This window comes from Massilibacillus massiliensis (genome assembly GCF_900086705.1).
Lineage (GTDB): Bacteria > Bacillota > Negativicutes > FLKF01 > FLKF01 > Massilibacillus > Massilibacillus massiliensis.
The window spans coordinates 3,500,360-3,558,030 of record NZ_LT575483.1 but is presented as its reverse complement, the minus strand read 5'-3'; the positions used below and the strand labels follow the sequence as shown (position 1 = coordinate 3,558,030).

At 39.8% G+C, this 57,671-nt stretch carries 54 protein-coding genes (2 of these 54 running past the window's edge); 6 read left to right on the top strand and 48 right to left on the bottom strand.

Annotated features, from left to right (window positions below):
* The 32 genes from BN6559_RS17100 to BN6559_RS16945 all read right to left on the bottom strand — a co-directional run.
* Positions 1–345, bottom strand: partial view of a hypothetical protein gene (locus BN6559_RS17100; RefSeq protein ID WP_110955865.1) — the 5' portion only. 297 nt of this gene lie to the left of the window's left edge; 345 of the gene's 642 nt are visible here — the first part of the coding sequence; it begins with the start codon at positions 343–345; its stop codon lies off the left edge, out of view.
* 30 nt (positions 346–375) lie between these two features.
* Positions 376–552 carry a hypothetical protein gene (locus BN6559_RS17095; protein ID WP_199884100.1) on the bottom strand — a complete coding sequence of 59 codons (177 nt, stop codon included), beginning with the start codon at positions 550–552 and terminating at the stop codon, positions 376–378.
* A gap of 192 nt (positions 553–744) precedes the next feature.
* Positions 745–2,043 carry a hypothetical protein gene (locus BN6559_RS17090; RefSeq protein ID WP_110955864.1) on the bottom strand — a complete coding sequence of 433 codons (1,299 nt, stop codon included), beginning with the start codon at positions 2,041–2,043 and terminating at the stop codon, positions 745–747.
* 220 nt (positions 2,044–2,263) lie between these two features.
* Complete coding sequence (locus BN6559_RS17085; protein ID WP_110955863.1) at positions 2,264–2,695, bottom strand: hypothetical protein; 432 nt, start codon at positions 2,693–2,695, stop codon at positions 2,264–2,266.
* Between the two features lie 213 nt (positions 2,696–2,908).
* On the bottom strand, positions 2,909–3,250 hold the full coding sequence (locus tag BN6559_RS17080) for a DUF4280 domain-containing protein (RefSeq protein WP_110955862.1): 342 nt from the start codon (positions 3,248–3,250) through the stop codon (positions 2,909–2,911).
* A 29-nt stretch (positions 3,251–3,279) separates the two neighbouring features.
* The gene (locus tag BN6559_RS17075) at positions 3,280–3,765 is read right to left on the bottom strand and encodes a hypothetical protein (RefSeq protein WP_110955861.1); all 486 of its coding nucleotides are present in this window, start codon (positions 3,763–3,765) and stop codon (positions 3,280–3,282) included.
* 2 nt (positions 3,766–3,767) lie between these two features.
* Positions 3,768–4,955 (bottom strand): pentapeptide repeat-containing protein, encoded by a 1,188-nt coding sequence (locus BN6559_RS17070; protein ID WP_110955860.1) that lies wholly within the window; start codon positions 4,953–4,955, stop codon positions 3,768–3,770.
* 150 nt (positions 4,956–5,105) lie between these two features.
* A complete protein-coding gene (locus BN6559_RS17065) occupies positions 5,106–6,662 on the bottom strand; it encodes a WD40 repeat domain-containing protein (RefSeq protein ID WP_110955859.1) in 1,557 nt (518 codons plus the stop codon).
* Positions 6,659–8,221 (bottom strand): WD40 repeat domain-containing protein, encoded by a 1,563-nt coding sequence (locus BN6559_RS17060; protein ID WP_110955858.1) that lies wholly within the window; start codon positions 8,219–8,221, stop codon positions 6,659–6,661. The genes BN6559_RS17065 and BN6559_RS17060 overlap by 4 nt, the downstream gene beginning before the upstream one ends.
* Positions 8,222–8,329: 108 nt before the next feature.
* Entirely contained in the window at positions 8,330–9,082 is a 753-nt protein-coding gene (locus BN6559_RS17055) for a lipase family protein (RefSeq protein ID WP_110955857.1), read from the bottom strand.
* Positions 9,083–9,160: 78 nt separating this feature from the next.
* Positions 9,161–10,612 carry a hypothetical protein gene (locus tag BN6559_RS17050; RefSeq protein ID WP_110955856.1) on the bottom strand — a complete coding sequence of 484 codons (1,452 nt, stop codon included), beginning with the start codon at positions 10,610–10,612 and terminating at the stop codon, positions 9,161–9,163.
* 281 nt (positions 10,613–10,893) lie between these two features.
* Positions 10,894–11,112 (bottom strand): hypothetical protein, encoded by a 219-nt coding sequence (locus tag BN6559_RS17045; protein ID WP_110955855.1) that lies wholly within the window; start codon positions 11,110–11,112, stop codon positions 10,894–10,896.
* A complete protein-coding gene (locus BN6559_RS17040) occupies positions 11,112–11,939 on the bottom strand; it encodes a hypothetical protein (protein WP_199884099.1) in 828 nt (275 codons plus the stop codon). Before BN6559_RS17040 ends, BN6559_RS17045 begins: the two co-directional genes overlap by 1 nt.
* Positions 11,920–12,630, bottom strand: a complete 711-nt coding sequence (locus BN6559_RS17035) for a hypothetical protein (RefSeq protein WP_110955853.1) — start codon at positions 12,628–12,630, stop codon at positions 11,920–11,922. Before BN6559_RS17035 ends, BN6559_RS17040 begins: the two co-directional genes overlap by 20 nt.
* A 12-nt stretch (positions 12,631–12,642) precedes the next feature.
* Positions 12,643–13,932: a hypothetical protein gene (locus tag BN6559_RS17030; RefSeq protein ID WP_110955852.1), complete on the bottom strand. Its 1,290-nt coding sequence runs from the start codon at positions 13,930–13,932 to the stop codon at positions 12,643–12,645.
* A 1-nt stretch (position 13,933) separates the two neighbouring features.
* Positions 13,934–15,097, bottom strand: a complete 1,164-nt coding sequence (locus BN6559_RS17025; protein WP_110955851.1) for a tetratricopeptide repeat protein — start codon at positions 15,095–15,097, stop codon at positions 13,934–13,936.
* Positions 15,098–15,121: 24 nt separating this feature from the next.
* Entirely contained in the window at positions 15,122–17,761 is a 2,640-nt protein-coding gene (locus BN6559_RS17020) for an Hsp70 family protein (protein WP_110955850.1), read from the bottom strand.
* Between the two features lie 69 nt (positions 17,762–17,830).
* On the bottom strand, positions 17,831–19,816 hold the full coding sequence (locus BN6559_RS17015; RefSeq protein WP_110955849.1) for a PP2C family protein-serine/threonine phosphatase: 1,986 nt from the start codon (positions 19,814–19,816) through the stop codon (positions 17,831–17,833).
* A gap of 27 nt (positions 19,817–19,843) precedes the next feature.
* Positions 19,844–20,659 (bottom strand): PP2C family protein-serine/threonine phosphatase, encoded by an 816-nt coding sequence (locus BN6559_RS17010; RefSeq protein WP_110955848.1) that lies wholly within the window; start codon positions 20,657–20,659, stop codon positions 19,844–19,846.
* Positions 20,656–21,204 (bottom strand): FHA domain-containing protein, encoded by a 549-nt coding sequence (locus tag BN6559_RS17005; RefSeq protein WP_110955847.1) that lies wholly within the window; start codon positions 21,202–21,204, stop codon positions 20,656–20,658. The genes BN6559_RS17010 and BN6559_RS17005 overlap by 4 nt, the downstream gene beginning before the upstream one ends.
* A gap of 96 nt (positions 21,205–21,300) precedes the next feature.
* The gene (locus tag BN6559_RS17000) at positions 21,301–21,849 is read right to left on the bottom strand and encodes an FHA domain-containing protein (protein WP_110955846.1); all 549 of its coding nucleotides are present in this window, start codon (positions 21,847–21,849) and stop codon (positions 21,301–21,303) included.
* 12 nt (positions 21,850–21,861) lie between these two features.
* Entirely contained in the window at positions 21,862–22,311 is a 450-nt protein-coding gene (locus BN6559_RS19880; RefSeq protein ID WP_110955845.1) for a J domain-containing protein, read from the bottom strand.
* A gap of 70 nt (positions 22,312–22,381) precedes the next feature.
* On the bottom strand, positions 22,382–22,807 hold the full coding sequence (locus BN6559_RS16990; protein ID WP_110955844.1) for a membrane-associated protease 1: 426 nt from the start codon (positions 22,805–22,807) through the stop codon (positions 22,382–22,384).
* A gap of 82 nt (positions 22,808–22,889) precedes the next feature.
* Complete coding sequence (locus tag BN6559_RS16985) at positions 22,890–23,429, bottom strand: hypothetical protein (RefSeq protein ID WP_110955843.1); 540 nt, start codon at positions 23,427–23,429, stop codon at positions 22,890–22,892.
* Complete coding sequence (locus tag BN6559_RS16980) at positions 23,422–23,844, bottom strand: hypothetical protein (protein WP_110955842.1); 423 nt, start codon at positions 23,842–23,844, stop codon at positions 23,422–23,424. The genes BN6559_RS16985 and BN6559_RS16980 overlap by 8 nt, the downstream gene beginning before the upstream one ends.
* Positions 23,845–23,915: 71 nt before the next feature.
* Positions 23,916–24,335: a hypothetical protein gene (locus BN6559_RS16975; protein WP_110955841.1), complete on the bottom strand. Its 420-nt coding sequence runs from the start codon at positions 24,333–24,335 to the stop codon at positions 23,916–23,918.
* A gap of 8 nt (positions 24,336–24,343) precedes the next feature.
* Entirely contained in the window at positions 24,344–24,754 is a 411-nt protein-coding gene (locus BN6559_RS16970) for a hypothetical protein (RefSeq protein ID WP_199884098.1), read from the bottom strand.
* A 17-nt stretch (positions 24,755–24,771) separates the two neighbouring features.
* Entirely contained in the window at positions 24,772–25,203 is a 432-nt protein-coding gene (locus BN6559_RS16965; protein ID WP_110955839.1) for a hypothetical protein, read from the bottom strand.
* A 95-nt stretch (positions 25,204–25,298) separates the two neighbouring features.
* Positions 25,299–27,488 carry a transcriptional regulator gene (locus BN6559_RS16960; protein ID WP_110955838.1) on the bottom strand — a complete coding sequence of 730 codons (2,190 nt, stop codon included), beginning with the start codon at positions 27,486–27,488 and terminating at the stop codon, positions 25,299–25,301.
* A 20-nt stretch (positions 27,489–27,508) separates the two neighbouring features.
* A complete protein-coding gene (locus BN6559_RS16955; RefSeq protein WP_199884097.1) occupies positions 27,509–29,242 on the bottom strand; it encodes a vWA domain-containing protein in 1,734 nt (577 codons plus the stop codon).
* A 465-nt stretch (positions 29,243–29,707) separates the two neighbouring features.
* Positions 29,708–31,111: an FMN-binding glutamate synthase family protein gene (locus BN6559_RS16950; protein ID WP_110955837.1), complete on the bottom strand. Its 1,404-nt coding sequence runs from the start codon at positions 31,109–31,111 to the stop codon at positions 29,708–29,710.
* A 706-nt stretch (positions 31,112–31,817) separates the two neighbouring features.
* Entirely contained in the window at positions 31,818–32,753 is a 936-nt protein-coding gene (locus BN6559_RS16945) for a substrate-binding domain-containing protein (protein ID WP_110955836.1), read from the bottom strand.
* Between the two features lie 304 nt (positions 32,754–33,057).
* Between BN6559_RS16945 and BN6559_RS16940 the strand changes: the two genes are divergently transcribed.
* Positions 33,058–33,363, top strand: a complete 306-nt coding sequence (locus BN6559_RS16940) for a CC/Se motif family (seleno)protein (RefSeq protein ID WP_110955835.1) — start codon at positions 33,058–33,060, stop codon at positions 33,361–33,363.
* 112 nt (positions 33,364–33,475) lie between these two features.
* Here the strand turns inward: BN6559_RS16940 and BN6559_RS16935 are convergent, their stop codons facing one another.
* From BN6559_RS16935 to BN6559_RS16895, 9 genes are all read right to left on the bottom strand, one after another.
* Positions 33,476–34,126 carry a methyltransferase family protein gene (locus tag BN6559_RS16935; RefSeq protein WP_199884096.1) on the bottom strand — a complete coding sequence of 217 codons (651 nt, stop codon included), beginning with the start codon at positions 34,124–34,126 and terminating at the stop codon, positions 33,476–33,478.
* A gap of 31 nt (positions 34,127–34,157) precedes the next feature.
* Positions 34,158–34,928, bottom strand: coding sequence for a prolipoprotein diacylglyceryl transferase (lgt, locus tag BN6559_RS16930; RefSeq protein WP_110955834.1), 771 nt, complete (start codon positions 34,926–34,928; stop codon positions 34,158–34,160).
* Between the two features lie 234 nt (positions 34,929–35,162).
* Entirely contained in the window at positions 35,163–36,992 is a 1,830-nt protein-coding gene (gene glmS / locus BN6559_RS16925; RefSeq protein ID WP_110955833.1) for a glutamine--fructose-6-phosphate transaminase (isomerizing), read from the bottom strand.
* Between the two features lie 331 nt (positions 36,993–37,323).
* Positions 37,324–38,673: a phosphoglucosamine mutase gene (gene glmM / locus BN6559_RS16920; protein WP_110955832.1), complete on the bottom strand. Its 1,350-nt coding sequence runs from the start codon at positions 38,671–38,673 to the stop codon at positions 37,324–37,326.
* Between the two features lie 46 nt (positions 38,674–38,719).
* Positions 38,720–40,324: an NAD(P)/FAD-dependent oxidoreductase gene (locus tag BN6559_RS16915; RefSeq protein ID WP_110955831.1), complete on the bottom strand. Its 1,605-nt coding sequence runs from the start codon at positions 40,322–40,324 to the stop codon at positions 38,720–38,722.
* A gap of 14 nt (positions 40,325–40,338) precedes the next feature.
* Positions 40,339–41,286, bottom strand: a complete 948-nt coding sequence (locus BN6559_RS16910; RefSeq protein ID WP_110955830.1) for a CdaR family protein — start codon at positions 41,284–41,286, stop codon at positions 40,339–40,341.
* Positions 41,283–42,104: a diadenylate cyclase CdaA gene (gene cdaA / locus BN6559_RS16905; RefSeq protein WP_110955829.1), complete on the bottom strand. Its 822-nt coding sequence runs from the start codon at positions 42,102–42,104 to the stop codon at positions 41,283–41,285. Before cdaA ends, BN6559_RS16910 begins: the two co-directional genes overlap by 4 nt.
* A 355-nt stretch (positions 42,105–42,459) precedes the next feature.
* On the bottom strand, positions 42,460–43,533 hold the full coding sequence (locus BN6559_RS16900; RefSeq protein WP_110955828.1) for a branched-chain amino acid aminotransferase: 1,074 nt from the start codon (positions 43,531–43,533) through the stop codon (positions 42,460–42,462).
* 316 nt (positions 43,534–43,849) lie between these two features.
* Positions 43,850–44,530: a copper homeostasis protein CutC gene (locus BN6559_RS16895; protein WP_110955827.1), complete on the bottom strand. Its 681-nt coding sequence runs from the start codon at positions 44,528–44,530 to the stop codon at positions 43,850–43,852.
* A gap of 416 nt (positions 44,531–44,946) precedes the next feature.
* On the opposite strand from BN6559_RS16895, the gene BN6559_RS16890 reads away from it, so the two are divergent.
* The 3 genes from BN6559_RS16890 (at position 44,947) to BN6559_RS16880 (ending at position 47,765) form a co-directional block, all read left to right on the top strand.
* On the top strand, positions 44,947–46,026 hold the full coding sequence (locus tag BN6559_RS16890; protein WP_199884095.1) for an ABC transporter substrate-binding protein: 1,080 nt from the start codon (positions 44,947–44,949) through the stop codon (positions 46,024–46,026).
* A 151-nt stretch (positions 46,027–46,177) separates the two neighbouring features.
* A complete protein-coding gene (locus BN6559_RS16885) occupies positions 46,178–46,945 on the top strand; it encodes an ABC transporter permease (protein WP_110955826.1) in 768 nt (255 codons plus the stop codon).
* A 19-nt stretch (positions 46,946–46,964) separates the two neighbouring features.
* The gene (locus BN6559_RS16880) at positions 46,965–47,765 is read left to right on the top strand and encodes an ABC transporter ATP-binding protein (RefSeq protein WP_110955825.1); all 801 of its coding nucleotides are present in this window, start codon (positions 46,965–46,967) and stop codon (positions 47,763–47,765) included.
* 113 nt (positions 47,766–47,878) lie between these two features.
* On the opposite strand, the gene BN6559_RS16875 is transcribed toward BN6559_RS16880, so the two are convergent.
* The 7 genes from BN6559_RS16875 to BN6559_RS16840 all read right to left on the bottom strand — a co-directional run bounded on the left by BN6559_RS16875 (position 47,879) and on the right by BN6559_RS16840 (position 56,100).
* Positions 47,879–48,196 carry a hypothetical protein gene (locus BN6559_RS16875; protein WP_110955824.1) on the bottom strand — a complete coding sequence of 106 codons (318 nt, stop codon included), beginning with the start codon at positions 48,194–48,196 and terminating at the stop codon, positions 47,879–47,881.
* Between the two features lie 1,258 nt (positions 48,197–49,454).
* Positions 49,455–50,863, bottom strand: a protein-coding gene (locus tag BN6559_RS16865) for an IS3 family transposase (RefSeq protein WP_234407855.1) whose coding sequence is annotated in 2 segments (ribosomal slippage) — positions 49,455–50,360 and positions 50,363–50,863 — 1,407 coding nt in all. Because the reading frame shifts where the segments join, the coding sequence is not laid out codon by codon here.
* 166 nt (positions 50,864–51,029) lie between these two features.
* Positions 51,030–51,827: a sugar phosphate isomerase/epimerase family protein gene (locus BN6559_RS16860; RefSeq protein WP_110955821.1), complete on the bottom strand. Its 798-nt coding sequence runs from the start codon at positions 51,825–51,827 to the stop codon at positions 51,030–51,032.
* Between the two features lies 1 nt (position 51,828).
* On the bottom strand, positions 51,829–52,914 hold the full coding sequence (locus BN6559_RS16855) for an ABC transporter ATP-binding protein (protein WP_110955820.1): 1,086 nt from the start codon (positions 52,912–52,914) through the stop codon (positions 51,829–51,831).
* 29 nt (positions 52,915–52,943) lie between these two features.
* A complete protein-coding gene (locus BN6559_RS16850) occupies positions 52,944–53,765 on the bottom strand; it encodes a carbohydrate ABC transporter permease (RefSeq protein ID WP_110955819.1) in 822 nt (273 codons plus the stop codon).
* Positions 53,755–54,663, bottom strand: coding sequence for a carbohydrate ABC transporter permease (locus tag BN6559_RS16845; protein ID WP_110955818.1), 909 nt, complete (start codon positions 54,661–54,663; stop codon positions 53,755–53,757). The genes BN6559_RS16850 and BN6559_RS16845 overlap by 11 nt, the downstream gene beginning before the upstream one ends.
* Before the next feature lie 135 nt (positions 54,664–54,798).
* Entirely contained in the window at positions 54,799–56,100 is a 1,302-nt protein-coding gene (locus tag BN6559_RS16840; RefSeq protein ID WP_110955817.1) for an ABC transporter substrate-binding protein, read from the bottom strand.
* 535 nt (positions 56,101–56,635) lie between these two features.
* On the opposite strand from BN6559_RS16840, the gene BN6559_RS16835 reads away from it, so the two are divergent.
* Entirely contained in the window at positions 56,636–57,139 is a 504-nt protein-coding gene (locus BN6559_RS16835; RefSeq protein WP_110955816.1) for a nitroreductase family protein, read from the top strand.
* Between the two features lie 101 nt (positions 57,140–57,240).
* A protein-coding gene (locus BN6559_RS16830; RefSeq protein WP_110955815.1) for an EFR1 family ferrodoxin crosses the window boundary here: on the top strand, positions 57,241–57,671 show its 5' portion. Its footprint extends 337 nt past the window's final position; 431 of the gene's 768 nt are visible here — the first part of the coding sequence; the start codon lies at positions 57,241–57,243; its stop codon lies beyond the right edge, outside the window.

Here is a 57,671-nt window from a genome sequence, read left to right as displayed (position 1 = left end):
TTCTTCTTTTTTCAGCGGCGTATTGGTATGATTCAGCGTGAGATTAAACGTCATCGTCTCATCCGTCTGAATGATCGGTGGTCTTGTTTCATACGGATATTTTCGCTTGGCAACTTCTAGTTCCATGTCCTTCCAGTTCTCTGGCATACTAATTTTTACTCGACCATCTAAAAATTCTCTAGGGGCAAAACGTACCAGTTTGCGATTGATCAGTACTTCTCCACTTTCAAGATCCTGTGCAGCAATTTCCTCGGACAATGCAGCTTCGGCAGCCTCTGCCGCCGCCTGGTCTTCAGCCTCCTGCAAAACTTTCAGTACGGTTTCGTCCATATATTCACGCGCCATAATCTATCTCCCCCTTAACATGCTATACATTTAGTCTACAATGACCTGGCGTCTTTGCCGATATCCACGAAGCAATTCGCGTTCGCCGCCGTTTTTGATGGATTGTAATATCGCCCTCAGAGCTTCAAAAATTTCCAGATTATCATACTCGGCAAATGCTTTTTTCAACTTCGTTGCGATGTATAAAAGAATAACTTCTCGATTCATCGCTTCTTTTGTATATTTGGGGTCAGGCTTGAGTTATATTACTTGATTTCAAGCTTAGCAGGTCTTTTACTATAAATCCTATAAGTCAATTCTTATATAACTCAAGCCTGACCCCATTAATCCCCAATAGGGTTTATACGCCTTAAGAAATAGTCCATTACCATGTTTTTACTCCTCAATATAGTTTTAACTCTAGGCTAATTCTCCGATCCAGCGGTACTCAGGGTAGCGATACTGAAGCTCTGAAACCAGAAAGCTCATTTGTTCTACGGTAATAAACGTAGAGTTTTCTGCTTCGAAAATAACTTTCATCACCTCTTTAGCGTGCTCGTCGCGAATCTCATCTGCTACAAAGTAGTTTAGATCGCTGGTTTCCCCTACAGTGTCTTGGTTTGCTTGGTTGTCGATCTTATAAAATTTAATTTCCTCAGCCGCATGAAAACTGTTGACTATACGAATGAACTCTCCTTTAGTTCGTATCGGCTGGTTGTTTTTCGCCGTCGCAAAGCGTTCAATAAAGCTCTCCTTGCGACGGTTGCTAACAATTTGGTAATGCAGCCAAGGTATATCCGTATCTGAAGGTATATGGAATTTGGCTACCTGCCATCTTGGCATTTTCGGTATATTCGTGATAATCACTAGTTTATCCGCATCAAATCGTACGTCAACGATATTCGAATTGTCCGGATGAACTAGGTAGCCATGATCAGCTCCTAATTCCGACAGCAAAAATTGATGCTCAAATAGGTCTTTGCCTGGTACTGGGATAGGAAAATCGTTCTTGGCGATAGTGAGCTGCTGGACATTCCAGAGCAACATCATATCGTTTTTTTTATACTGTTCATAATCACCTAAATGTACTGTAATTGCGTTGATTTTTTCATTGGGTTTAAACGGAGGCAACTCTTTAATCGCTACGTTGACAAATTTATAGGCATAAGGATTGTTGACAGTTCTCCATTTGATGTTATTAAACTGAAAAAGTCTATAGACTTTTTCCATTGGTTTCAAATATTTCATACTTGGAGATAGTTCGATGTTTGTTATGTATGTATTATTCCTGTCTGTCACTATTTCGACGTGATAGTTATATTCCGCTTGTTCGTCGAGCATCTGCTGAATGATTTTTCCTTCACATTCCATGAAAACATTGCACAGGACTGCTTTTCCATCTTGCTCAATTTTTTCTTTAATCCAGTCAACCTGATAAACAAACCTGCTAAACTCGCCTGGAAGCATAGGAAACAAGCCTGCATTGTCTTGCACATAGTCACTTTTAGTACAAACTGTTGTATAAATAGCACATTTTGTATGATCTAAAGGTAACTCTTTCATTACTTTTTCTTCTAATGCTTTATCCGCGTCCAATTGATACTGTACAATATCCATAAAGGGTCCTTGTAAGACTTCTTTTACGATACGCCGCATTTCAAGATTGTTTGTACTCAGAATTCTGTCTCGAACTAATTTTCTCCATTTCGTTTCATTCAAATTTCATAACCTCCATACAACAAAACAATATCTCTCTATTGAAACATGCTACAGATAATTTTCCCATTATATTACTTTTTGTTCGAAGCACTTTTTACAACAAACTAATAGATTCTTCTTACTTTCGCTCCTTTCATTAGTCTACAATGACCTGTCATCTTTGCCGTTGGCCGCGTAGCCATCTTTATAATAAATTCACGTTATCCAGCTTGTTTCTCTTTTATTCTTCTACATCTAATCCACTTTCAGATTTTACTGCATGTACAGAATCAATTTTTTGCCGCATCACCAAAGAAAACTCTCCCGCCCCGTCGGCATGGCTATATTTTTCGTTATAGTCAACAACAAAGGCCTTGGGAAAATATATTTTGCGTGGAACTCTACCGGCTGAGACAACTTCTACAATCACACTACGGTAAGCATCTTTATCTTCCGGTGGAACCAACGACCATGCAAACATTTTTTCGGTTTCAAGGTCATCCATTGCCTTGTTGTTAGACAGTAGTTTACCACTTACAGTCATCGTAGCAACAATGTTTGTTTTTGCTAACGCACTGCTTTCCGTAGATGTGCTTACATCGACTGAATTGATCACTTTTTCACCTAACTGAACTGTGGCGTTTTCTCCTGTAACCGTTAATTTAAATCCCATATGAACATCCTCCCCATTCATTTTTTATAATATATATAACCACTAAACTTTTTACCAGTCTACCAAAAAGGAGGATAGCGCATCGCTTGCTTCCTGCGTAACGCCGCTCAGCCCTATCCCCCTTTCTGATGATTGCTATATGTACAAATCTTTAGTACTTTTTATATAGATATCGTCTTTTTTCTTGAAATTCAACTCATTATTTTTGAAATTTTATTGTCCATCAGCTACAATTTTAATAACGCCGCCGTTACCACAAGGAATAATAGAGGTGTTGAGAAGCGCCGGAGTATTGTCAATATCTACGCCGTCTTTACCGCATTGCCACTCTCCGCTGAGCGCGGGTACGCAAGGGGCATTTTTTTTGTTTTTACACTTCCCCATACTGCCGATATTGACCATAGACTGGCTATCTTTAATATTTAATACGGCTTTTCCATTGATATCACATTGATGGGATTGTGAGAAACTGAGCCTACCTGCCATGCTCCCCGCGCTACACTCAATACTGGCACCGTCAACCACGTAACTTTGTCCTTGTTCATCATTTGTCATGTTTTAAACGCTCCTTTTTCTTAAGATTTTTAAATTGCCTCTACCTCTTGAAGTATAATTCCCCAAGGGTCTTGCTGAAATATTTTTTCCGCTACATTAAGATTAATGATTATATAATGCTCTGGAATACCTTTGACTGAAAAAACAGCATGCTCCTTCACTTTTTCGCGGTCTAATACTAGACGCGTGATCTTGTCCTTTTTTTGTAGCTCGGTATTGGGCGATAAACAATCAATTTCCGGTGCCTCAAATAACCAATAAATAGATTTGACATCAACGAGCATAAGAATTTTAAATATTATCTGTGAGTTATATGCCGACAATATTCGTTTAAGTTTGTCAGAGGCTATCGCTCGCGGACTATCCAGAAAGTCTACATACTGCTCGTGGCTTTGTTTGTCTACCGCCACTACCGTTATATCTTCAAAATCATGTATTTTTTTTAGCCATGACAGATTTAGTGGCTTTATGGCGCCAGTTAGGTTGCGGTCCTGGCGCAATATGAAATATTCCATCTTTACTCCTCCATTACCCAGCAAATACTATCTGTTTGCTCTGGGGTTAATTTTATTTCATTTTGGCTTTCTTTTAAAAATATAGCTTCATGTAGCAAAGCGTCCTGAAAAGAGGTTTGCCCAAATATAGCCTTACGAAAATCAGCCCCGCGTAAATCAGCTCCACTAAAGTCAGTCTGAACAAGGTTACTCCCGTAAAAATCAACTCCAAAAAACGACGGGATTTTATCTCTGTCAATGGTGCTTTCCTCATCTACGCAGGAAAGTTGTGACTGGTATATCTGTAGAGGAGTACTATCGATTCCTATTCCTCCCTTTGTGCCGGAAAAATTGGCTTTTTCTAGGTTGCAATGACTAAAGTTGGCGTCATGTATTGAGCAATGACTAAAGTTAGTTCTCTCCAGATTGCAGTTTTGTAAATTTGTACCGACAAAGATTCCTTGTTGCAGTTCGCAACCACTTAAGTCACTGCCATTTAAATCACTATAGCTAAAATTAACATATGTATATTGTTCTGAGCCCAGATCCATATTTTGGAGTGACCGGAAGCACTGATGAGGTTTTCTTTTGATTCGAGTTCTTATGCCTTTAATTTTTATCGTTGGGTTTGGCTCGATGGATACCGGCTGATAATCTTTTAAAAACTCACCTACATAAATGGTAAAGGGATTTTCCCTTTGAATGTCTTGAAACTCAGGTATCGCTGACACGTTTTGCAAGCTGTAGCGGGCTAACTGGATAATATAAAGGTGAAAGTTAGCTATATCTGACTGTCCAATCCTGACGAGGTCTTGCGGAATGAGCGCGAATACATATCTTTTGCGGCTTGGCTCTAACTCGGGTATTGTCTGGTGCAGCAGCTGTATGCACCACTGAGCATCATATCTATAAGATTTTCCTTCCCAATCCCATGCTCCCAACGCATCATAGACATCCCAGCGATAGACTGCCTCGCCTCTACATAACGAAGTTCGAAGCAGAGATAAATTAATCGAACGAAGAGGAGGCTTATTTTGCGTTTCTTGTTGTTCTTTGACGGCACTACATACCTCTTGAAAACTTGCTAAAAAATCCTTGGCTAGGTCATCTTTATTTTTCCGGAAATAACTGTCCACCGCTTTTATTTGCTCGGCTAGTTTAGGGTTTAGGTATTTTTCTCTAAAATGTTTTAAAGCCTCTTGTCTGTTCATGATAATGGGCCTCCTTCTTGTTTATTAAAAAACTGTGATCATAGACTAGAAACTGCTGTATCAGCGACGTTTTTTCGTTATACTTCGTCAGCTACTCCTAGCAGACTCCTTCCAGTATGCGTCGTCGCGGCTTCTCTGCTCAACAAAAAATCACTCGTCCCTCCGGGTTTTCCACTTAAACTTTCCTAATTCATATTCAGATACATCCCATATTTTAATATATTTTTCTCCCCCTGCTGCGATATAGCGCCCATCAGGACTATAGGCTATTCCTCTTGTCAAATACTTTTCGGGATGCGGCAAGGTTCCGGCTAATAGATGACTCCTTGTATTCCAGACTTTTACAGAGTTCTCGCTAATATAAGCTAGATAAACGCCATCCGGACTGTAAGCCATGCTATTGTCATAAGCGCCATATCGCAAGGGCAGGATGTCCACTAATTTCCAAGTAGTAACATCCCATATTTTAATAAAACTGACTTGACTAAGACGAATGGCGGCAGCGATATATTTGCCATCCGGGCTAAAGATAATATTTCCCAAAGCATAAGGAATTACTTCCTTGTTATAAAGGTCCAGTTCTTTTTCTTGCGCCAAAACTTTATGCAAATTGCCTGTAGCTACGTCCCAAATGCAAATAGAAATATTGTCTTTCTCTCTTCCAACCATGGCCAGATATCGCCCGTCCGGGCTGTACGTTAGGTTACCTCCCCATGTCCCAAGAGGTCCTTTGATAATTTTTGTCATCTCCCTCGTTTCCGTATCCCATATTTCAATGATGGTGTTAACCGTTTCTTTTTGAGAAGCCTCAACATTCCCGGGCGCAATCAGCAGTGCCAAGTACTTGCTGTCATTACTAAAGACGACCGAGTTGATTCCTCTGTAAGTTACATTGTCTATCCGCTCTTTTCGGTTTAATTCAATGGGCTTATCGGTTTTAAGGTCTAAAAGGAGCAGATAAGCATCTTTTTCAGAGGGATTCCAAGAGCGGCGCCAGCCAATTGCCATATATTGTCCATTATTACTAAAGGCGGCCTGTGATACCCTATCTGGCGCTGTAATTGTCGGCAGCTGCTCCCCTTTTTTTACATCCCAACCACTGATTTCCTTCCCCATCGTAGTAGCGCTAAAAGCAATAATCTTGGAACTGTCAGGGCTGAAAGTGAGCTGTCCGGTAAGTGGTCTCTGAAACTGAGAATATGGAATGAAATCAAATTCGATGAGGGATTTATCGAATGCGATACTTGCCCACGGCAAAACCGACAAACTTATTGCCATAAGTATTACTATTGCTTTTCGCCATTTGGTTATCGATGCATATTCAAATTTCCATGCTGCTTTATTTTTTCTAACAAATAGACAGAGCGCCCCCAAGAAAACGCAGACAGTTATATTTATGATGATTTCAAAAATGCTGGTGGTATGAGCAGCCAATGCCTGTAGTTCAATCCAATATGTCAAAGATGCACCGACACTAAGTACCACGAATATTAGCAACTGGACAAGAGACGCGGTAAGCAGGTATAGCCAGCTTTTTCCTCGCATAGTCCATGTAGCGAGTAACAGCGAGGCTGCGAGAAAGACTACGGGGAATAAGGCAAGCTTGCTGATACTTGTTTGATACCACAAACATACCGCAAAAATCATTATCCCTGCCCGAATCTTGCCTAAATATTCTTTTATCTTGGTTTCCTCTTCTTGCATCATAGTTCTATGCCACTCCGGGTTTTCCACTTAAACTTTCCTAATTCATATTCAGATACATCCCATATTTTAATATATTTTTCTCCCCCTGCTGCGATATAGCGCCCATCAGGACTATAGGCTATGCCTCTTGTCAAATACTTTTCGGGATGCGGTAAGGTTCCGGCTAATAGATGATTCTTTGTATTCCAAACTTTTACAGAACTCTCGTCAATAACAGCTAGATAACCACCATCCGGACTGTAAGCCATGGCATTTTCGTAAGTTCCATAACGCAAAGGTAGGATTCGTACCATTTTCCAAGTAGTAACATCCCATATTTTAATAAACCTGCCTTCATCAAGACGAATAGCGGCAGCAAAGTGTCTGCCATCCGGGCTAAAGATAATATTTCCCAAAGCATAAGGAGTTACTACCTCGTTACGAAGGTCCAGTTCTTTTTCTTGCGCCAAAACTTTATGCAAAGTGCCTGTAGATACGTCCCAAATGCAAATGCAACGATTGTCTTTTTCTCTTCCAACCATGGCCAGATATCGCCCATCCGGGCTGTATGTTAGTTTACCTCCCCATGTCCCAAGAGGTCCTTTAATAATTTTTGTCATCTCCCACGTTTCGGTATCCCATATTTCAATGATGGTATTAACCGTTTCTTTTTGAGAAGCCTCACCAGGCACAGGCGCAATCAGCAGCGCCAAGTACTTGCTGTCATTACTAAAGGCGACCGAGTTGATTCCTATGTAAGTTACATTGTCTATCGGCTCTTTTCGGTTTAGCTCAATGGGCGTATTGGTTTTAAGGTCTAAAAGAGTCAGATAAGCATCTTTTTCAGAGGGATTCCAAGAGCGGCGCCAGCCAATTGCCATATATTGTCCATTATTACTAAAGGCGGCCTGTTGTACCCTACCTGGCGCTGTAATTGTCGGCAGCTGCTCTCCTTTTTTCACATCCCAACTGCTGATTTCCTTCCCCATCGTATTAGCGCTAAACGCAATAATCTTTGAGCTGTCCGGGCTGAAAGTGAGCTGTCCGGTAAGTGGTCTCTGAAACTGAGAAAATGGAATAAAATCAAATTCGATGAGCGATTTATCGAATGCGATACTTGCCCACGGCAAAACCGACAGGCTACTTGCTATGAGTATTACTACTGCTTTTCGCCATTTGGTTATCGACGCATATTCAAATTTCCATGCTGCTTTATTTTTTCTAACAAATAGACAAAGTGCCCCCAAGAAAACGCAGACAGTTATATTTATGATGATTTCAAAAATGCTGGTGGTATGAGCAGCCAATGCCTGTAGTTCAATCCAATATGTCAAAGATGCACCGGCACTAAGTACCAGGAATATTAGCGACTGGATAAGAGACGCGGTGAGCACGTATAGCCAGCTTTCTCCTCTCATAGTCCATGTAGTTAGTAACATAGATGCTGCGAGAAGGACTACGGGGAATAAGGCAAGCGTGCTGATACTCGTCTGATACCATAAATATACCGCAAAAATAATTATCCCTACCCGAATCTTGCCTAAATTTTCTTTTATCTTGGTTTCCTCTTTTATCATCATAGTTCCCTCCTTAAGTTACTATTAAAATAATTAACCACTGCCACATAGAAGACATTAGGACGAGAGGTTTCTTACCATTAGCATGCATGGCTGTCCTATTTTAGGTAATCAAACCATGTTTGGATCAGCATTGACCGTTTCCGCTTTGCCATTACACAGATCCTCATAAAAATAACTTATACTATGCTGCACAAATTTATAGCCTACCGTCTGGGCAAATGCACTGGCCCCTGCCTTGGCCGTAAGTCCTCTTCCCCTAGTAAGCGCCATGGTTGCCACACTTAAGGCCATTCCCGCTGGGCCTCGCGGATAATCGCTGGGGGAATAATACACGCAGCTTCCCACATGTATTCCCACCGCTTGCACAATATCAGCGGCTCGCATATGGTTAATAATACCAGTGCCCGAAACATTAGTAATAGAATTATCTAGTTCTATTATCCCTGGGGCATTGAAGGTTTCTGTAGGAATGGGTGTTTCGTTATTGTTGATAAATAACATATATGATAAATATTGGGCAAGCGCTCCACCTAATGAGTGTCCAGTAATGGAAAAAGGATAATTTTCATAGTTATTGTAGGGGGGATTGTTAAATATTGCGCTATAATAAAACTCTATCACGTGCCAAAAATGAATTCCTTTTTCTTTAAGAACCAGTAGAACATCCGTCTCAACGTCTTGTATATTAGAGGTTCCTCTAATTGCCAATACAATTTCAGTTCCTTTTATATAGGCTTGCCCACAAAAGGACTCCGGGTCAGGTGCATACCATCCTCCTGGCAGCTTCTCCCATCCATCAGGAATCGAACCATCATAGACTGCATTGCAAAGTGCACAATACTCTATAGTAGTTATAGCCATTTAAAATCATCTCCTTTTTTACTCGTACTACACGGGTATAGCTTTTTTTGTTTAGGATGTTTTTCTTAAATCAAGTTACTAATTTATTTTAATTGCAGCCCCGGTAATCTTAGTTTTTCCTCCGGCAATCGTCACTTTTTCTTTGCCATTTATCATAATTTCTTCTGCTTCCATGGATATTCTTTCTTTAGAGATGATGTTAATGTTGTTTTCGGTATAGATTTCAACTCCATCCTCATCATTTAGAGTGATAGATACTCCATCAGAATGGATGATAATCCTGTCAGGGGCGAAGATAATCTCTTTACCATCTTTAGTTTTAAGGCTTTTAATCGCAGGGTCGGCCCACCGGTCGCGTTCTAGTCCAAAGGGAGGGGCTTTTTCCCATTTCGGATTTACTAAATATGGACCACTCGAACATGAATTAATGGCTACACTATCATGTTCTCTTTCACTTGGGAAATAAACATGTACTCTATCGCCGATCTCCGGCATAAAATGCCACCCACTGTCGATATTGGATGTAAACATACTGGCATATTCAAACCAATAGGCTTTTTCCACAGCTTGTTCCTTATCAACAAACAAATGAATTTTTATTTTCTCCCGCAAAACATCAATGACACTGCCTCTAAGCGAAAGACCAACTATATTAATATTATAGAAATGATCCTGCTTCAAAGCCCATTTTGAGGTTAAGGTATATTCATGTGTGAGAATACTCTTGTGTATACTGGAAATAATACTCTCGACGTAGAGTGGCTGACCTCTAAATATGACTTGTTGTCCAATTTGCAGTAATTTTTCACTTCGCACTCGATAAGAAAGTATCGTTTCTTCTTGAGACCAGCCCGGAATACTATTTGTCGCAGAAGCTGTCCATTTGCCGATTCTTTTTTCAATTGTATAGTGGGCGTCCTCCAGTGTTTCCGGTTTCGTACCCTCCGAGGTACCAAAAAAGAATTTTGGCGACGCGGCTCTTGTTTCTGGAACTAACCCTACGGTAAGATTAGACGCCATGCGCTTCATAAACTCCCAATCCGTTTCCTCATATTGCAGTATGAATCCTGGGGTTGGAGAATTCCCCCCCACATTGAAAATAACATTTGCCCCTTCATATGGCTTGATTATATCGCTCACCAGTCCGCCATACTTTTGACTGGAGTCTTGAAACGATCGCGTTCTTTTTGCAATATCAAACATATGGGTATGCGAAAGCGCCTCAAGATATAAGCAATAAGTCCCCATTACGGCCTTTATCTCAATATGGGTGACAATCCCCTGGAATAAAATTCCTGTGGCGCTTTCAGACGGCATTAGTAAGTTTTCCGGGTAGAAATATTCCAACTTTACGTTGGTTTCCAGCGTAGTCATCTCCACATAAAAGTCTTTTTGCGCTTCATCGACGATGGCAGTCAGGTTTAGCCTAGCGTGATCGTTGATCTTTTGAACGATTTTCAAGTCCTGAATGTGCTTCAACTGGTAAGGCGATACCTGTAAGCAGTCAAAACTCAGCATTGGAATTTTCATAATCAAATCTCTCCTCTTTTACATTCTACTAATTTTATTTGAGTGAAATGTAGATAAAACTATCTAGAAATTGGGAAATATATTCCCGCCGCTCAGATTTCTCCTCTTGCTTACTTCTACTTTTATTATTTCCCTGCAACATCCCAAAATTTTATATAATCGTCTTTTTCAAGCGCCAGATAACGGCCGTCAGGACTAAAACCTACCGTGGGACTTATAAATGCCTTAGGAAAGTATTCCTGGGCTTTTTGGATCGCTTCCTCTTTCTTTAAATCAACAGGCTAATTCAACGTTAAATTCCAAACATCAATTCTCACATCGCCATCTTTTTTAGAGTTCATCTCTCCAGTATGTCCTATAGCCAAATAGCGTCCTTCAGCGTTAAATGACAAGTCAAAGATATATCCTGGCATTGTAATTTTCGAAATTGATTTACCTGTTTGTTCTACGGTAATAAATGTAGGATTTTCTGCTTCGAAAATAACTTTCCAGCCTTTCATTAGTCTACAATTACCTGTCGCCTTTGCCGATATCCACGAAGCAATTCGCGTTCGCCGCCGTTTTTAATATTCTGTAATATCGCCCTCAGCGCTTCAAAAATTTCCAGATTATCATACTCGGCAAATGCTTTTTTCAGCTTCGTTGCGATGTATAAAAGAATGACCTCCCGATTCATCGCTTCTTTTGCATTTAACGCTTGCAGGCAAAATGCCGTATCTACAGAGTCCAATGTGAATGTCATTGCTTCTTTAGCAAAGGCATACGTGATATCTGGTGATATTGAGCTTTTCTCCCGAGCGGCAAAAGGTGCATAAATCATGTTAACCGTGTCAAATTCTGTATTGCGGTCAGCAAAATCTACGTAGTTTATACGAAGGCTGGCACCAGCCTGCAGTTTAAAACGACATAGTTCTATTTCTGCATGCACTAAGTGAAGGTTATTTGAAAATGCAATTTCCACTTCACGGTAAATATAACCATTTTTTCGTGCCTCATCTTTAAATTCCAATTTGAAAATCATCCATTCATCGGTGGGAGCGTAGGTAAGTGAAAGCGGTTCAGTAATCAAATAGAGATGTCCCAGATAACGGATAACACCCCGGTTTAACGTAATGGTATCTCTCGTTGTTGTGATATGACAGCCGCTTACAATCCCGTCGCTATAGTCTTCGTGGATGAGACGTCCATATTCATAGGCGTAGTCGCGCAATGCCGTGAGCATGGTCGTCCTTAGGACATGCGCTTGTTCAAACAGAGGAAAAATCTGTCCATTCATAAAGTTTTGCTTCCTTTCTTTCTTATCCGTACTAAAATAACGCGATGGCATCCGCCTGCATAGCGGCGTCTACGCCAAGAATGCCGAAATGATATTCCCAAAACAACCGCGCTGAAAACCCAAAGGGTAAAAACATATCCAGCAAGAATTGCATAATTTTTTCGTTATCGCCGGTTTCTTTTTCGCCTAAATACAGGAGCAGTTCTTTATCGTTGTAATTATTCTGATAAATCAGGCTGCCGGTAAATGCAGTTCGTACCGCACGGCGAAAAACCCGCAGGCTCGTGCCTGTCTGCATCTGGGTTAACAGTTCATTTGACAAACAAAATTGTAGATTTCGATGCATGATCGCGACTGCAGCAGCCGCTTTAGCACCATACACACCATCTAGAAGTTCAGCCCGCAATTGCCGAATAAAATATTCTCTTTTCGTAAGTCCATGCTTTAGATCAACTTCGCTCAAAAGATGTACGATAACGTCAAAAAAGCTGGCAGCACACTGCGCAAGTTCCTGGTTTTCTTCCTGCTCTAAGAATTCCGGATGCAAAAGTTCTTGAAAGATATGACTAAATCGATAGAGTGCATTGAGCTCGACAAACTTGTTGTCCAAGCCCGCTTGATTGATGCAGGAAAAGGCCTGTTCGCAATATGGGCTGTACTCTTGTGCCTGTTGAAATATGAGTTCCGCCTTATCTACGCCTTGTGCCTCGGCCTGCAAAACAATATCCCATATAAAATTCATGGTATCCTCTCCTTACACTAGCCGACCGCAGCATTCATATTCAGGAAACTGCCGTTGCACCACACTGACGAGAAAACTCATGATGTCCCGGTTCAGATAAAAATCATAGTCAGCAGGCTGAAAATCCAGCCGCATCGCTGTTTCCCAGGTACCGGTTCGCAATTCGTCCTTTATGAATCCATCTACGATATAGGTTTCTTTTCCCGGGAAATTCTTGATGAGTTCTACACCGATAAACGTCAAATCATTTTCGTAACCGCAGGCTTGAATCAATCGATTCAATTCCAATTTCGTCTTGATCGTCTTACCAAATACCCCCATAAGCGTATTGGCAAAGGATGCTTGATTCGTGTTGTGTAACGTCCGATTTGGATAGGTAGCTTTACGCAAAGGGTTGCACTTATACATCGTCCAGTTCATCGGATCTTCTAGTGGACAGGTGATTAAGAGATCACCTTGCGTCCAACGTATGTTGGAAATCGCAACATCGGGGTTGGTAACCAGATATCGCGCCCCTTCTTTAAATTTATGACGAAAAATCCGATGTTCGTAATTGATTTTGTCAACGCACGGTTCCGGATATGTACTTGTACGCATCGACACCGTTTCCAAGTTCCATAATGGCACCTGCTGATAACGAATTACGGAGGTATATTCTTCAAAATCAAGGATGGCTTCTTCTATGCTGTCCTCGTCATTCCAGTTTTCAATCTCATCAATATAAACATCAAAAAGTTTATAGAGATAGGGTGCACAAACACTGCGCCAGGGCAAATAATTGAGTCCAAATATTCTATATAAATCCTCAACCTGTTGTCTGTAGGTTAGGTTTCGTCGAACATGAAACTGCGCATTGTATTCGCTATGCTGCGTTTTAACGACACCACGAAAACTTCTTTCAGGCGCAGCAAATTTTTCTGTTTCCAGATAATCCGCCTGCAGAAAAACGGTATAGAGAAAATACGGTGACTTTTCACTAAGACTTTTGCACATAGCCTCCGTATCAATCTGTGTAGGCTGCAGATCTTCGAGTCGCATCGGCAGCAAAAACTCATCGGTAACATCATAAAGATTACGATCCATGATATTCGTTACAATAGCCGGCCCTTCAATCGGCATCGGCACTTCTTCGAACACGCGCTGTTCCAAGCCTTTATATTGTGCTTCAATTTCGCCGTGCAGTTCGAGGAACAGGTCTTCGACGACGGCTTTGAAAACGCGGCGGCTTTCAAGGTTGTCCATTTGCAGCAACCGATTTTTCACATAAGTTTTCATATCAAATTCTTCATCAAATATGCGCATGTTATTTTCCTCTTTCCAATAGTTCCGCTTGCCGAACAGCATCTGCAATACCAGCCGCTCCCGCTGCGCGGAAAAGCTGGCGGGCCAATTCTTTATTTCTTTGTATCACATTTCCAGCCAAATAAGCCTTTCCGAGCATATATTGTGCCAGCGGTTCATTTTTAGCAGCGGCTGTTTTAAAAAGCACAACGGCTGTTTCTTCGTCTTGCGGTACACCACGTCCCGTATAATAGGCGGTACCAAGCAAAGCTTGGGCTAACGAGTGATCCTGCTTTGCAGCCAGTTCCCACCAATGAACAGCGACTGTATAATCCTGCGCAACAATACGTCCCCAGAAAGCATTTGTACCTGCTTGTGTATAAAGATCAGTCAGCGGCGTTTTCTGTGCTTCCTTTTTCCAATCAAGATTTTTACCGAAATCAATCGGTGCTTCGGTGCCTCTCTGTGCGATGACTTCTAAAAAAGTTTTAGCCTGAGGATTGCCTTGTTGTGCGGCTGCTTGGAAGCGTTTCACGGCCTTGTCTTTTTGGGTAAGATCGTTGGTTTTATAATCAGCAATGCCAAGTAATACTCTGGCAAGTGCAGAATCTTTTTGTTCAGCCTGCAGATAGTTCCAATCAGCACCTTCCTGACTTTTTGTCATATTGCCAAAACCTTCGGCATAAGCAAGTCCGATATATGCACCGGCGTCGGGATGACCGCCAAGGGAAGCCCTGCGCCACCAAGTAATCGCGGCTTGCTCATCCATTTGCACCTGCATGCCGGTATAGTAGGCAATGCCCAAAATATATTGCGCTTGCACATCTCCAGTTTCTGCCATCGCTGCGACTTGGGCAAAGCTTTCTTCTGCGGCCTCTTCTAAAGCTTCCGCTTTTTCCTTTGCTGCTTTTTTTACTTCTTTTTTGTTTGTTGATTCTGCCGGTGGTTCTGTGCCGGGAATCTCTACTTTAGGCGATTCCGGCAAAACAGGCGGCTTGGCTTTTGGTTTGAGTTTTTCTACTGCCACGGCTGCCGCACCGATTGCAGCGACTTTTTTCAGATCATCTTTGTCAATTTTTTTGAGGGTATCTTTGCTGATATTCACAGCCTGTACTTGGGGCAAACCGGTCAATATAAGACTGAGTAAAAGCAAGAACACCACCATTCGTCGCATGGTTGTTTTCATCGGTACCTCCTTTTCCGTCGGTCATCATTTGGTTCCGTCAAAGAAATTTTCTACCCAAGCATCGCTTTCGAAACTAAAGAACTGTAAGCGTCCCAGCATCAGAATTTCTCCGTCACGATAAATCGGTAAAACGAGAAATCCCCACCGACGTGGTTCGGTCCAGGCAAAAAATTTCACTTCACGGTCAACGATACTGTCGACATCATCCTGTGGAATATCAACCTCATAGAGCTCGGCTATTTTTTCATACTCCATTGCCTGAAATTCGCCTAATGTACAAGCATACGTGAAGTTGTAACGGACTTTTTCATTCATATCTTTGAGATAGAGCTTTAACGTCAAGTCATCCATATTGCGGGAGATATGTCCGCCGCTTTTCCCTTTTTGCAAACCATGGATGAGCACAATTTCCTGCCCTGTATGCGTATACGCAGTAATGATATACGGCAATGCCGGCGTGCGGCTGGTAATTTTGACGTCGGCAAACCCATATTTTTTGTCTTTCAGATATTTTAAAGCACCATCGATACAAGTCATTTTAAGTTCAAAATCATCTGTAAGATCGCCGGATTTTCGTTTAAATTTGATGGTCTTTCCCGGGACAAATTCCTTTAATGCATCACGAAAGATATCAATCTTACAGGATTGTCCGGTCAATTTAATCATGGTATATTCATCCAGCTCATGGCTGCCATACATCTCATCCATAAATTTATGGATGACACCATAAATGTCGGCCCGCAGGATCAGCATAATATCAAATATACTGAAATATACTTCAGGGAAATCTTTCACGGTTACAAGATCTCTGCCTTGCATCGCAGTCAATTTCCATTTATCCACAAAGAGCATGGTAGCCGCCGAATCTATGCGATCATTACACGATAGACCAACACGCAGTGTGCCGACTTTATTGTAGAATTCTTTTTTTATGCGTTCGGCTGTGTGAAACAGAAAATAAAAATTATTTTTCACCTTGTAGTAATCACTGCGGCTAAGCTTTTCCCAATCACGGAATTTTGTTGGCAAGAATGCCTCTGCTTCAGCGTACGCGGTATCAAATTGCTGATAAAGCTTCTTCGCCCCATACTCGTCTACATAGCGGAATACATCCAGATCGAATGTATTCAATAGATCATTGATGTCCGGACTGCCTGACTGCCATTCTTTCGGGGCCAATGCTTTATAGAGACGGATTTTTAAAAGCTGCATAATCCGGAAGGTCAGGTTGTTGCCGCCAAAGTCGGTATCCCCGTTTTCGTAAGCAGTCTCAATGTCGATTTTATAAGCAACCCGCTGGGTACTGACACGAAAACTACAGGAGGATAAGTCAGTAGTTCCGCCGCCGCAATCAATGACCAGTGCTCTGTAAGTTGTATTTTCCTGCGCACTTTTTTGCGAAATCATTTCAGAAATCGTATTGTAAAGTACGGCAATTCCTTCATCGAGCATATCTTCTTTTTCGACGGTATATTCAGGCAGGATTTCAGAAAAGAGCGCTTGAAACAAATACTTTTGTTTGACAGGACTGGAAATATGTACAGCCTGAATATCGCATTTGAAACGATTTTTCATCGCTTCGACGATATGCCGAAAGTAGGCTTTTAGGATATCTTTTCGTTTGACAAAAGCACGTCGCCCTTGTTTATCGATAATTTCCTCACTTTTTTCATAATCACCGATCCACCGCTTGATATCATAAAACACACAAAACCCTTCATCGATATAACTGGAATTGGCTAGTTTTACAGCATCATAGCCAAATAGGTATTCCGGGTCTGCCCCACCGTGAATGGAAAGGACACCAACTACGCTCGGTAAGAGCGTGGTTTCATGATAATCCTGGATGCTATCGTAAAACACTGCATAATTTACATCGTTTTCTAACAGACCAAGCTGTCCCGGCTCCATATCAGTGCGCTCAAAGTACAGACTATCCAGATATACACCGGCTGTCGTGCTCGTAGTACCAAAATCTATCGCAATGGGCATGGTAAGCGCTACCGGTTTTCTCACCATAAAATCTAAAAGCGGCACGCGATATACAATCAAATGTTGTGGCATATAAGCGTAATCGCCGCTGTAAATACGCTGCAGCATCTCAGAATTTGCCTTGTCCATACACAGCAGACTGTAATTTTTGATTTGTGCTTCGCTGCAGGGCAGTCTAGATGCTTTAGTTAAATATAAAGAATCTTTGCTGCTGCCTTTGGTTTCAACATTTAAAATGCCGCACAAAGTGTTATCCGCGCTTACGATCAGCGCATTGGTCCCAGCTAGCTTGGCATGATATTTAATTGTCAGTTCGTCGTAGTAATCGAGCGATAACCCTTCATAAACGACAATTTTGGCACTGCAATCGGGGCGGATATCGGTTTCATAATGGATCTGTACTTTAGAAATCACATTTTGTAAAGCCGCATAACCTTTTTCATTATAGGTTTTAATTAAAAGATTCTCATCTGCACCACGGTATCTGAGAATGACACGAATCAAGTCATCTTTGTCAAGCGGACTTACAACCCCATGGATGATCTTTTCCCGTCTGCATATTTCTCTGAGCTGGTGCCCCGTCATAAGTTCCAGGTCACGTTTATAATAGCGGTTTTGCTTTCTTTTGACCGCATTACCATCAATATTCAAGGTATAACTGTATTTATCCATAAAGTATCGCCTCCATCGGACGACAGACTTGGACGAGAACCTTTGTTTCTGTCCAAGCACTGACGTTGCTTACTGCGGCAGATTCGCCATAATCGCGGCATCCGCATCAATTCTGTCAAGCATAATTGCAATTTCATCTGCTTTCGTCTGATTACCAAGCGCCAAATAGAGCTGCTGCGCTTGGCGGTACATCTGTTTCGCTGCACTATACTCTTTGGAAGCATAGAGCGCACTCGCCTGTGCTTCCGTTTGCACGGCATTGATTTTCTGCTGATCGATCTCCTGCTGCTTGGCAGCTACGCTTTGCAGTTTACCGCTAAGAATCGAACTTTGCGCTGTATCACCAAGTGCGGTGTATTGAGATAATGCAGCGTTATAACTAGCCGCAGCACCTGTATAGTCCGCCTGAGAAAATGCCGCATCGCCTTGTCCGACAAGTGCAGCCGCACTCATATAGTCCGAGGCGTATTGATTTGCTTCTTTTTGCGCTGCTTGTGCTGCTTTTCCTCTCGCTTGACCAAGTTTTTCAAGAGCTCCCAGTGCTTCTTTTTTACCATCTGCATCATAATGGGCAGCTGCCAGAGCACGGGCCGACAGATATTTTTGTTCCGCCAAATCTAAATCACCGTATTGTGATAATGCATCCCCCTGGGTAATCAGATCGCTAATGTCATCACTCAAGCGTTGTTTATCTTTCTTTTCCTGTTCATCTTTTTGTTTCTGTTTTGCATCATACAATTTGTCAATCGCAACTTGTGCCTGCACTTTACCGTCAGCGGAATGGATTTTAGCAGCAAAGGCTTTTGCCCGCAAATAATACACTTCCGCTTGTCCAAGCTCGCCCTGTTCCATAGCTTTGTCACCTAGATTAATAAAGTCTGCAACTGTCATATTGTCTTCGGTATTTGCAAGCCGTCTTTGAATATATTTCTCACCAAGTTTATCTGCATAACGCGATCTCTCCAGCGCGGTTTGATAGCCTTGGTAAGCATCTTCGAATTTCTGATTCTGATAGGCATCATCAGCGGCGATAACACTCTCTATCAATCGCAGGTAGTTATTAAGCTGCTCGATTTTTTCTTTGTCTTTGAGTTTTTCAGCCGGTTGCAGCGCTTTTTGCACTTCGTCACGAGCCCGAATATAGTTATTGTCCTGCATACAAGCAATCGCACTATCCATCCTAAGATTCATCTCATCGACTTTATCTTTGTGACGGCTATAAAGAACATAGGCAATCACCCCAATGATAAGAAGAACAATACAAACAATGATGGCAATTTTGATCCTGCGTTTCCGTCGTCGATCACGATTTGGATCAATGAAAACTTTATTGATGAAGACAACTGCCATCGTATAATTATCAAGAGCCGGCAGCTGTTTGGACAGCAGCATATCTTCTGTATTATCCAATGGTTCCTGCGGATCATCCGTCGTCTCAGAAAATATATCGTCGAGATCCGCTTCCTCAAGGTTTTCCCATATACCACGTGTGTATAGAACAGCGATATCGCCATTCATCAATTTTTGTTTACCGGATACGTAAGGCTTAAAATCTTTTTCCTGCCCGAGATAGGTATAAAGATTATGTCTTTCTTCATGCCTGGACAGGACATTGGGTGTAATTTCGTTTTTTTCGACTAGATCTTGGGCTAAAGACATATCTTTTGATTTTGCACTGAGCATGCCGTCCCGATACAGGCGGAAACGTGTATTACCGGCAACAGCATAGCGTACGGATTCATAGTCCGTAACAATCACAGTCACCGAAGCCTTGAGTGCTTCACGTCCATTCGTCTGCAAAAGATCACGATTGGCTTTCACCAAATAGGAGCCTAAAACGCGCCCGGATATCGACGGCCGTTCTTGAAAATGCAAGATAACACTTTCCACCGCTTTTTGGGCACTTTCTGATCGTTCTAAATCCGTAAGCCCATCCGCAATGACGTAACAAGCATAATCGTCGAGCTCGACAAAAGCGAAGTAGTCATTGTTCGTAAGTGCTGCCCCGGCTTCCGATATAAATGCAGCTTTTAATTCACTGTTTAGCTTTTTCATAAAATCCCCCTGTAGAGCTGCTGGCTGCTACTCTTTATAAATCATAATGCTGGCATTGTCTTTGCCTTGAAATTTACTGCGGTTCACTCGTTCGATTATTTGTAAAGCCTGCGCCTGCGCATCTCGTCCTTGTGCGAGTTCTTGCTCTATTTCACGCCAAATCAGTGTTTCGTAAACGCCATCACTCATGAGAACAACAGCATCGCCTGAACGAAGCGGCAGCGGCTGGCTGAAAAATTCTATATCTTTAAAACCATCTTGTCCGACAAAATTATATAATCGGTGTCGGTCTAAAAGCGCAATTGCACTTTCTTTTGCTAAACTTCCCTGCACATATTTTTGTCTGGCTAGCACGTCAATGGTATGCCCTTCACTGACCGGTACAAGATCATCACCATGATAGACCGCAATTTTAATATTACCGACAAGCGCATAGTAAAGCGTATGGTCAGTAATCAGCACTGCGGCAACACTCGCCGAGCCACGTCCGTCTTCGACCTTGTTTAATATGGCTCGATTCGCCGCATGGAAGGCTTTGCGAAAGTAATAGTGTGGTTTTTCAAATGCTTTATACTCTTTAAATAAATCAACGAAGGTTTCTACGGCAATGCGTCCGGCAATTTTACCACCATACTTTCTGCCCATACCATCGGCTAGTACCAGCAGTGATCCTGCACTATTTTCCCAAACGGCGTAATTGTCTTCTTGCACTTCACGATCACCGATGGTCATACATTTTCCTATCCTAACAGTCTTTGCAGATGAAGCACACATTCTTTTTATGAGCAAGGCAAAGACAAGAAGCGTTAGTACGAGGATAAGAATACCCGGTATTTGTGTCATGATTCTGCTCCCGCCGCACCACTCTGTGCATCGCCTTTCGGTTTTTTCACATCTTCCCAATTAAACTGATCTCCACAGAATGGAATGAAGAGAAATTTACTGTCTCCCAGTTCAATGACATCATAGGTATTTAAAACTTTCGGCATATAAACAGCGTCACCTTGATGATAGACGATACCGTTTGATTCCCCCGGTAATAGAACAGTTTCTTTCTTCTTAGGATCGAAAACAATGATGCCATGATTGCGGCGTGAGATTTTATTGTCACCGAGAATTTGGATATCCATATCGTCGGCACGCCCAATAAAGTTTTTTCCTGTTTTAATTTTGTAATCCTTACCTTGTCTAGGTCCTGATATACATACGATCCAGCCACACACCGGCTGCACATCTTCTAAAAACAGCATTTCTTCCACATCAACATCCGTAAGTCCGGTTTCTTTTTTTTCTTTAGTAGCTGTTTCAATATTGCAGTACGGACAAACCGTTCCGTAACGCCTAGAACTAAACATATGTCCATTTTGACAGCGAATTAAATTGCTCATATGATGCCTTCTTTCTCTAATCTTTTATTTAAATCATAAATTTTCATGCGATTTCAATTGCAGTTTAGTGCCTACAAAAATTTTGTAATTGTTTTTTTACTTTGCTAACAGCTTTGTCAACCCGATGATGATCATATCACCTGAATCGAGCTTGCACGGCTGATCAGCGGAAAGTTTGTATTTTCGTCCGTCAGCATTTTTTTGCAGTATCACACCATTTTTTGAACCTAAGTCTTCGATATACCAATGGTTGTCAGCATAATTTAAAACAGCATGTTCGATATCGATCATCGAAGCATAAACACTTTGATTTAGATTGACATCTACGTGATTTTCCTTGACGTCTTTACCGATAACGAGCGCCGTTTTCTCAAACATATCCCAGGCGGCAATTGGATTCTCTTCTTCATTGAGGAGCACCAATTCTGTAATAATGCCGCCCCCTGCAATTGGCAGATGCTCTGCTACATTCCATTCTTTAGACGCGGACGTCAAATAAAAAGCCAAGAATACAATCAGAGCACTGCCGGCGCAAACAGCGATATATACTCCACTCATGGCATCTTCCAGACCGTACAAAGCAATCAAAAGGATCAATCCGCACAGTCCGGCAATTGCCAAATCAATATTTTTTTTCTTATTCATTCCTGCACATCCTTACTTTTTAAAACTGGAAAAGAAACTGTCAAACATAGCGGTGGTATCAAGCGGATTTTTCTTTTTTTTCGCATTTACATTTAATTTTTCTTCTCTTGTAACCTTGCCGGTCTGAGGATCAAAACCAAAGTAACGTTCAAAATTCCCCTGCATTCCCTGTGCCATATTGGCAATGTCAAACGCGTCATTTGTCTCGAAAGACTGCCGCCGTGGCTCTTTCGATGCTGTTTTCGCTGTTTTTTGCGCTGCCGTATCATAGGATCGGCGCGCCTGTTTGTCACTTAAAATCCGATAGGCTTCGCCAACATCTTTAAATTTTTGCTCCGCTACCGGATTATCTCGATTGACGTCCGGGTGATATTTTTTTGCAAGCTTCCGATACGCCTTTTTAATTTCTTCTTCGCCAGCGTCCTTTGACACTCCCAGTATTGCATAAGGATTAAAATCCATGTTGTCACTTCACTTTCATCAGTCAATTTAGAAAAGGCGCGTCCGGTCAGGACACGCCTCTTCGATTCCATTAGGCAGGGTATCCGCCTTCTACGGTAACATTTGCGAATTTATCTTTCTTCTGCCGGAGAACCAGCGTAAAGGTGCCTGTACCATTCACATCGCCATATTCTTCTTTATAGTCTACGACAAATGCATTTGGAAAATGGTATTTCCGTTCAATAATGCCTGCTGCCGTCAACTCAATCGTAATTTTGCGATAGCAATCTGCTTTTTCTGCCGGTACGACTGACCACAAAGCCATCTTGCGCGTACTGTCATCCGGGTCGCCATCCGTAGCGGCGAGGATTTTCCCAGTGATCACCAAGCCTGTTCCCACATCCTTAGTGCGCGCATTGGAATCAAGTGGAATTTCTGTCGTAAAGCTTACGCTTTTTGTACATTCCGGCGGAATGTCAAATGGTTCTTGTCCTTCAATTTTGATACGAAACGCCATAGTGTTTCAACCTCCTTAAATTTTAGATATCCTTCAATATGTTATTTTTTACCGAAGCCTGGACTCTTCCTTGCTCCGCTTGTTACCAAACCTTCATTTTATCCATGATGAATTCACCTACGGTTTGGGGATCTTCCCCATTCCATTCTGCCATATAATAATCATGAACCATGTTAAGCTTTTTTTGATTGAATGTTGGCCAGACAGCCCCTCTAGGGTCATCAGTTTCAATCACAAAGCCAAGTGCATTAAGCCCCTCATTGCCAATACCAGCTGCCTGCATAATATCCCATGCGTAATTTACACAAGCATTGCCAACGGCAAGGTATGGACCAAAGGTTCCATATATTGTAGACTGGCAATATGCATGTACGTTGTGATAGGTTTCTTCCGTAAGCGGAAATGATTGCCGGGTAGAAAGGATCGTGTATTTTATTCCATCATCCGTTGCAACTCTGCCGACATCTGAATAAGCCTTTCCATCTTCTTTGGGATGAAACCCATAATGCTCTTTTAGACCTTCCTCGTTATCATCCAAGCTAATCCACATATGCCCTACATTTGACTCGCTGGTAAATGGTGGTGCAATGTATACGGTCAAAGTAAACCGACTTTCACACATTGTTGTCACATCCTTTCTGTTTCTTCTTTCGGATAAACAGCACCAAGGCCGTGGTTGGCAGTGCAAAAATTACATAGATCAAATCGTTGAGAATTATTTCTCTCAGATGCATCATAGGCGTATAATTTTGATAACTTCCTGCAAAACGAATAAACGTGCTATGCAGTTGATTGGCCGTCCCAACAAAAAATGGTGCCACAATGACCCATTTCCAATAATGCCGTAAAGAGAAAATCGTTGACATCATCGTAACTATGGAGACGATAATCGCAATCCATTTTAGTCCGCCATCCTTGCGGAAATCACTTGCTTCATAGGCTCTGCCGACTGGGTCGAAATAAAATACCAACACAGATACCACCAGAACAATCGCTGCATTCCACAGCCAGTGATTGTTTTCGAAAAATCTTCTCATCGTATCGCCCCATTTTGCTTTTAGTTTAGGCAATAAAATTCATGCAATCAGAGACAACATTTGATTCATCGTCAATAATTCTCGTTATTTTTCCTTTTCCGGCTAAATAACACCCATGCTGCAACTGGCAGTGTGAAAACTACATATACAAAACCATTTGCAGTACTTTCCCAAATGTATGTTTGATATGTATATGGGACGATTCTATCTATATTTTCATACTGTCTGCTATAAACATTCAAAAAACTAGAAAAGGTTACACAAAACGTTGCCCCAGCCACCCATTTCCAATAATTTCGCAGCGATATACACATAGCGATCATCGTTACAATAGAAACAACAACCAGTATCGATAAGATGCCACCATCTTTTCCGGTATGTGTAATTTGATACGCATTCCAGACTGGGTCGAAGTAAAACACTAACACAGACATGGTCAACACAATCGTCGTATTCCACAGATATTGGTAAGCAACTGAGACTTTTTTCATATCATTTGTTACTTCCTCTCTTGGTTCCTTGTTCGAATAAACAGTACCAAGGCTGTGGTTGGCAGTGCAAAAATTACATAGATCAAATCGTTGAGAATAATCCCTTCCACATGCATCATTGGTGTATACTCGGGGTACGCTCCTGCAAAACGAATAAAAATACTATGCAGGTGATTGGCCGTCCCAACAAAAAACGGTGCCACAATGACCCATTTCCAATAATGCCGTAAAGAGAAGATCGTCGACATCATCGTAACGATGGAAACGATAATCGCAATCCATTTTAGGCCGCCATCCTTGCGGAAATCACTTGCTTCATAGGCTCTGCCGACCGGGTCGAAATAAAATACTAGCACAGATACGACCAGCACAATTGCTGCATTCCACAGCCAGTGGTATTTTGACAAGACCTGTTTCATGCGATTGACCATAATCCTTACTCAGCCCCAAAGCCACCTTCGAGTTTGACCATAGCATTTTGGTCTTTTTTCTGTTTCATGTGAAGATAGAACGTACCAACGCCAGTTTCGTCGTCTAGTTCTTCTGTGTATTCCATTACGAAGGCATCTGATAGTGTATACTGCCGCACCATTTGGCTGGCAGCGACAATGTCAAGCTGTACATTTCTGTAGCAGTCCGCTTTTTCACTCGGTACCTGCGACCATTTTGCCACGTTGAGAGTAGCATCGGCTTCTTTACCGCCGAGAGAGTAGAGCATTTTCCCCCAAACTTTGATGCTGAGCGCTACATCAGTCGCTCTTGCATTGGAATCATTTGGTGAGTCGGAAAAAAATTCTGCTTTTAAGATTGCTCTTTCGTCAAATGCAATATCCTCCGGTCCACCAGTGACCTTTAATCTGAAACCCATATGAATTCCTCCCTTTTGTTGTATATGTAAATTTACCGACGCCAATTGGCTCTGCTAAAAAACAAATCTATTCACGTCGGCATAGGGTTCGCATTTTATGCGCTGTGTCCTGCTGAAGTCAAACGGTTGATCTCAATTTCAAGATTTTTCACATTGCCGTTAAAGGTGATATCCAGCGTACAGATGCCGTTAATTTCGTCAATGATGTAACTAATATCATCGCCTTCACTGATAATTGAGTTGATTTTATCGCGTTTCCCAACCCATAGGCTTTTTTGACTCTGCGGATTATTGGAAAAGAATTTTACAATATTATCTTGTTTGAAATCACCGGTAGCATGACGCAGAATACGTTCGATATAAGTCGTAACCTGTGTCTTAAAAATTGGTTCGTAAACACCAAGCTCCGCATCATAAAGAAGGTTGCGCGCTTTATATACCATGATATCCGTAATATTCATGCCATCGAAGGCAGCGTTTTCAGAGGAAAACACGAAGCCGAAGCTTTTACGATTGATATCGTCTTTAATGCTGTTTGTAAATCCGGTAATTTCCTTTGCCAGCGATGTCCGCACACGAAGCGGATGATCATCGGCTTCGATATCAAAACGCACACCCGGCAATTCGCTGTCAACATTACGCTTAAAGGTTTTTTTGAGGTATTCCGGACATTGCATCGCAGCGCACAGACCTGCTGCAACAAAAGCTGCCCCAATGTAAACACCATCTATCCATAGCTTCATGATATCTTCTTTCGCGTCAGAAAGTTCCGCCAGATTCGCATCGTTTAAGAACATCTTTTTATCGAGAATGACACCAGATTTATCTTTTGGTACGATGGTGAAATTCGGAATACATGGGATGGCAAATTCACTGTACGTTTTACCTGTCAGACTCGCACAACGTTCAACAAATTTGTCGATTCCTTCAGTCGCCATATAATTAAAGGTCGTTTTGTCGCCAGTCTCATAGCTAAAGAAGCATTGTACACGATAATCTTTCATCACATCGAGAATGCGTGCTAATGATTCTACGCTGTTGACGTTTAGATTTTCGACGATTTGATTTCCTTTAAACCGTTCGCGCGTTAATTTCATTTTTGAATTTTGATCAAGCGATACGGATGGGAAGATCGCGTACCATAAGGTGTTATTGAAATCATTTTTCGCATTGACTGTATTTAAATACGTGGTCAGACGTGGAACATTTGATGTTTTTGCTACCATGTCATTGCTCGCGTTGCTAATGAGCAAGGATGGACGCATGCCTTTAAGTTTTGTCGGATATTGTTCGAAGAACATCCTGACCCCCAGTACTTTTTCAATCAAAGGTTTTACAGTTTTAATAAAATCATCTTTAGCGGTTTTATAAAATTCCAAGTAGGAATTGTAGTTTGCAATTTCTTTTGCGGCATCAACAGTTGATACCATTGTGGACGGCAATGGACAAAAGGTCCGAGCAACGAGTGCTTTTACATAATTGTTGTGATTTTCTTCGTTCAATGCTTCATAATCTTCTTCAATTGCTGTAATGAGGCCTCCATTGATCTGATCGTCCAGCGTTGCCAATGCCTTTGTTTCCGGTTTTGGCGCTTCTAGTATTTTGAGTTCGCCTTCTTCCCCCATGGACAATACCCCAAGCGTAAGCGGTGTATCATTTGCACCGTCACCGCCGGCACCTAGTAACAGCCGTGTCTTAATATCTTCAATCGCCAGTGGAAGCATAGCCATAACGTTGTTGTAATTCGTGCTGGCTTCTTCAAACATGACATTCAGTTTGTCGCCCACATCAAGTTTTTTTGGATCACCATCATCAAGCTGCGCATACTCGGAATAAATATAGCGCATTTCTTTTCTAAGCTGACGAATATCTTCCATAACTTTGGCCGGCGAAATCAAATTGGTCAATTTTTCAAATTTGAAATCGACATTTAAAAGACCTTGTGAGCGTTTGGTTTCTACCAATGTCAATAACATCTTAAGAAAATCATTGTGCATGTTAAGATGAATTTCTGTTAACAGTTCGTCCGGAATACTTTCAGGTTTTTTCAACGTATACATGACACGTTGATTATTCGCATTATAAAAGGAGTAAACCACAGGATCAAATTTTTCTAGGAACTCGTCAAAATTTCTGACTAACAGATGTTCATTGATCTCTTTGATTTTCTCGTCATTTAAGCTGTCCATTTCCTTTACATCGCCCACCATAGTGAGCAAGTCGAGTTTTTCAGGATTGATTTCTTCAAACAATATAGTTCGATTGGTTTGCGTAATAATGGCCAATTTTTGTCCACTCCTTTGCTTTAGCGTCGTTCAGACGGCTTGACATTTTTATATTCTAAGATAAGTTCGCTGTGTTCGTCCTCAAATGTAATATGAATTCTTTCATGAAAGTAGACGAGACAGCTATGATCTTTGACTAACAAATCCCTATTTTTCAAAATGGTGCAGTCAGATTTATTGGTAAGTACCAGTGCTTTATTGGCACCCGGACTAAAGAAGATTTTATATGCACCAGGCAAGGAAAAGGAAATCCCACATTGCTCTAGAATTGCCCCCAGCGTGATTTCTTCCTTTTGGAAGTTACGGTATAAATTATATTCCATAGGTGCAATGTCACTATCATCTGGCGTCTGTGTAATATAAATTTTGAATTTACCAGCATATTCATAACGACTTATGATCGGCGGCGGGGGCAGCGGTTTTGGCTCGCGCATTCTCCACCAAATCAACCCAACAGTTGCTATGACAATACAAGCAATCCATAATTTTTCATAACCTTCCGCCTGTTTAACCTGTACAGAAATTGTTTCCGGTGTAATCATGTTGACACCGAGATCTTCATAGTGCACTTTGACCTCTACACTACGCGATTGATCGGCTGACAGAGAAAAACGAATAGATCCATTTTCCACAACTGCCGCAATTTCCTGATCATCTGCTGTTACTCGAACTGATTTTCCCTCAAAATATGGATCATCTAAAAGATGTAAATTTTGATTTTGTGTACTGACAGGAACTAATCTAACTTCAGCTATTTTTTGACCGGATTCTTCAAGTGTTGTATTTTTCACCTCAACTTGAACAGATGCATTCATTTCTAAGATCAGATCAGCCTGTACATTCCCTCCATTCGCAGCTAGAAAACGAATCTGAACTGCTTCGCTTTGCGGTTGCCATAAATTCACAACTGCAAATTGTTTACCACTCACAATTTTACCGCTCTGTGCAGTATAATCAGCGCCAACATTGTATAACGGTACTGTGGAGGTAAGAGAGATTTTCGCTTTATTGATATACTCCATATGTTTTAGCGGCAGATGTACACGGAGTGCATCATTTTGTAGATCACTACTGCTAACCGATGTCTTGGCAATGCCAAATTTCCCATATACGATTGTTTTGGCAATATCGTGTAATTCAGCAACAGTGTCAACGTGAAACAAATCTCCATTTTTAGGGTTGTTCGCATTGTAAATATTCGCCTGTGATAAACGCCCCTGTTCACCGATTGCGACGGATAAAACACGAATACCGCGCTGCGCCGCCGTTTGCATCGCTTGACTAAACTGCATTTCGGAAACTTTTGTTGCATCCGGGGTATCTAGCATAATTTCACCATCGGAAAGTAAAATTACCGTTTTTTCTGCTTCGCTATCTTTGAACAAAGTCAGTGCTTTCTCCAATCCGACTCCGGCATTCGTATATCCCGTATAACTCAATTGCCGAAGCGTTTCAGCAATTGCCTCTCGTTTCAGATCCACCGAATTTATTGACTGCACTTCTGTACCGTAGGCAACGAGCCCTACTGCATAGTTATCCGGCAATAGATATAAAATCTTTTCTAAACAGTCTGGCACAAGTTTCCCCGCATCAGTCGTATTCATAGAATTGCTGACATCAATGAGGAAGATGACTTCATGCTGTTTTACGGCTTCCGATGCTGCGCCTCTAGAAAAATTCCCCCAAAAGCACGTTAACACAAAAATAAAAATAAAAAGTAACGTCGGCATTTTTAAAATTTTTCTTTGTTGCAATTTTCGTTTTTCACCTCCTTTGAAAAAACGCAAATGCATTTCCTATTTAGAAGATCCATACAATGCAAAAAGGTATTTACATTTGTAAATCGATCAGCGAAATAATCTAAATGAAAAACCTCAGCATCTATAACAGAACTACTTAAATAAATTTTTTATAACTCTGCGATAAAAAAATATTAACATACTCCGACTTTATATGTCATTAGTTTCCATGGTTTTTATGTAAAAATGATACATTTGTCCCACTGAAATACAGAATTACATTTTTCTACATATTTCGTCATTTTATTTCATTTTTCAACCATGTTAATTTTATAAAATATGCTATTTTGCTTGCAGCAAAGTAAGCTGAAAAGACAAAAAGGCCCTGAGAAACAAACAGCTTTTACTTGTTTGTTTCTCAGGGCCTTTTGCCAAACCATAACTTTTCAAATGTGCATATAACCGAATTTCAAGTTCAGGTCATTGAAGGAATGATCTAGAATCATTATGCGCTTCTTCTTGTACCGATTCTTTTGTATTTTCTGCGTGATCTTGTCTTGGTGAGGCAGCACAACGAATGCCAATAAATTCTGCTAATTCTTTATCCACAGTTACCAAATCGCTGCCATTGAGTTCTTTTGCGGCACTTTTGCCAACTGCTTGGATGGCAAGCTGCATTTCTAGTGTACACGAAGTTAAAAAATTGGCTAGATGCTCCGCCGCCACGTCAACATCCAACTTATGCGTTTTCTTTCCTGAATATAAAGCTAATTGTGATGGTGGTGATTGCGGTAAAACCTTGGTAACTTGGGTATGCATCGCAGCTAAAAGTGCAATCGTCCCGATATAAATCGCATCCGCACCAAGCGCAAGTGCTTTTAAGAAATGTCCCGGTGTCGTCATACCGCCTGCAACGATAATGCTAAATTTTTCTCTTAAATCATGTTTGGTTAACCAAGCGACTGTTCTGACTAAAGTATGAAGTGTCGGCAAACCTACATTATCTTGAAGCGTTGGGTTTGATGATGCTGTACCGCCTTCGGATCCATCAATTACAATATAATCGGCCTGCGTTTGTGCAATGACAGCCAGCTCATATTCAATATAGTCTGTTCCCGCAATCTTTACACCAACAGGCACGTCATATTGTTTTTTCATTTCATTGATCATATTTATATAATCTTTTGTCGTGCTTTTACCAGGCATCCGAGCATAAACGGTGGCATCCTTTCCTTTTTCCAAGTGCCAGGATTTTCGCAGATGGTTACCAATTTCTTCTGCCAACATAGGTTCATCTACAGCACCACCCCACGCACCTTGACCAAGCTGAATTTCGATCGCGTCCAGCGCGCTTAATTGCTCTTTTCCACTTAACATGCCACCACGATGGTACTGGCCGATTAGAAATTTTGCGGCTCTGCGTTCTTCATTCGTTACAGCGGATTCACCGGTGTTTGTAGAAGTCCCGACCATCGCGGCTCCTTTTGCCAAAGCTACTTTCATTGGCAAACTAAGTGATCCTCCATATGACATTCCGGTAATCATAATCGGCATGTCCAAAACGAGCGGTTTCTTAGCATTTGGACCAATGACCGTCTGCATTTTTACCTTGGTATAATCCTCAGTTGGTAATTGAAATAGCTGCTTCGGATTTAGTAAAATTTTGTCCCATGGCGATAGTACGACAGGACTTCCCAAAGGTCTTACTAATTCCTTTCCTGACTCAGCACGCATTGCCGCTTCAACCATAGCTTTTGGTGAAATTTTTTCAGCAGCAGTCACCATGAGAAAAAGATTATCCGAATAACCTTCAGTGAACATTTTCTTAACCGTGTCATCCATTGCGGGATCCATTAATTTCATTGTTAACCAATTAAATAACATGATTCCACCTCCAATCCATAGTATTTTAGAGTTGCGTTTGGATTATACTGCAGCAAGGTAATCCCGCAAATAAAAACATCCGTAGAGGAAATTTTTTCTCTTCGGCATGCCCAAATTTTGCAAATAAAAGACTTCGCTACGGCCTGTATATTTTGTTCATTTTTTTATCTTTTAAAGCAAATTTAATTTAAAATTGACGTTTTATTTAGATAACATAAAATAGCTATATTTAGTATCTTGTACAAACGACTACACTTGCATCCATTTTATTATGCAATGGATTTTTTAATAAAGATTCGCCTTCATTTGATTTAAAAATCTCACATGCAACCTTGGGATTTATCTAAATTTACATGACGCTACTTCCATGTAACTTAATAAAATCATGCAATGATTGTTAGATAATTTCCGAACTGAGAAATTCTATGTACGTCTGAAAAAGTTTTAAATAATTATGATTTATCCCCACTAAAAACAATTCATATTCTATAACGCAATCTGTTAACATAAAATCATTTTTCTCAATTTATAAAATCACTATATTAACGCAATTTGATCCTACAAATTTCTTTTTTACAAAAATCGAAAATATTTAAGCAGTACATCTTATTTGAGAAAATTTTAAATCGCAGATATCACATTCATTGCATAAAAAAACAATGAAGGTATCCAGCTACAGGATATCTCCATTGTTTTCTTATACGATTTAAAATTTTACGAGTTCTCCCATTTCACTGATATCATAGCCACCGATATTTTTAAATTCTTTTTTAAATTCTTCTGATCGTATAATTCTCAGCATTGCTATGATTTCTGGTCGATCTAGATCTTCTTTTTTTATAACTAAATCATAATTTTCTTGTTGTAATGGTATAAAGTCTACACCATCTACCTGTTTTGAAATCTTTTCTATGCCGATTCCAACATCCGCTTCGCCGCGACCAACTGCACTTGCAACAGCAAGGTGCGACTGCACTTGATTTTCATATCCATGAATTTTTTTCCGTGAGATGCCAAGCAGTTTTAATTTTTCATCTAATAAAACTCTAGAACCAGCACCAAATTCTCTATTAACTAAAACGATATCAGAACGCTCAAAATCTTGCCATGAAGTAATTTGCTTCGGATTTCCTTTGGCGACGAAAAAGCCTTGCATACGTTTTGTAAAATGTATAATGATACTTGGAATTCCAGGCAGCAAACATTTTACATATGGAATGTTATATTGATTCGTCTCACCATCCCACAAGTGCGCTGAAGCTACATCAATCTTGTTTCTATATAACGAAGTTAGACTATCATAGCTACCAATATACGCGCGCAAAGCAGGATACCCGTAGCTGCGCATATAGTTCGAAAGTACATCCAATAGAATATCTTGTCCACAAATAACAAACTCACTTCTATTTTCATTTTTTTCTATGGCTTTCATGGGCGACATTTCCTGCTTTTCAGTAGAAACAGTCTGTTCATTTCGTGAACGATTGATATAGTCTGCTACATCGCGTTCTGTAAAACGAACTTTTCTACCAACTTTGTAAGATACGATTTCACCGCTTTTAATTAATCCGTAAATCGTACTTTTACTGACATTCAGCATATTGGCAACATCTTGTGTTGATAAAGCTTTTTTTTCTTCCATTTTTTTCTCCATTCAAAAATAGCTTATAAGTATCCAAATCTTTTCGCTAAATTGCAAAAATATTTTCTATGTTATAAAATATTCCACCAAAATACAATAAATAAACGAACTATATTTTATTATACCATATGCATTTTTATAAGAAAACACGGTGAATTTATCACTCATAAGCTTTGGCTACTTCCTATATTTAAAGCCCACTTTACTTTTTTATTTTCTCAAATCATTGAACTTGCAAGGAATAGAGCCTGTATTGTATAATGACGAATCAATATTTCCAAGAAAATATGAAGGAGAAAATTTCATGGAATTTCAATACGCTTCAGAAACAAAACAATTTATACTCGATCACGGTGCGGCAATAACGATCCAATTTCAAAGTGAAGAATGTTATGCTTGCTGCGGCAAGCAACGCACCACCTTTCCAACTGTTCAAATTGGAAAACCGCAGGATATCCAACAAGCTGCTTATGAAATTATCTATAGCGATGAACTCACAATTTATGTAGAAAAAGCTATTTATCAAATGGATTCCGCTCTTGTATTTGCGATTGTAATGAATCCTTCAAAGGAACCTCCTTTAGACCTATATGGGGTAACACCAAATTAAAATCGTATTTTCTGCATCTAAAAGCTTTATAAATTCATATAAAAATCTTAACACAAGGCGCATTACTTTTCATCCAATTTGTAATGCGCCTTGTGTTAATTTCCCCTAATTCTTATCTAGTTTCGTGCTTGCGCTTTTGACGTGGTATAAAGCCTGGTGTTACTGCTTGATATTGCTCGTAAACCTCCCCAAAATACGCGCGAGATTCACGCTCTTCCAAACGCGCCAACCGTATATACATCACTACCAAAATAGGATACATCAAAACTGTTAAAAGCGTTGGCCATTGCAACAAAAAACCGGTCATAATGGCAATAAAGGCAACATATTGCGGATGACGAATCACCGCATATGGACCAGTCTGTGCCAGTTCTTGCTTTCGTTGTGCACGATAAAGATATACCCAAGTAAATGCTAAAAACATCATGCCTCCCAAGATCAACCAGCTACTTAACGCATGAATTGGATTTTGATGCGGATCCCCACTCATCCCCAGCAAGGTATACCAGATATGTCCGGCATCATGGCTGAACAAGGCACTCTCCGGAAAATATTTAGCTAACCAACCGGACAAAAGATAAATCGTTAATGGAAAACCATACATTTCCGTAAACAAAGCTACGATAAACGCAGAAAAAGTACCAAAAGTTCGCCAATCTGTCAACGATCGAGGACGAGCAAAACTAAAAGCAAATATAATAAATATCAAAGAATTGATGATCACAACCGGCCATAATCCATAGCCCCACATTGTATGTTCCATCGTATTCCCTCCAAACATTTTATTTATTCAATCATTCGTAAGACTTCTGACCTTTACGAAAGTTCCATATCCAAAGACTTGCTGCTACCAAAACAGTCAGCAATGCAGTCAGTTGCGCTGCTTTAAAACCTCCAATCATCAGACTATCGGTTCGCAGAAATTCTAGTCCAAATCGAGCCAGTGAGTATAAAATAAAATACGTCAAAGCCACCTGACCATCAAATTTCTTTTTACGAAATATCCATAGTACAATCGGTAAAATCAGAAGATCTATCCCTGCCTCCATTAATTCCGCGGGCACAAGGGACGTGGCTCCCCATGCATGAAAGGCTGGCGTACCTGGCTGATAAATTATACCATACCAAGCTTCTGTCGGTTTTCCATATGCATCACCATTAAAAAAGCAACCAATCCGACCAATGGCCTGCCCTAAAAGAAGTCCGGGTGAAGCAATATCAGCAAATCGACGAAAGCTTACTTTTTTTCGTCTGAAATACCACCAACCAAATATAACATTCGCAAAAACTGCACCTTGGATGGATAAACCGCCTTGCCAAAACATCAACATTTCCACTGGGTTTGAACTATATTCTTCCCACGAGAAGATGACCTCCCATAGCCTGGCACCCAAAAGGCCTGCAAATACACCATATAAGATATATTCTTGTATCATTTCTGATGTGAATTCACTGTTTTTTGCTAACCGAATCGTCAACCAAACACCAGCGAAAATTCCTATCGACACTAAAACTCCCCAAACGCGAAATTCCAAACTTCCAATACTAAATAAAATCGGATGCATACTTTTGCCTGCTTTCTATAGAAACTTATCTCATGTATCTTTCTGTAAAGCTTCATGAGCGATCAGAAAATTTATTTGTTTTTATCTTAGCAAAATTTTATGAATATACTATGAAGAACTTTTGAAAAACTTATGTATTCTCAGTAAATCACTTACTTTGTTAGACTTTTAACCTATAAAAACAAAAATACCCCTTAGGATTTTTATATCCTAAGGGGTAAAATTATGAGTTTCTTATTCCACCGTAACTGATTTTGCCAAATTACGAGGTTTATCTACGTCACAGCCTCTGGTAATTGCTGCATAGTAAGCTAGCAATTGCAGTGGAATTACAGCCAACAATGGCGCTAATAATTCATCTGTATTTGGCACTTTAATAATATGATCCACATATTTTTCAATTTGGTTATCATCTTCAAGCGCAATACCAATTACGACTGCATCACGTGCTTTTACTTCCTTGATATTACTCAAAGTTTTTTCATATACACTCTTTTGTGTTGCAAGTGCAATCACTGGCACACCTTCGATAATCAAAGATAACGTACCATGTTTTAATTCACCAGCAGCATATGCTTCAGCATGAATATAGGAAATTTCTTTTAATTTCAATGAGCCTTCCAATGCTACCGCATAATCAAGAGAACGACCGATGAAGAACACATCTTCATTGAAGCCATATTTTTGCGCAAATGTCTTAATCGGTTCTACATCTTCTAAGATTTCATGCACTTGTGCAGGAAGTTTCCGTAAAGAATCAATTAATTTTTTTGTACATTCTGGTGTAATCGTTTCTTTGATTTGAGACATATACGTTGCAAGCATGAACATTGTAATCAATTGTGTTGTATACGCTTTCGTTGATGCAACAGCAATTTCTGGACCTGCCCAAGTATAGATCACTTGATCGGCTTCACGCGCAATCGAGGAGCCTACTACATTGGTAATCGCCAGTGTTTTCGCACCTAGACGTTTCGCTTCTTTTAACGCAGCCAAAGTATCACTGGTTTCACCTGATTGACTCACAACAATCGTCAATGTACGATCGTCAATGATTGGTCCGCGATAACGGAATTCAGACGCAATGTCTACTTCAACCGGGATACGCGCTAATTTTTCTATATAATATTTGCCGACAACGCCTGCATGATATGCAGTTCCGCACGCAACGATGAAGATTTTCTTAAAGGATTTTAAATAATCTTTATTCCATTTTAATTCATCCATTACAACTGCACTGTCGTCTTTTGCTAAGCGTGCTGACATCGTTTCACGTACAGCTTTTGGCTGTTCGTAGATTTCTTTTAACATGAAATGTTCATAACCGCCTTTTTCCGCAGCTTCCGCATTCCAGTTTACTTCAAATACCTTTTTCGTAACAGGTACACCTTCACGATTTGTAATCCATACAGAATCAGCTTTTACAACTGCAATTTCGCCGTCACTTACAATGTAAGTTTTGCGTGTGCGTGAAATAATCGCAGGAATATCAGAGGCGATAAAATTCTCCCCTTCACCAAGACCAATGACAAGCGGATTATCTTGTTTTGTACAAATTAATTTATCAGGTTCATTGCGTGCCATAAAGACAAGCGAGTAAGATCCTTCGATTAATTTAAGGACTTTTCTAACAGTTACCTCAAGATCACCCTCATATAAATCTTCGACTAAATGTGCAACAACTTCTGTATCCGTTTCAGAAGTAAATATATGCCCTTTTTCGATTAATTTTTCTTTTAAGTGCAGGTAATTCTCGATAATCCCATTATGCACTACGACAAAATTTCCCGAACAGTCTGTGTGCGGATGGGAATTGCGATCTGATGGACGTCCGTGTGTTGCCCATCTCGTATGACCGATACCTAATACCCCTTGCGGCGTTCTGCCTTCAAGTTTCTTTTCTAATACGTTGAGACGGCCAACGCTTTTTTCCACATTGATTTTTTCGCCGTCGAATACAGCGATACCAGCGGAATCATACCCACGATATTCTAATTTTGTCAAACCTTCAATAAGAAATGGTGCAGCCTCTTTCGAGCCTACATAACCAACGATACCACACATAAGTGAATCCTCCATTGTTCTACATTTTTATTTACGAAAAAAACGATCTTTGCTACTCGCACCGCTTTGGCCTGTAAGTCACCCCACAGTTTTGTCGGTTTGTAACGACTGTAGTCAGCCGAGAGGTATCCGCCGATTTTCGATAAACCTCTTCCTCGTCCTCTTATCACTCTAAGAGCTAGCGCTATAATTATAGATAAACCTTCCTAATTTTTCCTCTCATTCTCACCTCCCCATCATTCGCTATAACATACGCATAAAGGAGCACTTTTGTGCTCCTTTTCGTATACAATCCATATTGTAATATAAGTTGGTCAATCGGTCAATACTTTTATCCCTGCACTGACTTTACGACGCCAGCTATTTCATGACAAATCTTATCCAATTGGTCTTGATCCGGGCCTTCTGCCATGACACGAATTAAAGGTTCTGTACCGGATGGACGTACTAAAATACGACCATTATCACCAAGTTCATCATCACCAGCTTGAATTGCCGCTTGGATATCGGTATTTTCTTCCCAGCCTTCTTTGGTTTTTACCCGTACATTTACTAACAATTGCGGGTAGCTTGTCATAAGCCCGGCAAGTTCAGATGCACTTTTTCCGCTTCTCTTTACAGAAGAAATCAATTGAATCGCTGTAATCAATCCATCGCCGGTTGTACTGAATTCACTAAATATAATATGTCCGGATTGTTCACCGCCTAATGTATAACCATTTTCCAGCATATTTTCCAATACATAGCGGTCACCAACTTTTGTTACTTCGAGTCTGCCGCCAGCTTTTTTAATTGCTTGATGCAAACCAATATTCGCCATAACAGTTGTAACCAGTGTATGATCTTTTAATGTTCCCTTTTCCATCATTTCTAATGCACAAATAACAAGAATTTTATCGCCATCAATTAATTGCCCCTTTTCATCTACGGCAAGGCAACGATCTGCATCACCGTCATGTGCAATTCCAATATCTGCTTTATGCGATAAAACTGCAGCCTGCAAAGTTTCAATATGCGTAGATCCGCAATTTTTATTTATATTGATTCCATTTGGCTGATCATGAATGACAATGACTTCTGCGCCTAATTTCTTTAGCACAACCGGCATCGCTTCAAAAGAAGCACCATTTGAACAATCAAGAACTACTTTGACTCCCTTAAAATCTTCCTGCACGGTTGTCACTACGTAGTTTATGTATTCTTTGATCAAGTCATGGCGATATACAATTGTGCCAATCTTTTCTCCTGTTGGGCGAAATAATTCCGATCCGTGTTCAATCGCATGTACACGCTCTTCTAACTGGTCTTCAACCGCATCAGGCAATTTGTAACCATTGCTGCCAAAAAATTTAATCCCGTTATCCTGGAACGGATTATGCGATGCTGAAATCACAATTCCCGCCTGCGCATTTAATTGTTTTGTCAAATAAGCAATTGCCGGCGTCGGAACAACACCTGCTAAAATCGCTTTTCCGCCAGCAGAACAAATTCCCGCTGCAAGCGCAGCTTCAAACATAGGTCCAGAAATCCTTGTATCTCTGCCAATTAACAAAACTGGCTGTTCATCTGTTTTCTCTCCAAAAAATATCGTTGCAGCCCTGCCTAAACGATACGCCAATTCCGGTGTGAGATCAATATTTGCTTCTCCGCGTACACCATCAGTTCCAAAAAGTCTTGCCATCTTTATTTCTCCCTTCAAAATCCACCATACTTAAGAATCTACAGATTTATTCAAATTTATACTTTTCCATAACAGCAATCGCTCCATTCAAGCCATCAATTGCTGCACTCATAATTCCCCCAGCATAACCAGCGCCTTCACCAATCGGATATAATCCTTCCGTATTCAGTGAGACGAAATCGCGATTGCGAATGATTCTGCACGGCGCTGATGACCGTGTTTCTATCCCTGTCATACATACATCAACATCATCGAACCCTTTTATTTTCTGACCAAAATAAGGCAATGCTTTCTCTAAAGTATGTGTCACAAACACCGGTAAACAATCATGTAAATCGACAGGTGTCACACCTGGTGAATAAGTTGGTTTCGTGACAAAATTCTTACTGCCTTTTTGCTTGATCAAAAAATCTCCAACACTTTGCACCGGTGCATAATAGTTACTGCCGGCAGACGTAAATGCCAACGCTTCATACTTACGTTGAAAGTCGATACCATCCAGTACTTCACTACCAAAGTCAGCAGGAGAAACGGTAACTAAAAGCGCACTATTGGCTACGCCAGAATTTCTTTTATAGTTACTCATTCCATTCGTCACCACTCGATCTTTTTCTGAAGCAGCAGCAACAACTTGTCCTCCGGGACACATACAAAAAGAGTACGCGCCACGTCCAGTCTCTTTATCTTGATAGGTCAATGCATAATCGGCAACCGGCAGTCTCGGATTTCCCGCATCCATATGATACTGCGCCCGATCAATCCATTCTTGCGGATGCTCAATTCTAACACCAATCGCAAAAGCCTTTGCCTCCATCGCAATCTTGTTTTGATGAAGCATAGCATAGGTATCACGCGCACTATGTCCGATAGCAAGCATAACGACCGAACAAGGAATATATTCACTCTCATTTATCATAATACCTTTTATTGTGCCGTTTTTGATATCGATATTTGTTACAGTGGATTCAAATCTTACCTCTCCACCAAAGCGAATAATTTGATTGCGAATATTTTTTACGATATTTCGTAATTTATCCGTACCAATGTGAGGTTTATGCAAATAACGAATTTCCGGCGGCGCGCCGGCAGAAATAAATAATTCAATGATATCACCTATTTTACTATCATTAATGCGCGTTGTCAGTTTGCCATCTGAAAAAGTTCCCGCACCGCCTTCACCGAATTGTACATTTGAAGTTTCATCTAATATACCCGATTGCCAGAATTTTTGTATATCCGCTGTCCTGCGATCTACATCTCGTCCACGTTCTAAAACCAAAGGTTTATAGCCTGCTTTGGCTAGTTTCCAAGCTGCAATAAGCCCCGCCGGGCCTAACCCGATAACAATCGGACGCTCCGTTAGAGATGTTTCTCCATAAACAATAGACGTCTGTGGCTTTTCCACAAGTAATGCTATATTTTTATCATTGCGAAGCTTTGCCAGCACTTTCTTCTCAGGCACCGCAATCTTCACATCTAACATATAAACAAAACAAATCGGACTATTCTTATACCGCCTAGCGTCAATGGCTTTACGCACAACTACCACCTCAAGCACAGCTTCAGGTGGTAATTTTAAGCGTTTAGCCACAATATCATTTAGCGGAGATTCATCATCGAAAGGTACACTAAAATTAGTTATCCGTAACAATAATTTTTCTCTCCTTATTGCTTTTCTTTTTTAACTGCTTCTTCTTTTCGCTTTACGATATCAATTTTAGCAGTTATTGTATCGTTTGTCACCGTAATTCCAATCGGCAACTGCACTTTTATTTGTTTTGTTGTCGGTCTGTCTATATCCGACAAGCTAATTTTTTCTGTATATAAAACTTCTAACGTATCTACCACTCTCTGATCTCCATAAATATCCATTTTGGCCGGTTCAAGCGTAACGCTGTTTAAAATATATCCGGCCGGCAAATCCTCGGCAAGATTTGGCTTAATATCAACAAACTTTTTATATAGACCTTTGACAATGGATACTGATACTTTAACAGACCCTGGTGACAACTTAACATCGCCGACTTCTTTGCCTTCATTATTCACTGCAACAAGCGGCATGTCGACTGTAAAATCACTATTTTTCCCAGCCAAATTAATATATCCCACTACTTTTGCAACAGAATTTACAGCGGAACTTGCCCCTTCAAGTGTTACGGAATTTACAGCAGGTATAGCCTTTCCTATGGTAACTCCAGAATCAGGCGTACCGGAGAAAGCAACGTCAATATTGACATTGCGCTGTAATTCTTTATCAATATCAAAAATAATCGTTTCCGGCGAAACACTAACCAGATCAAAGCCCTGTGGTAATACAGTCTGCACTTTAATCGAATGCCGTCCTTCTTTTACGCCGCTCAAATCAACATATGCTTTAAAATCGCGTTCGGTTGCCATCGCAAACAAACTCCGCGGTCCGCGTACCTTTAATTTGATATTTTCTACACTCCGATTCACTGTATAACCTTCCGGAGCATGCGTAACTTCAAGAGGAAGTGTAAAACTACTGTCAATCGCAGGATTTTGTTCATTCATAACAAAAAACCATAATACAATCGCGACAATCAATGCAACGATTTTTGCAAATAAATTTTTGTTCAGTATATCCATCATTTATTATGCCTCCATTTAGAAAACATATCAGTAAAATTGGTCTGGCGCGTTGCAAATAACGGTCTTAAGTTCTGCTTTAATTTTTCTGAATCCAAATGGCGTATCAATCTCCCGCCCCGTGCAATAGAAACTGTTCCTGTCTCCTCACTCACCACCAACACAATCGCATCAGAATGCTCACTGATCCCAATTGCAGCCCGATGCCGAGTCCCCAGTTCCTTACTCAAAGTCCGATCCTCTGTTAATGGCAATAAACATCCGGCGGCAACCATACGATTCCCGCGAATGATCGCCGCACCATCATGCAGCGGCGTATTTGGTATAAATACATTAATCAAAAATTCTGAAGTAATAAGTCCATCTATCTGTATACCAGTCGCGCAATAATCATTTAACCCAACTTCCCGCTCTAAAACGATAAGTGCACCAATCTTATTCTGTGCGAGTACCGTCACTGCTTTATCTAGTTCATTCACCAAGGACTTTGCTTCTTCCACATTTAAAAATACGCTTCTGCCGAACAGTTTTCCCTGTCCTAAATGTTCCAAAGTACGTCTTAATTCCGGCTGAAAAACAAGCGGTAACGCCACAAATACCAATGTAACTGTTTTCTGTAATAACCAATAGATTACATTTAAACCAAGCCAATTGCTGATCATCGTAAGTATTAGAAGCACAAGCAAGCCTTTTACCAGCGTGATTGCTCTTGTATCTTTTAGCAAAACATATAATTTATATAAAATGAATGCTACGATCAAAATATCAACTAGGTCTAAAAATTCAATGGTCGATAATAATCCCCTCAATTGTATAGGCATACGCAAAACCCCTCAACTCTTATTCCTATTGCTATTCTCTTTCTAACATTAAAACCCTTTTAAATCCAAAGAAAATTTTTCAAAAATCATAGCATTTGTGAAAATTAGACCTTTTGTACTATTTTTTTTGAAAATTCTCTAAAAACAACGAATCCTAACAATTTAGAGGATGTTCACTACATTTTTATATTGTATGTAAAATCTTGCTTTCCATCCAAAAAAAATAAACCTCTCGCAAAGTTAGCAAGAGATCTCAGCGTATAGATAAAATAAGATACATCATTCCACTTATAAACAATATGAAGATAGGCTGCGATTCGCACCCCATCTTCATACATTTACCTACAAAACTAAATTATAATTTCGTTACTTCTTCCACTAAGCCTAATGTATCTTTTACTTCACCGCTTTGCAAACCTGTAATATGATCGAACAGTTTTTGCGCAAACGGACCGATTTTTCCGCCATTGATGATCATTTTTTCGCCTTTATAATAAAGCTCTCCAACCGGAGAAATAACCGCAGCTGTTCCTGAACCAAATACTTCTTCAAGATCGCCATTTATATAAGCCTCATGTACTTCATCTATCGTAATACGACGTTCTGATGTTGGAATCCCCCACTCTTTTGCAACGGCAAGCACAGTTCTTCTCGTGATACCATCCAAAATACTGCCGCAAAGCGACGGTGTTACAATTTCCCCTTTAATCTTAAAGAGAATATTCATCGACCCAACTTCTTCAATGTATTTGCGATGCACGCCATCTAACCATAAGGTTTGATCATAGCCTTTTTCATGTGCAACCAAACCGGCATGTAAACTTGCCGCATAATTTGCCGGAGTTTTTGCTTCGCCAAGACCACCTATAACTGCACGCACATAAGTATCTTCTACCATAATCTTAACCGGATTAAATCCAGCAGAATAATACGCTGCTACAGGAGAAAGTATAATCAAAAGTTTAAACGTTGAACTTACACTTACCCCTAAATACGGATCAGTTGCAAAAATAAATGGTCTAATGTACAAGCTTGTGCCTTTTTTAGCCGGAACCCATGCTTTTTCAGTTTCTATTAATTTTCTTAAGCCTTGGTGAACCGTTTCTACATCTACCTCAGGAATATCAAGAATTTTTGCTGAACGATTTAAACGTTTGATATGATCAAGTGGTCTAAATATTACAATACGGTTATCTTTAGTTCTAAATGCTTTCATTCCTTCAAAAATTGCCTGCCCATAATGCAGTGTCGTATTTGCAGGACTCACGGTAATATCACGATACGGTACGATCCGTGGATCATGCCAACCTTGCTCAGGATTATAATCCATTTCGAACATATAATCAGAAAATTTCGTACCAAAACCTATTTTTGATACATCTGGTTTTTCTTTTAAAACAGTAGCTTTCTCAAATTTGATTGCAGCCATCTCTCATTCCATCCCCTTAAATCTCTAAACATATGGTTTAAATTTGTAATGTATTCATTATATTGCCTTTTTTGTATACATGTCAAGAAAACATTCGTAATTTTATCGTGTTTTCTCTAGCTTTTTTAACTAATAGTTTTACGTAAAAGAACAAATGTATATCATACGGATACTTATTAATATTTTATAAATATGACGAATGAGACTAGCCTTGCTTTTGATTTATGCTTTCTGCTAGTCTTTGTATACATAACACAAGTATACGAAGATAAAAATAGCAAGGAGCGATTTTTCCCTACTCCCTGCTAAAAACATTCTACTTATTTTCACGAATAATATGCACTAATTTTTCAATGCGTGCTTTACTTATATCCCCGAATAGGGAACTGTTTTCTCTTGCTGCAGAACCAAAATGAAAATCAGCATGCTTCACAGCCTGCATAATCTCTTCCACATTGTCGAGCGTCAATCCGCCCCCGATCAGCAAACGAATATGTTTAGCATGCGCTACCATCTTATTCAATATTTCTATGTTATCCTTGATAAAACCAGTTCCACCAGAAGAAATCACCGTTGTAACCTGCGGATATTTAGCTAAAATCTTCATTCCATTCACAGGATTTATCAAATCAATTGCCCGACTGAACGTAACTTCGAGCCCATCACATACAGATAAAAGTTTTTGCAAATTGGCTTCACAAATATTTTTTTGTTCATCCAGCACACCAAAAACCACACCATTTACTTTTAACTGTTTCGCAAATTCAATATCTCGTTTCATTAAATTGATTTCATCTGTGGTATAACAAAAGCCCTTTGCATGTGGTCTAACCATGATATTTACAGGTATTTTAACAGCATTTACGACAGCTTCAATTAAGCCATAACTTGGGGTAAGTCCACCTTCACTTAAGGCACTAACAAGTTCAATTCTGTCAGCTCCGCCAGCTTCAATCTGCTTAGCGTCTTCTACAGTCATTGCAATTATCTCCACCATGTTAATCTCCTCCCAATCATCGCCACATTTATTAGAAAATCAATCATTTGCTAACATATTTTTATACTACCATGGATAGAAAAAAAAACAACCTTTTTTACACGAAATCGTCACATATTCACAAATGAATTTTTCAACCCTACATACACAACCTATCTTCGTACTAGTAGTTATAAGTAAGTAGAACCAAGAGCCCTATTCTTATTTACATCTTTGGATATTTTCAGGTTGTCCAATACTTTGTTTATAGTATTACAAAAAATGCTTGAAAATAATACATAATTTTTTTATTTCTATAAAACAACGAATCTAGCTAGACCTACGGAATTTAAAGCCTTCCTTCTTTTTCATTTAAATCACCGATAAACCTTTCCATGAATACTATGAAGTACCAGAATTCATATAGGAGGGATATTATGTCAATTCATAAACTTTATAAAATTATAAGTTTATCGATACTATCATTATTTTTATTCACTGGATGCCTCTCAACCAACTCGAACCAGCTTACAAGCAATCAGGCCCCGTCATGGGCACCTGCTTTATCACCGCTGCCTACACAAACTGTTGTAAAAGTAGGAATGAAGCAAGTCGCCTCTGATGCCGGTATTTTAGTTGGCATGGCAAAAGGCTATTATGAGTCGCTTGGAATCAAAATCGAGCCTATTCAATTTAATTCCGGTCAAGAGATGATTAATCAACTTGCTGCCGGTCAATTAGATGTGGGGGCAACAGTTTCTTCCTCTGGGTTATTCAATGCCATGTCACGTGATATTCCAGTTAAAATTGTTGCAGATAAAGGAATCAATATACCTACGCAAGGATATTACCGCTTGGTCATACGTAAAGACTTAGAAAATACGATCAAAGATTATTCCGATCTCAAAGGCAGAAAAATTGCGATTGTCGGCGCTGCTTCTCTAGATGAGCTTTCTCTAGAGCGCGTATTGAACAAAGGCAATATGACATTAAAAGACGTAGACGTGCAAGTCATCCGCTCTTTCCCGGATATGCTGGTATCTCTAAGCAATCAGAGTATTGATGCCGCAATGGTGATTGAACCATTTATCACGCAAGGAATGAATAAAGGAATCTTATCTCCTTGGAAAGATCCTATGGAATATGACCCTGACGCACAAACTGCCCTTCTCGTATTTGGCACCAGTTTAACCAAAAATCCGGAAGTCGCAAACCGTTTTATGACAGCGTATATTCAATCCGTCCGCGATTATAATGACGCCTTCTTTAAAAATAAAAATAAAGAAGAAATGATTGATATTCTTTGCAAATACTCTGTTGTCAAAGATGCAAAATTATATGAAACCATGTACCCTACAGGTTTAAATCCTGATGGCTATTTAAAAACCAAAGGTATCGCCCTAGATTTAGCTTGGTACAAAAAAAATGATTTATTAAAATCTGATCTTCAGCTCTATGATGTAGTCGACCATAGTTTTGTTGATTTTGCTTTAAAAATATTAGGACCATATAAATAATCAGGCTGTAACAGCTGTATTTTATGTAACATTTCAATAGAAATACTCCAACAGTAAATGCTTTTTCACACAAATAAAAATACTTTTTGTGAAAAAGCTTCACTTGCGGATAAATATTTCGGCATAACAATGAATTTTTGTGAGGTAAACTATGAAAATACAATCGAACCGTCTAACTGTTCTTCGTGTTATGTCCATATTGTCCCCATTAACTTTATTATTTGTATGGGAAATTTTAGCGCAAACAAATGCTATTGATATTCGCTTGTTTTCCAGCCCGTATTTTATTATGAAAGCATTTGTACCACTGCTTTTTTCCGGAGAACTTCTCTATCACACTTTTATCAGCGTGCAAAGAATCGTGCTTGGATTCGCAGTTGGCGCTATTCCAGCAATTATCATTGGCATCGCTATGGGATTGTCCCCTTGGGTTCGTTCTTCTCTTGAACCAATGATCAATGCAACCTATCCCATCCCAAAATTAGCACTGATGCCATTGATCCTGCTCATCTTTGGCCTCGGCGAAACTTCAAAAATTTTCACAATAGCGATCGGTGTTTTCTATTTAGTTGTAATCAATACGCTAACCGGTGTTTTAAACATTGATAAAATTTATCTTGATGTGGCCAAAAGCTTTGGTGCTAACCGGAAAAATTTCTATCTGACCGTAGCACTTCCCGGCGCTTTGCCAATGATATTTGCTGGGCTAAAACTCGGTATGGGGATGGCACTCATCTTAATCGTGGCAGCAGAACTATCTGCGGCACAAGCCGGCATCGGCTGGATGATTTGGCGTGCCTATGACATGTTTGACATTGAGCGAATGTTCGTCGCCTTGATTATGTTATCCGTTCTAGGATATATCTTCTCTCTTATCCTAGATTGGCTCGAACGTTTGGCGCTGCCATGGAAACAATAAAAATAGCGGAGGAATCTATATGACTCAACTAAAAAACCGTATCGTAATCGATCATGTAAGTAAAATCTTTCAAACTCCGCAAGGTAATGTACCCGCAATTTCTAATATTGATTTAAAAATAGCCAATGGGGAGTTTTTTTCTATTGTGGGCCCCAGTGGCTGTGGAAAAACAACGCTTCTTAGAATCTTAGCCGGACTAGAGACAGCATCTACCGGCACAATTTTAATAGATGCCCTCGATGGAAATCGACCGTTAAGTTCAATGGTGTTTCAAGAACACTCGATCTTCCCATGGCTGAATGTACTGGATAATGTAGCTTACGGGCTGAAAATGAGAGGCTTTGGAAAAAAAGAACGCTATGAAATTGCAATGTATTATATAAAAATGATTGGGCTTGAAAATTTCATGAAGGCCTACCCATCTCAACTTTCAGGCGGAATGAAACAGCGGGTCAGTGTCGCCAGAGCTTTTGCAAATGATCCGCAAATTCTGCTTATGGATGAACCTTTTGGTGCACTAGATGAACAAAACCGTATTATCTTGCAGCAAGAGCTGTTAGAGATTTGGGAACGAACCAAGAAAACTACGATTTTTATTACCCACAGTATTGATGAAGCGCTCTGTGTCAGTGACCGCATTATGGTGATGACAGCGCATCCCGGTACGATAAAAACTATCATTGATGTTGATCTTCCAAGACCACGCGATATCTCAAAGATTCGCACGACACTTCGTTATAATGAACTTTTCCAAATGATTTGGCAATCTTTGCGCGAAGAAGTGTTGAAAGTCAAAGCGCAAGAGACACGAGGAATATAACATTTTTTATCGTTAACTGAACAGCAAACAAGGGGCAGTCGCACGATTGACTGCCCCTTGTTTGCTGTTCAGTTAATAAATTCTATACTGAATCAAAAATTTAAGTTTCATCTTTAAAATATGGATTGACTGAATCCATATTCCCTCAAAATTTTTTGATTCTCTCTACGCCTCGGTTTGATTCCTTGTTCTAATAGTTCCTTATCAAATCTCGCATAGATCATGTCTCTATACTCTTCGAATGAAACATCATTCACTATTTCAGTGACATCACCAAGCGGCAAAAGATTGTATATCGTAACTTTCTTTTGCCGCTTGACCATCACATATTCTTTACTATCCAAATCCGTAATCAATTGAAAGGTTATCTCTGCGTTTTCTGTTTCCTCAGCTATGATCGTGTCTTTTGTTGTTCGGTAGGTTTTATACATTTACAAAACCCCTAATTTCTCCATCGGGTGTGGCGAGGGTGCCGCCTCGCCACAGGCTGCTGTGATGCCTTGACCATAATTTTTTACCAGCTTGTACTGATACCAATTTATATCCCCCCATCATCATCCTGCATGTGGTTTCCTCTATCCGCTAAGGGGAAGATAGAGGAAACCAACATACAGTTTGTTTCAGGGGAAATCAAAAAAGCACATGCGAGGTTTTATTCAACCTACACATGCGCTATGCTTCGTCTTGATTGCATGCAGACGCTAAGCTCCCTGCCAAAACTTCAATCGTATTATGCCAAATAAGCCCTGCCCTTGTAATCAAGGGAAAAGCACGGTATAATAAATTGTCGTCGTAGACAGCTAGCTGTTACGTGTAGGTGCCGTATACACCTGCTCGTGCCTGTGAGTGTTCCACCACTCCCAGGACACGGCGACTTTTTTAATTTCCACCTATTACTAATTATATTACACTTTTTAGCGATTGCAAGTAAAAATAGGATGAAACATGATTTTTATGATGAAAATCATGTTTTTTTGTTGTGGTTTTCGTGTTTACTCTTGCACTTTTTTGACATTATTTGTTATAATCCGAATAGGTGCTACGATAACGGTAGGCGGTTTACCTTCCCCACAGAAATGGGGTGAGCATATGGGAACTCTGGAGCTTTATGTATTGCTTATACTTGCTACAGGTTACATTATCGCAATAAAAAAGAGATAACCGCCCCAATCTCCAGCAAGATATAGCGGTTACACTCTTTTGATTTAATCTCTATATTTTTGTCAGGTGAACCGTCTATCGGTAGCACCCTTTATATTATTTATCATAAACTAAATGTTATGCATTGTCAACAGCTGGAAGAAAACGGTCGACAGATAAAATTGATCTAAAATTACGTTTGATATTTTTTAAAATTATGGTTATAATAAATATAGATAAAGTGCTACCGATAAGCGGTCAGCCCCAAAAAGTATAAGTAATAAAATTACCGCCTCAAGTTGGTAGCTGGAGGGCGGTTACTTTTTTTGTAAAAATACCACAAGAACAATGAAAAGCAACAATGTTACATTCGTCTCATTCATGGGCATCCCCCCTTTCGGGGGCAAGATTGACCGCCTACCGTTTTATGATAGCACCTATTAGAATATTATAACAAAATACACAAATAAGTAAAGGACTGGGATTTTTGTAGTGACCCCTATAAGTTAGACTTTGTAGCGTAGCAGTTTTAGCTGTTACGCTATTTCTTTATGCAGCCAGGAGACTGAGCCTATATTCAACAGGACTCATCCATCCCAGATTTTGCTTGATTCTTTGTTCATTATAATATTTTATATATTTTTCAATCGCAGATTTCAACTCATTGTAACTATGATAAACAACTCCGTAATACATTTCCTGTTTCATAATTGCAAAGAAATTTTCCATTACAGAATTATCGTAACAGTTTCCTTTGCGTGACATACTTTGATATATTCTATTAGCTTTTAATGTATGTGAATAAGCTTTCATCTGGTAAGCCCATCCTTGATCAGAATGAAATGTTCTCCTATATTGGCAGTCTGAAGTTATATCAATAGCTTCATTTAATGCTTTCATTATATTTTCAGCCGAAGGACTCTGAGAAATACCATGACTTATGATTTCACGATTGCAAAGATCCATGAATGGATCAAGATAAAGCTTTTTAATTATCATTCTTCCTTTATCATCAATTTCATAATACTTAAACTCAGATGTATCTGTTGTGATTTTTTGATGAACAACATTTGTATTAAAACGTCGGTGAAGTCTATTTGGTGCAACTTTTCCGATTCTTCCCTTATAAGAACTATACTTTCTGCTCTTACGTGTAAATGAAGTTACTTGAATGCCAAGTTTTTGTACAATACGTTGTACTTTTTTCTTGTTCACAACCACCTTGTTTTTACGTAGTTGTCCACAAATTCTACGATAACCAAAATCTTTATGTTGTTTATGTATTTCTAAAATCAATGTTTCTAATTCTAAATCTGGATTTTCTCGTTCGAATCGCTTTTGCCAATACATATATGTAGCTTTAGGAAATCCAGTGATAGCGAGAATATCTTTTAATTTGAAGGATCCTCGGAGACTTTGGATGATTCTCGCTTTTTGCTTTGAGGTTTTCCCTCTAAACGCAGTCTCCTCACTTCTTTTAAATATGCATTTTCGATCCTGAGTTTTAAATTTTCTTCTTCAAGTTGTTTAAGGTATTTAGAATCACTATTTATTTTTTCAGCAATAGGTTTACTGATATCTTTTGGCTTTTCCACTTTTGAACGACGCTCCTTCGTTTTAAGTTTCAAAGCATCAGGACCAGCAATTCTAAAATCATTTACCCATCTGGCAAGCAGTGTAGGATTATTCATTCCGACACTCAAAGCTAACTCCTGATATGAAACTTCTGTTGTTAAATATGACTCTACCATATGAAGTTTAAAATCAAAAGAATAAGTTTTATTTTTTCGAGATCTCATTAATCCATCAGAACCCATTTTTTGATAAGCATTTACCCATTTCCTTACCATAACCTCATTCACTATCGAATATTTTTTTGCCAAATATTTGTATCCACCTTCGCCAGATAAGTATGCCTGGACAACCTTTTGCTTAAGTTCAAAACTATACTTTGCCATGAAAAAACAGACCCCCTTAAATTAGATTTTTAGGTCTAACTTATGGGGGTCTGTTCATTTATTCTCAGTCCTTTATTTACCCTTTAGACACCTACATTATCGCAATAAAAAAGAGATAATCGCCCCCATCCAACAAGATTTAGCGATTAAACTTTTTCAGTTAAGCTCAAACTTGCAATGCCTTACGAATATAAGCAATGTCCTCTATAATACCTTCTTTATCTTCCGCACAATGTTTTCCATATTCGATCACGATATCGGCTTTAGGCGTATAGATTTGATACGTTTTAAGGAACTGTTCAAAGTCCAGGGTTCCATCGAAAATACGATTATGATGATCTGCCTCCCCATCGTTATTGTGTACATGATAAGCGATAATCTTATGCGATAAGGATTTAATCACATGCTCCAGATTCCACCCATTGGCATGGGCATGCCCTATATCTAGCAAAATGCCTTCGGGAATCTGCTCTGCCATGCGAATAAATTCTGCTTCATTAAATAGCATATTTCCTCTGGAACGCACACCGGCATTTTCGACGACAATACGTACGCCATATTGTGCCGCTTCTTTTGCAAGTGTTTGAAGATTTTTTGAGGAAACCTGCACCATTTCTTCTCGTTTTTCAGAATCTACCGGGCAATTGTTATGATGATAAACGATATACTTACTATGCAAACTTCTTCCCAGTCTCAAGGTCTGCCGAAAATATGCAGCAGCTTTTATATAGTCTTGTGTCCCTTCGCGTTTACTATGTTCAATTTGCTCATAAGGACCATGTAAAGAGCTTGGGTACAAACGAAATTTTTCTTTATACTTTGCAAGCATATCTCCAAATAAAGGGTTGTGCCATTCAGGGAAGATCTCAATACCCAGCATAGGATCTTGTACCTGTTCAAGTAATTCAAATACATGATTGAGCTGCTCTGGTTTATATAAATTCGTGCTAATATATAGATTCATCTTACACCTCCGGATAGCCAATATTTATTGTTGTTTGTTTATCAAACACATGCATCTTATTAAAATTCAACTTAAACCATACCGGTTGTCCCGGTTTTAAATCCACTTGATCTTGAATGGCAACCACTTCTTCATCACCAATCGTAAAATACACCCCGCAGCGATTTCCATAATCTTCAATGTACTTCACTGTACCAGAAAAAGAATTTTCCACTTGCTCTGTTTCCAGCTGAATATGTTCCGGGCGGATTCCCAAATAAAACGCTGCGCAGCCCTTCTTACCAACATAATCATTCCAAACATTTGGCAACGTAACTTTTTGAGAACCGATTTGTATTGCGCGCTCTTCGTACTGCACCGTAAATATATTAGTCGCCGGGGAACCAATAAATTTAGCCGCAAAAACATTCGCCGGTCTGTGATAAACATTATGCGGTGTATCTACCATTTGCAACTTGCCTTTGTCCATCAGGGCGATACGGTCTCCGACTGTCATCGCCTCTACTTGGTCATGGGTAACATAGACGAATGTTTGATGATAGGCCTGATGAATTTTGACCAATTCTTTTCTCGCATGCACTCTAAGCTGTGCATCCAAATTGGAAAGCGGTTCATCCAGCAGCAATACATCACTGCGCTTAACAATCGCACGAGCTAACGCTACACGTTGACGCTGCCCCCCCGATAAATCTTTGGGTTTTCTCTCTTCCAAACCATTTAACTCCAACATAGAAAGCGCCGACTGTAGTCTTTCTTTAATTTCTTCCTGCGCTAATTTCTGTACCTTTAATCCATAAATAATATTTTCTGCCACGGTCATATGGGGAAACAAGGCATAATTTTGAAAAACCATGCTCACATTTCGTTTGCCGCTGGCTACATCATTGATACGCTGTCCATCCATATACAAGTTTCCGGAAGTGATTTCTTCCAGCCCACCAATCATCCGTAATGTCGTTGATTTTCCACATCCCGAAGCGCCTAATAAAATAAGACGCTCGCCCGGTTGAATTGTGAGATTTAAATTTTCTATAACATTCGTTTTATGATAAGTCTTACATACATCTTCAAATATAATTTCTTTCATATTTTACCGACCTTTCTTTGCGTTTTCGATTAACCTTTCACCCCAGAAGAAGTAAATGTCTGAATGATATAACGTTGGAAAATGAGATACAAGATCAGCGGAATCATCATCGTAACGACGGACACCGCCATAGCAACCGTAAAATCGGTGCCTCCTTCAGAACTGATGAAAAGTTGCAAGGCTAGCGGTAAAGTATAGTTGACCTTGTCTTTCAGTACCAATACCGGCCACACATATTCGTTCCATGAATTGATAAAGAACATAATCCCTGTGGAAACAACCGCAGGTTTCACCATCGGCAAAACAATATCCCATAGTACACGCAGGGGTTTTGCCCCTTCCAGCCTCGCTGCTTCTATCAATGAAAAAGGAATCGTCCGCATCGCTTGCCGAATTAAAAAAATTCCAGTGGCATCACTCAGCTGCGGTAAAATAACACCTAAAAGATGATCTCGAAAGCCAAGCTGCGATACCGTCAGATAGTTTGGAATCATCGTGACTGTAAAGGGAATGAAAATCGTACTAATCAGAATAAAATACAAAACATTTTTCCCTTTGAAATCAAAATATACAAAAGAATAAGCCGCCATGATTCCAGTAATTATTTTAAAAATCGTTACTGTGGCAGCAATGAGAAATGTATTTGTTACAATGTTCGTGAACGGCAGTTGAGAAAAAACCCGTACATAATTATCTAAAGTCGGAGAGTCCGGAATCAAATTAAATACATTATTATAGGCTTCGCTCAAATCTTTAAAAGAATTGGAAATCGCGAAAACAATCGGCAATAAAGAAAAAAATAACGCGATACAAAGCAAAAAATGCCACGGATACTCTTGTTTATTTTTCATAATAAATACCTTTCTCCACATATTTAAATTCAAAAATCAGCAGTACAATAAATAATGCCATCGTTACAATCGCAAAAGCTGAAGCGTATCCTGTGTGATATAAATTAAAGCCCTCTTGATATACGTGATAAATCACATTGGAGCTGGCATTATCCGGTCCGCCTTGCGTAATGACCTTGATTGGCGTAAAAACATACTGCAATCCTTGAACAATTGTCATAATAAAAATATAGATTCCGGTAGCCCCGCTCATCGGCAGCACAATATCAAAGAAAATTCTATATAACGGCACATTATCAATCCGCGCTGCTTCAATGACTTCACGCGGCACACCTGCCACACCGCCAAATATGACAATGAAATTATAGCCAAACACTTTCCATGTTGTGATGAAACTCAATATGACAATAACCAAACCCGGCGTTTTACTCCAAACAGGTAAGGGAATACCCAGTAGGTTGGCAATAATCGCAGCCGGACCGGATACGGGGTTTAAAATCCATAAATACAAAATAGACCCTACAACAAGTGAAATTACACTTGGCAAAAAAAATGCACTTTTATAAAAACTTTGACCACGTTTGATGACAAAGGATAAAATAAACGCTAAAACATACGGTGCTGCACAGTTAAGCACTAATAAAATACCAAGATAGGTCAGCGTATTTTTTAACACAATATACGTCAATGGATCTTGAAATAAAGCGATATAATTTTTCCAACCGACGAAAGTTTTGATCGGCTTAATCATATTCCAATCAAAAAAACTTAAATAAATGGTATAAAAGAGTGGATAAAACATAAATATTCCAAATACAATCAGCGACGGAAGGATTAACCCATACGCTAACAGACAGTCCCGGTTTCTAGCGCAGATTCCTTTTTTGTTTATTTCCATTCTTGCACCTCTTTCCTATCGTTCTCTTTGCTAACATGTAAAAACGGTGGTCCAGAATTTTTCTCTGAATCCACCGTTTTCAACGTTTTGTTTAACTGCGTCTCAAGCCGGGGATCTTCCCGCAATGCATGAACTCTATTTCATCAATGTATTAATCTTCGTCTGGGTTTCCGTCAAACCGTCCCGCGCTGAAATATTGCCATTTAAGATTCGATCTCTTACATCAAGTAACAGCTGTTCTGCTTGGAGACCTGCATCCCCTGGGAAAGAGGTCCAAGGTACTACACTTTCCATTTGCGTTGTAGCTGCCGTCATCATTTTGTTTTCAGCTAAGAAACTTTTTAAGCCATTTTCAGCCTCAGCTACATCTTTACGAGGTGGTACATAGCCGGTACCTTTCGTCCATTCTGCCATAGACTGCACACTATAAAGGAATTTCATAAATTCCCACGCTGCTTTTTGTTCTTCAGGTGACTGTGCTGTAATTGCTAAGAAACATCCGCCTGCTGGCAATTTTCTATCCTTGCCTTGCCAAGCTGGTGAATTCACCGCTGTAACATCAAATTTTGCATTGTTTTGGACATTTGCTCTCTGTGCAATCGTCGTATATAACATGCCAACATTTCCGTCAATGAAGGATTGTACACCCTCACCCCAAGAAATATGTAGCGCTGATTTTGTATTTACTACCATATCCGCATAAGCTTGATATGCTTTGATGCCTTCTTCTGAGGCAAAACTTGCCTTGCCGTTGGTTATCATCTTAGCACCATTGCTTTCAATTAAGGATTGTTGCGCCCAGTTATCGGCTGGTTCTTGCATATAAAAACCGTATTTTCCTGTTTTTTCTTTAATCGTATTAGAGAATTGGATCAATTCTTCCCAAGTCTTTGGTCCATTTTCATCTAATCCAGCTTGTTTCAAAAGATCTTTGTTTATATATAATACTGGTGTACTCAATGAATAAGGGATACCAACTTGACTTTCTTTACTGTTTTTAGCAAGACCTAATATGTTCGGAAGAAACTTATCTTGAAGAAAAGTTTTATCATCCGGAAAACTTGCATCTATAATTTTTTGAGGTTCAACATATTGAAAATTATTAGAAAAATAATCTAAAAATGCCCATCCTATTTGTACGACAGCCGGTGATTTACCCGTCGCAACCTCAGCCTGCAAATTCTGCATCAAACCCTTGTACATATCCGGATTATAACGAGCAACCACTTCAACATCTTTACTTTGCGCGTTAAATTCCTTAACAAGCTGATCCACTGTTTTACCGCCTTGTGTTTCAGCATTGACATGCCAATATTCAATCTTAATTTTTTTACCATTGCCGTCTGCGCTGCCAGTAGAGCTGGAAGATCCACATCCAGCTAGTAAAAGAGTGCTACATAGCCCGAAGACGATCGTCTTCAAAATATTTTTTCGCATTATGATGTCCTTTCATCCTTATAATTTAGTCAGTGACTGTTTCCAGTATAGCAAGATACATATTGTGAAATGTTAAGTCTATGTAAAAATTAAGTAAATTAAAAATAGAGCTGTAATGCTTCCGTTATTTTTTTGTATATTCTCTAGATGATCTTCCATTAAAATTGTTGTCAATCGAAGGTTTAACCTACAAATTACAAAAGCGATGATTCAGCTTGGAATCATCGCTTAAACTGTCGACCATAGAAGATATTTAAATTTGTTTCCCCCATAAACTAGTACGAAGATAGGTTGCCGGTTGGTGAGAAGTGCCCAGATGCTAGGCGCATGAAGGGGATGTGAAGGAGTCGTACTGTCGTACGTCGACGAACAGCACCTTCATGCAACGACGCAGATGGGTGCTTATCGCCGACCCGCTGCCTATCTGTCCATAGTATATATAAAAGACAGAATAAATTGGAAAACGTTGCTTAGAATAGTTATAATAAAAAATATATAGAAAAGCATTACAATATTCTGAGGAGGTATCTATATTATGAAAGAAATATTCAATCGAAGAAGTATCCGTAAATTTAAAAATCAGGCTGTTGAGCCGGAAAAAATTGATCGCTTACTTCGAGCAGCGATGCAGGCTCCTTCGGCAGGCAACCAGCAGCCGTGGGAATTTATTGTCGTACAGGAAAAAGAGAATTTAGAAAAAATTTCTCAAGTTTCTCCTTATGCGAAGATGGCTGCAAATTCAGCAGTTACCTTCGTTTTAGTAGCAAATGAAAATGATCTAAAAATTCCGACCGCTTGGGAACAAGATTTAGCTGCCGCTGCTGAAAATTTATTATTAGAAGCAGTGCATCTAGAACTTGGTGGTGTATGGCTTGGTGTTGCAACGGCAGACTTTGTTGCTGAAAATGTACGCAATTTATTTCATCTGCCGTCTCATATAAAACCATTTGCACTGATTTCTGTAGGCTATCCCGATGGTCAAAAGAATGAATTTATGGATCGTTATAAAGCTGAAAAAGTACACATTGAAAAATGGTAATTTCTTTTTTCTTTATTCTTATTTAAAAAGTATTGGACAGCTCAAGATAAGCATACGGCTAATGAGCTGTCCCAAAATCTATAGATATTGAAGTGATGTTTATGCATACAACAATTTATTATTTTACTGGTACAGGTAATTCTCTAAAAATAGCAAAGGACTTACAAACCAATCTAACCGATGCTAAAATCGTAAGAATTCATAAAAACACGGATCATAATGACGCTTTAAACGCGGACAGAATTGGATTCATCTTTCCTGTCTATTTTCGCGGACTTCCCCATATGTTAAAGCGATTTGTCGAAACGATGCCTGTTCATAAGGATATATACTACTTCGCAATTGCGAGCTATGGAAGTTCTGCAGCTATTTCCTTTCAGCAATTGCAACAGATTTTAATTGACAGGGGCGGCAGTTTGTCGGCAACCTTCGGCATATCAATGCCGGGCAACATGTGGTTTATGTATTATCCGCATCCAAAACAAGACTTTATCGATCGGATTGACAATGAACCACAAGAAATTTCTGCAAT

What these genes read in the sequence shown, in the direction of transcription:
- BN6559_RS16885 (WP_110955826.1), top strand. Translation starts at nt 46,178, where the DNA reads ATGAAAATACAATCGAACCGTCTAACTGTTCTTCGTGTTATGTCCATA.
- BN6559_RS16975 (WP_110955841.1), bottom strand. Translation starts at nt 24,335, where the DNA reads ATGAAAAAAGTCTCAGTTGCTTACCAATATCTGTGGAATACGACGATT.
- BN6559_RS16970 (WP_199884098.1), bottom strand. Translation starts at nt 24,754, where the DNA reads ATGAAACAGGTCTTGTCAAAATACCACTGGCTGTGGAATGCAGCAATT.
- BN6559_RS17060 (WP_110955858.1), bottom strand. Translation starts at nt 8,221, where the DNA reads ATGATGATAAAAGAGGAAACCAAGATAAAAGAAAATTTAGGCAAGATT.
- BN6559_RS17055 (WP_110955857.1), bottom strand. Translation starts at nt 9,082, where the DNA reads ATGGCTATAACTACTATAGAGTATTGTGCACTTTGCAATGCAGTCTAT.
- BN6559_RS17030 (WP_110955852.1), bottom strand. Translation starts at nt 13,932, where the DNA reads ATGCGCATATTTGATGAAGAATTTGATATGAAAACTTATGTGAAAAAT.
- BN6559_RS17025 (WP_110955851.1), bottom strand. Translation starts at nt 15,097, where the DNA reads ATGAAAACAACCATGCGACGAATGGTGGTGTTCTTGCTTTTACTCAGT.
- BN6559_RS16880 (WP_110955825.1), top strand. Translation starts at nt 46,965, where the DNA reads ATGACTCAACTAAAAAACCGTATCGTAATCGATCATGTAAGTAAAATC.
- BN6559_RS19880 (WP_110955845.1), bottom strand. Translation starts at nt 22,311, where the DNA reads ATGGATTTTAATCCTTATGCAATACTGGGAGTGTCAAAGGACGCTGGC.
- glmS (WP_110955833.1), bottom strand. Translation starts at nt 36,992, where the DNA reads ATGTGTGGTATCGTTGGTTATGTAGGCTCGAAAGAGGCTGCACCATTT.
- BN6559_RS17045 (WP_110955855.1), bottom strand. Translation starts at nt 11,112, where the DNA reads ATGAAAGGCTGGAAAGTTATTTTCGAAGCAGAAAATCCTACATTTATT.
- glmM (WP_110955832.1), bottom strand. Translation starts at nt 38,673, where the DNA reads ATGGCAAGACTTTTTGGAACTGATGGTGTACGCGGAGAAGCAAATATT.
- BN6559_RS16990 (WP_110955844.1), bottom strand. Translation starts at nt 22,807, where the DNA reads ATGGCGTTTCGTATCAAAATTGAAGGACAAGAACCATTTGACATTCCG.
- BN6559_RS16900 (WP_110955828.1), bottom strand. Translation starts at nt 43,533, where the DNA reads ATGGCTGCAATCAAATTTGAGAAAGCTACTGTTTTAAAAGAAAAACCA.
- BN6559_RS16910 (WP_110955830.1), bottom strand. Translation starts at nt 41,286, where the DNA reads ATGATGGATATACTGAACAAAAATTTATTTGCAAAAATCGTTGCATTG.
- BN6559_RS16985 (WP_110955843.1), bottom strand. Translation starts at nt 23,429, where the DNA reads ATGTGTGAAAGTCGGTTTACTTTGACCGTATACATTGCACCACCATTT.
- BN6559_RS16875 (WP_110955824.1), bottom strand. Translation starts at nt 48,196, where the DNA reads ATGTATAAAACCTACCGAACAACAAAAGACACGATCATAGCTGAGGAA.
- BN6559_RS17015 (WP_110955849.1), bottom strand. Translation starts at nt 19,816, where the DNA reads ATGAAAAAGCTAAACAGTGAATTAAAAGCTGCATTTATATCGGAAGCC.
- BN6559_RS17050 (WP_110955856.1), bottom strand. Translation starts at nt 10,612, where the DNA reads ATGAAAATTCCAATGCTGAGTTTTGACTGCTTACAGGTATCGCCTTAC.
- BN6559_RS16855 (WP_110955820.1), bottom strand. Translation starts at nt 52,914, where the DNA reads ATGAAAGAAATTATATTTGAAGATGTATGTAAGACTTATCATAAAACG.
- BN6559_RS16945 (WP_110955836.1), bottom strand. Translation starts at nt 32,753, where the DNA reads ATGGAAGAAAAAAAAGCTTTATCAACACAAGATGTTGCCAATATGCTG.
- BN6559_RS17040 (WP_199884099.1), bottom strand. Translation starts at nt 11,939, where the DNA reads ATGCCATCGCGTTATTTTAGTACGGATAAGAAAGAAAGGAAGCAAAAC.
- BN6559_RS17075 (WP_110955861.1), bottom strand. Translation starts at nt 3,765, where the DNA reads ATGGAATATTTCATATTGCGCCAGGACCGCAACCTAACTGGCGCCATA.
- BN6559_RS17010 (WP_110955848.1), bottom strand. Translation starts at nt 20,659, where the DNA reads ATGACACAAATACCGGGTATTCTTATCCTCGTACTAACGCTTCTTGTC.
- BN6559_RS17070 (WP_110955860.1), bottom strand. Translation starts at nt 4,955, where the DNA reads ATGAACAGACAAGAGGCTTTAAAACATTTTAGAGAAAAATACCTAAAC.
- BN6559_RS17000 (WP_110955846.1), bottom strand. Translation starts at nt 21,849, where the DNA reads ATGAATAAGAAAAAAAATATTGATTTGGCAATTGCCGGACTGTGCGGA.
- BN6559_RS17020 (WP_110955850.1), bottom strand. Translation starts at nt 17,761, where the DNA reads ATGGATAAATACAGTTATACCTTGAATATTGATGGTAATGCGGTCAAA.
- BN6559_RS17035 (WP_110955853.1), bottom strand. Translation starts at nt 12,630, where the DNA reads ATGAATTTTATATGGGATATTGTTTTGCAGGCCGAGGCACAAGGCGTA.
- BN6559_RS16860 (WP_110955821.1), bottom strand. Translation starts at nt 51,827, where the DNA reads ATGAATCTATATATTAGCACGAATTTATATAAACCAGAGCAGCTCAAT.
- lgt (WP_110955834.1), bottom strand. Translation starts at nt 34,928, where the DNA reads ATGCATCCGATTTTATTTAGTATTGGAAGTTTGGAATTTCGCGTTTGG.
- BN6559_RS16845 (WP_110955818.1), bottom strand. Translation starts at nt 54,663, where the DNA reads ATGGAAATAAACAAAAAAGGAATCTGCGCTAGAAACCGGGACTGTCTG.
- cdaA (WP_110955829.1), bottom strand. Translation starts at nt 42,104, where the DNA reads ATGCCTATACAATTGAGGGGATTATTATCGACCATTGAATTTTTAGAC.
- BN6559_RS17005 (WP_110955847.1), bottom strand. Translation starts at nt 21,204, where the DNA reads ATGAGCAATTTAATTCGCTGTCAAAATGGACATATGTTTAGTTCTAGG.
- BN6559_RS17065 (WP_110955859.1), bottom strand. Translation starts at nt 6,662, where the DNA reads ATGATGCAAGAAGAGGAAACCAAGATAAAAGAATATTTAGGCAAGATT.
- BN6559_RS16950 (WP_110955837.1), bottom strand. Translation starts at nt 31,111, where the DNA reads ATGTTATTTAATTGGTTAACAATGAAATTAATGGATCCCGCAATGGAT.
- BN6559_RS16835 (WP_110955816.1), top strand. Translation starts at nt 56,636, where the DNA reads ATGAAAGAAATATTCAATCGAAGAAGTATCCGTAAATTTAAAAATCAG.
- BN6559_RS17085 (WP_110955863.1), bottom strand. Translation starts at nt 2,695, where the DNA reads ATGGGATTTAAATTAACGGTTACAGGAGAAAACGCCACAGTTCAGTTA.
- BN6559_RS16935 (WP_199884096.1), bottom strand. Translation starts at nt 34,126, where the DNA reads ATGGAACATACAATGTGGGGCTATGGATTATGGCCGGTTGTGATCATC.
- BN6559_RS17080 (WP_110955862.1), bottom strand. Translation starts at nt 3,250, where the DNA reads ATGACAAATGATGAACAAGGACAAAGTTACGTGGTTGACGGTGCCAGT.
- BN6559_RS16890 (WP_199884095.1), top strand. Translation starts at nt 44,947, where the DNA reads ATGTCAATTCATAAACTTTATAAAATTATAAGTTTATCGATACTATCA.
- BN6559_RS16840 (WP_110955817.1), bottom strand. Translation starts at nt 56,100, where the DNA reads ATGCGAAAAAATATTTTGAAGACGATCGTCTTCGGGCTATGTAGCACT.
- BN6559_RS16895 (WP_110955827.1), bottom strand. Translation starts at nt 44,530, where the DNA reads ATGGTGGAGATAATTGCAATGACTGTAGAAGACGCTAAGCAGATTGAA.
- BN6559_RS16965 (WP_110955839.1), bottom strand. Translation starts at nt 25,203, where the DNA reads ATGGGTTTCAGATTAAAGGTCACTGGTGGACCGGAGGATATTGCATTT.
- BN6559_RS16980 (WP_110955842.1), bottom strand. Translation starts at nt 23,844, where the DNA reads ATGAGAAGATTTTTCGAAAACAATCACTGGCTGTGGAATGCAGCGATT.
- BN6559_RS17095 (WP_199884100.1), bottom strand. Translation starts at nt 552, where the DNA reads ATGAATCGAGAAGTTATTCTTTTATACATCGCAACGAAGTTGAAAAAA.
- BN6559_RS16940 (WP_110955835.1), top strand. Translation starts at nt 33,058, where the DNA reads ATGGAATTTCAATACGCTTCAGAAACAAAACAATTTATACTCGATCAC.
- BN6559_RS16850 (WP_110955819.1), bottom strand. Translation starts at nt 53,765, where the DNA reads ATGAAAAATAAACAAGAGTATCCGTGGCATTTTTTGCTTTGTATCGCG.